The following is a 55,681-nucleotide window of genomic DNA, read 5'->3' as shown; positions in this document are numbered from 1 at the left end:
CGGTGGCTTGCCCAGCAGCGACTTGCTGCCGGAAAAACCCAACGCGACGGCGGGGTCAGCTTCAATCTCGCGCACCATGTCGGTGTCTTCGGTGGTGAAGAACCAGCTGTCACCGTCATAGTCCACGTCGCCGTTGTTGCTCATCGGACGACCGGCAATCTCTCCGCCGGCGTGGGTCTGCAGCATCGTGAAATCGATGCCGGCCATTTTCCTGGACAGTTCAGGCAGGGTGAGCTGGGTCATGTCGTCGTCCCTCGTCGGATGGAGGCCCAGCGTCTGCGCAGAGCGGTGACCGAAGCGTGGATGGGCAGTTGCGACCTCTTCACAGAAAACGCGATAGGGCGCATGGCACGTGTGTGACGCATTCCTCACCACCACACCCGCGTTAAAGGCGGATGGAGGAACGGTCCTCCACGCCGCGACACGCCTCTAACAGGGCATTGCCCGAGAATCGCGCAACCTCGCGATGCATCCGGCATGGCCGCCGGCATCACCGGAGCTCCCCTCCGCAACCGCATGGCCCCCACATGGACCTGTTCGCCTGGCTCGCGTTCGGCTGCTACCTGTTGGCGTTCTTCATTGTCTCGCTGTTTGCTGCGGCCTACCTGAAACGCTCGGACTTCATGCCCTACCACGGCCAGGCCGTGGGCCTGCCATGGAAGGAGGTCGAACCGCGCATGCAGTTGCTGCTGATGGCACTCATCCGCGTGGTCGGCGCCGGTTGGATCGCACTGGCCGGCGCCGGCGTGATGCTGGCCTGGCTGATCTTCTTCGGCGGACACTTCGCGCCGCCGCAACTGCTGGCCTTCCAGTTGTTCTGCCTGGTCGCCACCGTGCCGCCGGTACTGGTCGCTTCCGGCGTGCGGCGACGCACCGGTGCGCGTACACCGGTGCCCGCCGGCGCCGCGGTGGTGCTGCTGTCGGTCATCGGATTCGTGCTGGCCCTGTTGGCACTGTCCTGATGCGTGCTCCCTCCTCTCCCTCCTCTCCCTCCATCGAGGCTCCCATGAATCCCGAATCGATCTTCTACAGCGTGGTCAACGGTGATCTGCCGCCCTCCCAGGCGGGCACCCTGCTCGGCTGGCGATTCGTCGACTACGACGACGCACTGCGCCGCATCCATGTCGAGTTCGACGCCGGGCCGATGCTGACCAACCCGATGGGCAACGTGCAGGGAGGCTTCCTGTCGGCGATGCTGGATGACTGCATGGGGCCGGCGATCTACGCCACACTGCCCGCCAACCGCATCGCGGTCACGGTGGAATCCAAGACCAGTTTCGTCAGTCCGGCACGACCAGGGCGCATCATCGGTTGGGGCGAAGTCGAGCACAGCAAGGGGAGCATCGCCTTCACGCGTGGCTGGCTGACTGACCCGGCAGGCAACGTACTGGCCACCGCCACCGCCACCTTCCGGGTGGGTGCGCTGCGCTGGCGTGGCTTATCGGTACCACGTCCGATCGCGCGCCGGATGATCGCGCGGACGCTGCGGCGGGTGCATGCACGCATCGGCTGACGCATGCCCTCAACGCGTGATGCGACCGCCACCCGCCACCCGTACCCGATCACGCCCCTGCGCCTTGGCCCGATACATGGCCGCATCGGCGGCTCGTAGCAGGGTGCGCCAGCCCAGCGCGTCGGTGCCGCCCTCGGCCACGCCGAAACTGGCGGTCACCCGCAGCACGGTGCCGCCGGCCAGCGCGATGTCCATCTGCTGCAGGGCCAATCGCAATGACTCGGCCAGCTGGCGGCCACCGGCCAGATCACCGTCGGCCAGCAGCACCAGGAATTCCTCGCCGCCATAACGGGCGATGCTGTCGCTGCGGCGCAGCTGATGCCGCAACAACTGCGCCACCCGCACCAGCACTTCGTCGCCGGCATCATGGCCATGGCCATCGTTGATCGCCTTGAAGCGATCCACGTCCAGCAGGATCACCACGGCGCTTGCATCGCCCCCCGCGTGTCTCTGCTGCACCACCTCATCCAGCGCGCGCCGGTTCAACAATCCGGTCAGCTCGTCGGTGCCAGCGAGCTGGCGCAGCTCGCTGGTCAGTGCCGAGCGCTCGCGCGATTTCTCACGCAGTACTTCGATGGCGTCGAACAAGCGCTGCATCTCGGCCAGCGGGTGGGTGACATGCTGCTCCGGACCGGGTGCATCCGACGCAAGCTGGATCACCTGCGTCTGCGCCTGCAGCAACGGCTGCAGGATCTGCCGATGGGCAATGCGCAATGCCACGCCCAGCACCACCAGTGTGCCCAGCGCGGTCGCCACCAGCACGGCCAGGCGCATGGCCTCGCGATCGCGGGTGCGTTCAAAGCGGGCGATGGACACGCTCAGGTAGCCATCACGCAGCGCCTCAAGCGACTGCAGGGTCGGCACGTAGCGCGTGGTGAATTCGGCGGCGGTCCATGGCGGCGGCAGGCCTCGGCGGCCATCTTCGATCAACTGCTCGATCATCGGCAGCGATTCGCCGAAGAACTGCCGACGCGCCATGTCCCAGTGCCATGACAATTCCGGGTCACTGCGGAACACCGACTCGTGGCTGCCCGCCAACCGCCACAGCTCCAACAGGCGACCCTCGGTCTGCAGTGCAGCGCGTACCTGTTCCTCCCGCCATGCCCCTGGCACCGCCACCGGCGCCATCACATTCGAGGCCAGGCGGCCACCATGCTCGCGAAGATCGATCAGCACCTGGCCCTGCATCGCCGGAATCGCTGCTTCACGGTCGGCGCTGACCAGCACGTTGATCTGTGCCGAGGTCAGCAGGTGCAGGCGATCGACCACGGCGAACATGCCACTGATCGCACGCTCCACCTCCTCCACGCGGCGTGCGTCATGGGGTTGCGCCACGACCCGGTCGACCGCAGCCCGCGCCGATTGCAGGCGACGTTGCGCGTCGGCCAGCAGCCCATGCTCGTCGACCACTCCCGGATCAGCCTTGAACACGGTGTCCAGCTGCAGCAGGGCAGCGTCGACCCGCTTGCGCGCGGCCGCCAGCTGCGCGGCCAGCGGTGCCTGCTCGGCCGCATCGGCCGGGTCGGCCCCCAGCAGGCTGTTGGCGGGGCCGCGTTCGGCCGACACCAGGTTGGCCAGGTCGAAGGTCTGCCGCAGCTGGCACAGGCTGGCCAGGTTGTCCTCGGCGGCCGTGAAGCGCAGCGTGCCCTGCACCAGTGCGATGGCCATCAGCGGCAGCGTACAGACTACGAACAGCCCAGCCAGGATCCAGACCCAGGTCCGCAATCCGATGGGCGACGCCTTGCGGGCCATGCACATTTCCCCTGTAGTGCCGAACACTGTAACGGCCGGCTACACAGGCGCCAAGCCACTCGCGGGCCAACCGTGGCGGTGGGTATACCCTGCCGACCGCGAACGCACCGACAAGGCCGCGCGAACATTTGAACCGGGACAAATACGTCATGCCCAGCCGCATCAGATCCAGCGCTGGTCGACCAGTTCGCGCTTCACGTAGGCATAGAACACCGGCGCGGCGACCAGGCCCGGCAGGCCGAAGGCCGCCTCCATCACCAGCATGGCCAGCAGCAGCTCCCAGGCACGCGCCTGGATCTCGCCACCGACGATGCGCGCATTGAGGAAGTACTCCAGCTTGTGGATCACGATCAGGTACAACAGCGCGGCCACAGCCACATAGAACGAGACCGACAACGCGACGATGCTGATGATGGTGTTGGAGATGATGTTGCCCACCACCGGCAGCAGGCCGGCGATGAAGGTGATCAGCACCAGCGTCTTGGAAAGGGGCAGGTGCACGCCGAACAACGGCAGCACGCCCAGCAGGAAGATGGCGGTGAAAAGGGTGTTGAGCAGGGAGATCTTCACCTGCGCGAACACCACCTGGCGGAACGCGGTGGCCAGGCGGCTGGTGCGCCCGATCAGCTCCTGCGCCAGCGGCCCCATCGTCGGCAGCGGCAGTTCGTCGTACAGCGCGATCATCGCGCCCAGCACCATGCCGATCAGTACGCGTACACCCACCTGCACCACCGAGGTACCGGCCACGCCCAGCTGGCGCTGGTGCTCGGCGGCCCAGTCATTCAGCGCCGCACGCAGCGCCGGCATGTCCTCGGGGATATACGGCTGCAGCAGCGCCGGTACCTGGTGGCGCGACGAATTGAGGATATCCATCAGCCGTGCCAGCAGCGCGTCCGGCCCACCGGTCTCGTTGCGGAAGAACGACGCCACACCGATCCCGGCCAGCACCAGCGCGCTGATGATGATCGCCGACAGCACGATCACCGCGATCGCCCGCGCCCGTCCCGGCGGCAGCTTGCCTTCCACGGTGGACGCCAGCACATGGGTCAGCTGGAACACCAGCAGGCCCGACAGCAGCGTCACCACCAGGCCGAGCTTCAGCGCCAGCCACATGCCCAACAGCATCATCAGCCAGGCCGCGATCCTCGCAACGGGGGGCTTGGGCTGGGCAACGAGGGCGTCTTGCATGGGCGGCGCGTCCGGGCGGGGTGGCCCATGGTAGAGGATTGGCGTGCCGATTCCGCGTGCAGGATGAACGGGCGTTTCGGCCTCGTTCGGCGGCAGCCGTGCCGCACTCACTCACCGTAGCTGGCTGTGTTCTTGCCCTGCCGCTTGGCGTGGTAGAGCGCGCGGTCGGCCAGTGCCAACCAGTCCTCGACACTACCGCCACGCGGCGTCGCGGCAATGCCGATACTCACGCTGAACTCCACGCCCGGCGTGGCCTGCCGCGCGGCCTCCAGCAGGTGCAGGCGCACCCGCTCGGCCACGTGCATCGCATCGACGGGCGCGCAGTCGCGCAGCAGCACCACGAACTCATCGCCCCCCAGCCGCGCGGGCGTATCACCGGGCCGGGCAAAGGTGCGCAATGTCGCCGCGATATGCCGCAGCACCTCATCACCGGCGCGGTGGCCATGCGAGTCATTGATGCGCTTGAAATCATCCACATCGAGCATCAGCAGGCAGGCAAAGCTGCCCTGCCCTTGTGCCTTGTCCAGCGCCTGCTGCGCACGCAGGATCAGGAAGCCACGGTTGGCCAGCTCGACCAGCGGGTCCATCCGGCTGAGCCGCTGCAGCTGACGGTTCTGCGATTTGACCCGGCGCGCCAGCTGCCAGCTGAGAATGCTGAGGCCGATGCCATACACGAACAGGAACGGGACACTCAGCACGATCGTGCGCTGCGAGGTGACCGGCTGGTAAGGGAAGCCGAGCAGCCACCAGGTGAGTGCGAAGCCCAGCAGCAGGGCCAGCGTGGCGCGCATCGCCAGGCGCACGCCACCGGCAGCGACCTTGTCGGCCACCAGCAGCGCGGCGAACAGTGCGCTGGGCACCGCGCTCAACGCCATGAAGGCGATCCAGCCACCGCCGAAGAAGGAGTCGGCCACCATGCAGCGGAACTGGACGACCGCCGGCTGGCGGGAGCGCTGGGTCAGCAGCAATGCCAGTGCCGGCCACGCCAGCGCGTTGAGCAGCAGCAGGATCCACGCCAGCCCGCCATCCTGGCGTTCAAGCATGATCGAGGCGATGGGGATCGCTCCCAGTCCATTGCCGACGAAACGCATCCAGCCGATGCGACGTGCCGCGCCAATGCCTTCGACCGCGCCTTCCGCCGAATCGGTGAAGAATGGCATTGCCGCCCCCCTTGCGCGATCGCACCTGCTGCTAAGGCCCTTGCCGGGCTGCCTGCGATGAGTCTGACAGCTTTGCGTCAATTCGGGATCAAGGTTGCACGATATCGCGCGGGCCGGCTGCCACGCTCCGCGGCCCCACCCCGTGGTCACCTGCGTCGGGGCGCAGCCGTCGATCCCCGCACCATCAGGCTGAAATCCAGCGTCTGTTGAAGCGGAACATCCACCTGTTCGATGATGGCGAGCAGCAGGTTGACCGCGCGCGCGCCGATTTCCCGCATCGGCTGCCGGATGGTCGTCAGCGGCGGCGTGAGGTAGCGGGAAGACGCCAGATCATCAAAGCCGACGATGGACAGGTCTTCCGGCACGCGAATGCCCAGCTCCCGGCAGGCCGCCAGGGTGCCCAGCGCCATCTGGTCGCTGAAGCAGAAGATCGCGGTCGGTGCGGACGTGCCGTCCAGCAGCGCCATGGCAGCTGCATGGCCGGATTCCACTGAAAAATCCCCGGGCACGATGCTCAGCTGGCGCAGGCGGCCGCGCGCCTTGCCGGCCGCCCGTACCCCTTCCAGGCGCTGCTGGTGCAGGGGATTGTCCGGCGGCCCACCGACCACGGCGATCCGTTCATGGCCCAGTGCGTACAAGTGCTCCATGACGGCGCGTGCGGCGGCGGCATTGTCGATGTGCACACTGGGCAGGCCCAGCGCGGGATCGAACTCGCAGCCGTTGACCACCGGCGCGGCAGCCCCCCTCTGCTGGACAATCTCGCGCGCCGTCGGTGGCAGGCGATGGCCAAGCACGATCATGCCGTCGGCCTCGTTGCGCCGGAGCATCTGCGCGTAGCGCTCCTCGCGGTCGGGTTGGTCCTGCGTATCGCCCAGCAGCACCGCATAGCCGACAGCCTGCGCGGCGTCTTCCGCGCCCTGCAGGATCTGCGCGAAGAACGGGTTGGCGATATCCGGCACCGTGACCAGGATCTTGCCGCTGCGCTGGGTCTTGAGCGTGCGGGCGACCGTGTTGGGCACGTAGCCCAACGCCGCGGCGGCCTGCTCGATGCGCGTGCGCGTGGCCGGCAGCACTTTGTCCGGCCGCGAAAGTGCACGCGACACGGTGCCGGCGGAGACGCCGACGTGCTTTGCGATGTCGTAGATGGTGGCCATGGCGTTAGTTCTCCCGCCCGCTGTGCACTGCACAACAGGTCTTGCGTAAGCCCCTGCTAGGATAATGCAATCGATTGCATCGAGGGCGAATCACGTTGAAGACGCTCAAGGGTCCAGCGCTGTTCCTGGCGCAGTTCATCGGCGACACGGCTCCTTTTGATCGGCTGGACACGCTGGCCGGATGGGCCGCGGGTCTGGGCTATTCTGGCGTACAAGTCCCCACCACGGCGCCCCACCTGTTCGATCTGGCCGAGGCCGCGCGCAGCCAGGCGTACTGCGACGACCTCGCCGGCATGCTGGCCGGTCATGGCGTGCAGATCACCGAGCTGTCCACCCATCTGCAGGGGCAGCTGGTCGCGGTCCATCCGGCCTACGACAGCTTGTTCGACGGATTCGCACCCGCGGACAAACGTGGCGATCCCGCCGCCCGCCAGGTCTGGGCGGTGGAGCAGCTTCTGTTGGCCGCCAAAGCCAGCCAGCGGCTGGGGCTGACCGCGCATGCCACGTTCTCCGGCGCATTGGCCTGGCCCTATTTCTATCCCTGGCCGCAGCGCCCACCGGGACTGGTGGAAGAAGCCTTCGCCGAACTCGGCCGCCGCTGGCGCCCGATCCTCGATGCCTTCGATGCCTGCGGCGTGGATCTCTGCTTCGAGATCCACCCAGGTGAGGACCTGCACGATGGCGCGACCTTCGAACGCTTCCTCGATGTGGTGGATCATCACCCCCGCGCCAAGATCCTGTACGACCCCAGCCACCTGCTGCTGCAGCAGATGGACTACCTGGGTTTCATCGACCGCTACCACGCGCGCATCGGCATCTTCCACGTCAAGGACGCGGAGTATCGCCCCAGCGCAAGCAGCGGCGTGTATGGCGGCTACCAGGACTGGATCGAGCGTCCGGGCCGCTTCCGTTCGCTCGGTGATGGCCAGATCGACTTCAAGGCGATCTTCTCGAAGTTCGCCCAGTACGACTTCCCCGGCTGGGCGGTACTGGAATGGGAATGCTGCCTGAAGCACCCCGAGGATGGCGCACGCGAGGGTGCCGCCTTCATCCGCGACCACATCATCCGCGTGACCGAACGCGCCTTCGACGACTTTGCCGACAGCGGCACGGACGCCGCATCACTGCACCGCATGCTGGGAATCTGAGCCAAGACCGCCCCGGGAGGGCAAGCCATGACGCACGCCATGTCGCGCCTGGGCGCGATGATGTTTCTGCAGTTCTTCATCTGGGGGGCGTGGTTCGTCACCCTCGGAACCTACCTGGTGCAGGGCCCGCTGCAGGCCAGCGCGAGCCAGGTGGCCACCGCCTTCCTCAGCCAGTCCATCGGCGCCATCGTGGCGCCGTTCCTGGTCGGGCTGATCGCCGACCGCTACTTCGCGGCGCAGCGCATCCTTGCGGTGCTGCACCTGGCCGGCGCGGTGCTGATGTGGCTGGCGTCCACGGCATCCAGCTTCAGCATGTTCTCCGCCTGCGTGATGGGCTACATGCTGCTGTTCATGCCGACATTGGCACTGGCCAACAGCGTGGCGATGCGGCACATGCAGTCGCCCGAGAAACAGTTCCCGCTGGTACGCGTGGCCGGCAGCATCGGCTGGATCGTCGCCGGTGTGCTGATCGGCTGGCTGGGCTGGGAACAGGCCCATCGGCTTGAACTCACCTTCCGCATGGCCGCGCTGGCATCGCTGGTGCTGGGCCTGTATGCATTCACCCTGCCGCACACGCCGCCACTGGCACAGCAGCGCGATGCCGGGCTGGGGCAGATCCTGGGGCTGGATTCGTTGCGTCTGCTGAAATCGCGTGCCTATCTGGTGTTTTTCCTGGCGTCCATCGCCATCTGCATCCCGCTGTCGTTCTACTACAACTTCACCAATCCGTATCTCAACGACCTGGGCGTGCGGGGTGCAGCAGGCCTGCAGTCGCTGGGCCAGGTCTCCGAAGTGCTGCTGATGCTGGCCATGCCGTTCCTGTTCGTGCGGCTGGGAGTGAAGACCATGCTGGCGGTCGGCATGGCCGCCTGGGTGGTGCGCTACGCCATGTTCGCCTTCGGCGATGCGGGCAGCGGCTTCTCGCTGCTGGTGATCGGCATCGTGCTGCACGGCATCTGCTACGACTTCTTCTTCGTCACCGGCCAGATCTACACCGATGCGCATGCCGGCCCCGCCGCGCGCAGCAGCGCGCAGGGCTTCATCACCCTGGCTACCTACGGCGTGGGAATGCTGATCGGCACCTTCCTGTCCGGCGCGGTGGTGGAGCACTTCACCACCGAGGCCGGCCCCGACTGGCAGCAGATCTGGCTGTTCCCGGCCGGCGTTGCACTGGTGGTGTTGATCGCCTTCCTGCTGCTGTTCCGCGACCGGCCGACGGTCACGGCCGCGCCCTCCACACCCTGAGGATCCCCGTCGATGCCCAAGCTTGGAATCGCCATCGTCGGCGCCGGCATGATCGGTGCAGTGCATCGTCGTGCGGCACTGCTGGCCGGTGCCGACGTGCGCGGCGTAGCCGCCTCGTCACCGCAGCGCGCGCATGAGGCCGCGCAGTCCTGGAATGTCCCACGCGCCTACCGCGATATCGAGGAGGTGATCGCCGATCCGCAGGTACAGGTCGTGCACGTGTGCACGCCCAACCATCTGCACCGCGCCATGGCGCAGGCTGCGCTGGAAGCCGGCAAGCACGTGATCTGCGAGAAACCGCTGGCGACGACGCTGGATGATGCACAGGCGTTGGCGGCGCTGGCCGCATCGACCGGATTGGTTGCCACGGTGCCCTTCGTCTACCGCTACCACCCAGTGGTGCGCGAGGCACGCGCACGCATCGCCCAGGGCGATCTGGGGCCGTTACACCTGATCCACGGCAGCTACCTGCAGGACTGGCTGCTGGATCCGGCCAGCAACAACTGGCGCGTGGACCCCGCGCTGGGAGGCACGTCGCGCGTGTTCGCCGACATCGGTTCGCACTGGTGCGACCTGGTCGAATGGGTCAGTGGCGAGGGCTTCGCCGAAGTGAACGCGGCGTTCTCCACGGTGATCGCCGAGCGTGGCGCCGTCAGCGGGCAGAGCTTCAGCACGCCAACGGCCGCCAGCGCGATGCAGGCTGTCACCAGCGAGGACGTGGCCGCAGCGATGTTCAGGACCGGCGCCGGCACGCTGGCGTCATTGACGGTCAGCCAGGTCTCGGCCGGACGCCACAACCGCCTCTGGTTCGAGATCGATGGCGCCAAGGCCAGCGTGGCCTTCAACCAGGAGGATGCCGAACGACTCTGGGTCGGCCTGCCCGATCAGCGCGAGGAAACCTTCATGCGCGGCCCCGGTGCCGGCAGCGCCGAACAACGCCGCCTTTCCGTGCTGCCGGCCGGGCATGCACAGGGCTACGCCCAGTGTTTCGAGGCGTTTGTGGCCGACACCTATCGCGCCATTGAAGGCGAGCGGCCGCAGGGCCTGCCCACCTTTGAAGACGGCCTGCGCTCGGCACGGATCGTCGATCGCGTCATTGCATCAGCCAGGTCACGTGCCTGGACCACCATCGGTTGAATTCCGGGAGGATCTGTTGATGAAAGCTCTTTTCCGTAGAAGTGCAAGTCTCATCCTGCTGCTCGCTGCCCTGCCCGCCTTCGCGAGCGAAGCCGCCACCACGCAGAAGCCGATCGCGGTGCAGATGTACACCCTGCGCAATGCAGGCTCGCTCGATCAGCAGTTGAAGATCGTCCACGACGCGGGCGTCCGTGCGGTGGAAACGGTCGGTACGCAGAACACCAGCGCCACCGAACTCAAGCAACTGCTGGACCGGTATTCGATCAAGGCGGTTTCGTCGCACGTGCCACTGGCCGAGCTGCGCGACAACCTGGATGGCGTGGTGGCCCTCAACCGCTCGATCGGCAACAGCACGCTGGTGGTGCCTTACCTGGACCAGAAGGACCGCCCAACCGATGCCGCGGGCTGGACCGCATTGGGCAAGGAGCTGGGCCGCATCGCCAAGCGGGTGCGCGACAAGGGCATGCGCCTGGCCTATCACAACCACGACTTCGAACTGGTCGACTTCGACGGCCAGACCGGGCTGGAGCTGCTGTTCGCAGCGGCCGGGCCCGACCTGCAGACCGAGCTGGACCTGGCCTGGGTTGCACGCGCAGGCCTGGACCCGGCGGTGATGCTGGGAAAATTCCGTGGACGCGTGTTTGCGGTGCACGCCAAGGACAATGCGCCGAAGGGCCAGGCCCAGGATGAAGGCGGATTCGCCGCGGTGGGCCAGGGCGTGCTGGACTGGAACGCGATCCTGCCCGCCGCTGCGGCGGCCAAGGTGCAGTGGTACATCGTCGAACACGACCAGCCACGCGACCCGGCAAAGGTCATCCAGACCGGCGCGGACTACCTGCGTGAACACCTGCCCGCCAACGTGCCCACCCGTGCACGGCGCTGACGCATCAAGGAGCCCCACATGAAGATGATCCTGGCAGTGGCCCTGGCCCTGGGCGGCATGAGCACTTCAACGGCAGCCCGGGCCAAGGACGATCCTGCCGCCGGCGCGAAACTCTATGCCCAGCACTGCACTGCCTGCCACGGTGCTGAACGCGCCGGCGTACCGCCGACCTTCCCGGCGCTTACCGACGTCGCCAAGCGGCTTCAGCCCGCCCAGGTCAAGGACAAGATCAGGAAGGGCGGAGGATTGATGCCGCCCTTTGCCCAGCTGTCGCAGCAGGAGATCGACGACCTCGCCAGCTATCTGGCGAAGTAGGCGGCCGGCGACCACGCCGGCCGCGTGCCGCTACAGTTCGCGCACCCAGATGTTGCGGTAGCTGACCCTGGAGTCATGCTCCTGCAGATAGAGCGGCGCGCACGCATGGGGTGCGTACGAAGGCGCACCGATGTACTCGGTCCTGCCTGCCAGCACGGTGTCGTCCTGCACGAGTACGCCGTTGTGCAGCACGGTGATGCGCGCGGGCGACGTCAGGCCGCCGCCCTGCGAGAAGCGCGGTGCCTTCCAGATGATGTCGTAGACCTGCCACTGGCCCGGTGCGCGCGAGGCGTTCACCCGTGGCATGGCCTGCTTGTAGATCGAACCCGCCTGGCCGTTGGCATACGTCGGGTTGTTGTAACTGTCGAGCACCTGCAGCTCGTACAGTTCCTGCAGGAAGATGCCGCTGTTGCCCCGGTTCTGGCCGTCGAAGCCCTTCGTCTCGGTGGGGGTACGCCATTCGACATGCAGCTGGACATCGCAGAAGCGTTGCCGGGTGCGGATGCCCTTGCTGCCCGGAACGACGGTCATGGCGCCATCGGCAACCGTCCAGGGCACGGGCCCGCCCTGCTCTGCCTCCCACGCCGAGACATCCTTGCCATCGAACAGCACGATGGCATCGGAGGGGGCCTTGCCGGGCGGCGTGGCCACGACAGCGGGCACGGGCGTCCACACTTCGGTCTTCTTCGGGTCACGCGCAGCGTCGGCGCCGTCCTGAGCGAATGCGGATGCAGCGGCCAGCAGGCCGGCCGTGATCAACCCAGGGCGGATCATCAGGGTGGCGTCCATCAGCTGGTCCCCCACGCGGGCGTACCGGGGACATAGGCCAGGTCACCGTCGTAGCGGCCCGGCACGGCGACGTACTGCAGCACACCGGTCGCCCCGACCTTTGAAGTGAAGAAGCCGAAGATGGCCAGCTGCTTGATCATCGTGAAGTAATGCGGCATGGCCTCGCCTTCCTCGGGAGTGCCGGTCTCGGTCACGTCGGCATTGCGTGCCTTGGCTTCGGCGTCCAGCGTTCGCAGCAACCCGGTGCGGGCTTCCGGCGTGAGCGATACGAAACGGCCACCGGCGCGCGTGTCGATGTCGGCCAGGCCGGCGCGGAACGTCGCCTGCTGCCGGGCGGTGTAGCAGTCGCTGACGAACGTCGCCATGAACGCACCGGCACCCGCGTCCTTGGCCCCGGGCGTCCTTGTCCGCGGCAGGATGGTTTCGGCGATCTCGTCCAGCATGCCGATGTCGGCATCGGAGAACGCGGGCATCGCCCCGGCAGCCGGCACCTTGCCATGCACCAGCGCAGGCAGGCCAACCATGGCCGCACCGGTAGCGGCAACGATCATCTTCAACAGTTCGCGGCGATCCATCAGAGGTTCCCCGCTTTCAGTTCGCGTACCGCATGGTCGGCCGCGCGCGCGGTCAGCGCCATATAGGTCAGCGAGGGATTCACGCAGGCGCTGGAGGTCATGCAGGCACCGTCGGTCACATAGACATTGGGGGCATCCCAGACCTGGTTGTGCGCATTCAATACCGAGCTTTTCCGATCACGTCCCATGCGTGCGGTCCCCATTTCGTGGATGCCCTTGCCCGGGGCGTAGTCGTTGTCGTGCATCGTCACGTCCTTGACCCCGGCCGCCTCCAGCATCTCGGCGGCATCGGCGGCCATGTCCTTGCGCATCGCCAGTTCATTGGCGCGCATGGACACGTCCATCGCCAGCACCGGCAGTCCCCATTTGTCCTCGCGGTCGTGGTCCAGGCGGATCGTGTTGTCGTGGTGCGGCAGCATTTCACCGAACCCGGTCATGCCGATGCGCCAGTCACCCGGCACGGTCAGTGCCTCCTTCAGATCGGCACCGATGTTGAGCTCGGCGATCTCGCGCGACCATCCGGTGCGGCTGGCACTGCCCTGGTAGCCGAACCCGCGCAGGTAGCCGCGCTTGTCGGCCGCGACGTTGCGGAACCGCGGAATGTAGAAGCCGCAGGGACGGCGGCCGAAGTAGTACTTGTCTTCGTAACCCTCGACCCGGCCCGAGGCGCCGGCCCCGAAATGATGGTCCATCACGTTGTGCCCCAACTCGCCGGACGAAGAGCCCAGCCCCCCTTCCCAGACATCGGTGGCCGAATTCATCAGCAGCCACGTCGAGTTGAACGACGATGCATTGAGGAAAATGACCTTGGCCGTGTACTGGTAGGTCTGGCCGGTTTCGGCGTCGATCACCTCCACGCCACGCGCACGCTTGCGGTCCTTGTCGTAGAGCACTTCCTTGACGATCGAGAACGGCCGCAAGGTCAGGTTCCCGGTTTTCATCGCCGCCGGCAGCGTCGCCGCCTGGGTCGAGAAGTAGGCACCGAAGGGACAACCCAGGATGCACTTGTTGCGGTACTGGCAGTTGACGCGTCCCTGCTCGGGCATCGGCTGGGTGATGTTGGCAGTGCGCGAGTGGATCATATGGCGCGTTCCGCCGAAGGCCTTCTTGATGCGCGCGGCCACATCCTTCTCGACGATGTTCAAGGGAATCGGCGGCAGGAACTCGCCGTCCGGCAGCACGTCCAGTCCTTCGCGCGTGCCGGCGATGCCGGCGAACTTCTCCACGTGGTCGTACCACGGCGCGATGTCGGCGTAGCGGATCGGCCAGTCGGTGGCGATGCCGTCCTTGAGGTTGGCCTCGAAATCCAGATCGGAGAAGCGATAGCTCTGCCGCCCCCACATCAAGGAACGACCACCGACGTGGTAGCCACGGAACCAGTCGAAGCGCTTGGTCTCGATGTAGGGCGATTCCTGTTCGTTGGCCCACATTCCTTCCAGGTTCTCGGCCAGGCCGTAGTCGCGCATCAGCACCGGGAAGGCGGCCTTCATCGCCTGCGTTGGCCGGTTGCGGTGCGGGAAATCCCACGCCTCCTTCATCGCGTTGACGTAGTCCTTGACGTGCTCGATGTTGCGCCCGCGTTCCAGCATCAGGACCTTCAGGCCCTTCTCGGCCAGCTCCTTCGCCGCCCAACCGCCACTGATTCCCGAGCCAACAACAATGGCGTCGTAGTGATTATCTGCCATGGGTTTCTCACCTGGGTGGATATCGTTTCAGACGTCGCAGAGGCGGATCGCCTCGCGCAATGAGGCAACGGGATCGGGCGCTGCAGGCGTGAACTCCTGCGCCAGATACCCCTTGAAACCGGTGTCGCGGATCGCGCGACAGATGGCTGGATAGTGGAGCTCCTGCTGGTCTCCGATCTCGTTCCGGCCGGGCACGCCTGCGGTGTGGTAGTGCTTGAAGCAGGCGTGATGCTTGCCGATGGTGGCGATGATGTCGCCCTCCATGATCTGCATGTGGTAGATGTCGTAGAGCAGGCCGAAATTGTCCGAGCCGAGCCGCTGGCACAGCTCCACACCCCACGTGGAGTGGTCGCACAGGTAGTCGCGATGATCGACCTTGGAGTTGAGCAGCTCCATCACCAGCACCACGCCGCGCTTCTCGGCATGTCCGAGGATGCGCTTGAGCCCGGCCTCGGCATTGGCCATGCCGTCCTGCGGGTCCATACCGTTGCGGTTGCCGGAAAAGCAGATGAGGTTTCGATAGCCGGCATCGGCGACCAGATCGATGTGCCGCGTGTAGCGTTCCACCAGCTGGTCGTGGAACTCACGGCCGGCAAAGCCCTTGGTCAGGCCCAGTTCTGCGCCGTTGCACATCGAGCTGTACACGCCATGCGCCTGCAGCGTGGGCCAGTCCTCCGGGCCGACCAGGTCGATCGCGGCAAAGCCGATGTCCTTCACCGTCGTGCAGAGCTGGGCAACGGACAGCTGCGGGAAGGTCCAGCGTGCGACGGAATGCTTCAGTTTGCCCTTGAGTGGCGCCGTGGCGGCGAATGCGGGCAATGCGCCCGCGGTTGTCGCGGCCCCCAGGCCAATGCTGCCGGCAACTGCGATGCGCAGCGCATCGCGCCGCGTGAGGCCCGTCGCCGGGGCCGGTCTGATCGAATGGATGGACATCCACCTTCCGGCCTCCCAACCGGTATCAAACGCAACGATTCACAGCAATGCAATCGATTGCACCATAGGGGAGGAAATTGTCTGTTTGCAAGTCGCGGTGCACGAAAAACTGATGGTGCGAGGCACAACGCAGATGGCATCGCGCAAAAAGAAAAGCCCCGCATGAGCGGGGCATTCTTTTCTGCTGCAAAGGAGCGTTCGATCAGAACGGAATATCGTCGTCAGCGAAGTCATCCATCGGCGGCGCCTGCTGCGGCTGCGGACGCTGGTTGCCACCCTGGTTGCCGTAACCGCCGCCCTGGTTGCCGCCCTGGTTACCATAGCCGCCGCCCTGGCCACCACGCTGGCCACCACCGCCACCATACTCCTGGCGCGGAGTCTGCTGGCGCTGCGGACGATCGCCGCCGTAGTTGCCACCACCGCCGCCGCCACCGCCTTCACCGCGGCCGCCCAGCATCTGCATTTCATCGGCAATGATGTCGGTGGAGTACTTCTCCACGCCGTCCTGGCCGGTGTACTTGTCGTAGCGCAGGCTGCCTTCGACGTAGACCGAGCTGCCCTTGCGCAGGTACTCGCCGGCGATCTCGCCGAGCTTGCCGAAGAACACCACGCGGTGCCATTCGGTGCGCTCCTGCTGGTTGCCATCCTTGTCCTTGCGGACGCTGGTGGTGGCCAGGCTGATGCGGGTGATCGCCATGCCGCCCTGGGTGTACTTCACGTCCGGGTCGTTGCCGAGATTGCCGACCAGGATGACTTTGTTGATGCCGCGCGCCATAGGTACCTTCGTCCGTTGTCCAGGGGCAGACCGCCAGTGATAGCACAGCCCCGGGCGGGGGTGCAGTAGGCGAGGCCGCCCCTGTTGAAATTTGGGGGAATGCGAGAACGATGCATCTTAGCATTGCCGCCGCCATCCGCCCGGTCAGAAGACCCCGGCCGCGCAGGAGGATTGAACTGATTTCCTTGTCCGGCAATGACTTACCCTCGCTTCGGTGGACATCCGGAGGGGCATTGGCGTCTGCCCATGGCATCATGCCCAAGCTCCTCCCCCTGCCCCCTCCCGCGTTCCCATGACGATCAAAGGCAAAGCCACCTCCCTGGACATCGCCCACCTGGCCGGGGTCTCCCAGCCGACCGTGTCGCGGGCCCTGCGAGGCAGCCCGATGGTCAATGCCGAGACCCGCGAGCGCATCCTGCGCATCGCCCGCGAACTGAACTACAAGGTCGACAAGAACGCCTCCAGCCTGCGCCTGCGCAACGCCGGCACGCTGGCCCTGCTGTTCTTCGAGGACCCGACCAACGACGACTCGCTTATCAACCCGTTCTTCCACTCGATGCTGGGCTCGATCACCCGTGCCTGCGCCCTGCATGGGCAGGACCTGCTGGTCTCGTTCCAGCAGCTGTCCACCGACTGGCAGGCCGATTACGAGGACAGCAACAAGGCCGACGGCATCATCCTGCTCGGCTACGGCGACTACCACGAATCGCGCGACCGCCTGCAGCGGCTGGTCGAACAGGGCACGCACTTCGTGCGCTGGGGCGCCGCCCTGCCCGGCCAACCCGGCGTCTCGATCGGCAGCGACAACTTCCAGGGTGGGCACGACATCACCACCCACCTGCTGCAGCAGGGCTGCCGCCGCATCGCCTTCCTCGGCCATGCCTCCAGCCATTACCCCGAATTCCAGGAGCGCTACCGCGGCCATGTCGCGGCCCTGCAGGACCACGGCCTGGCCGCCGAACCGGCGCTGCAGCACGATGCGATCACCACCGAGGCTTCCGGCCAGGAGGCCTGCCAGGTGCTGCTGGCACGCGGTGAACCGATCGATGCGATCTGCGCCGCCAGCGATCTGATCGCCATCGGCGCGATGCGCGCCCTGCGCGAGACCGGCCTGCGGGTGCCACAGGACGTGGCGGTGACCGGCTTCGACGACATCCCGCTGGCGGCCTCGGTATCCCCGGCGCTGACCACCGTGCAGCAGGACACCAAGCAGGCCGGCCAGCTGCTGGTGGAGCGCCTGCTGGCACTGATCGGTCGCCAGCCGGTGGAGAGCCAGAGCATCCCGGTGAAGCTGGTGGTGCGGGAATCGTCGCTGCGCCGGTAAGCGCCGCCAGGCCTCCCGCCCCGCCCCAACGTGCGACGGCGGAATTCTCCCCCCATGACCAACGGCGGATGCGCACGGAGGCTGATGCGCGGATAACGCGCAGACATCGCCCATGGAAAGGTGTACGTCACATGCTGAAGATCGATTCGCTGTCGAAGACGTACGCTAATGGCGTGCACGCCCTCAACAACGTCAGCCTGGACATCCCGCGCGGCATGTTCGGCCTGCTCGGCCCCAACGGCGCCGGCAAGTCGTCGCTGATGCGCACGCTGTCCACCCTGCAGGAGGCCGACAGCGGAACGGCGACGCTCAGCATTCCAGGCGAGGCGCCGATCGACGTGCTGCGCGACAAGGACGCGGTGCGCCGCCGGCTGGGCTACCTGCCGCAGGATTTCGGCGTGTATCCGAAAGTCAGCGCGCTGGACCTGCTGGAGCATTTCGCGGTGCTCAAGGGCCTGACCCAGCGCGCGCAGCGCCGCGAGGTGGTCGATGGGCTGCTGCAGCAGGTGAATCTGTGGGATGCCCGCAAGCGCAAGCTGGGCACCTACTCCGGCGGCATGCGCCAGCGCTTCGGCATTGCCCAGGCGCTGCTGGGTGACCCGCGGCTGGTGATCGTCGATGAACCCACCGCCGGCCTCGACCCGGAAGAACGCAACCGCTTCCTCAACCTGTTGGCGGCGATCGGCGAGAACGTGGCGGTAATCCTCTCCACCCACATCGTCGAGGACGTGACCGATCTGTGCCCGACGATGGCGATCATGAACAAAGGCCAGGTGCTGCTGACCGGGCGCCCGGCCGATGCCATCGACGCCCTGCAGCAGCAGGTCTGGCGCAAGCAGGTTGATCCTTCGGAACTGGCCGACCACGAGGCACGCTACGTGGTGCTGTCCACCCGCCTGGTCGGTGGCCGCCCGGTGATCCACGTGCACAGCGCCAACGACCCTGGCGACGGCTTCGCGGCCGTGGCTCCCGACCTCGAGGATGTGTACTTCCAGCGCCTGCGCCTGCAGGCCCGTGCCCGCGCGGCAGCCTGAGCGGAGCACGCCATGATCCTCAACTTCTTCCGCTTCGAGCTGCGCGAGCAGCTGCGATCCCCGCTGCTGTGGCTGCTGGCCGGGCTGTTCGCCCTGCTTGCCTTTGCCGCCGCGTCCAGCGACGCCGTGCAGATCGGTGGCGGCACCGGCAACGTGCACAGCAACGCGCCCACCGTGATCGCGCAGATGCTGGGCATCTTCACCCTGCTCGGCATGCTGGTCACCGCGCTGTTCGTCAGCAACGCGCTGTTGCGTGACTTCGAACTCGGCACTGCCGAACTGATCTTCGCCAGCCCGGTGAAGCGCAGCGATTACCTGGCCGGGCGCATCGCTGCCGCCCTGGCGGCCGGGCTGCTGGTCTACATCCTGATCGCGTTCGGCCTGTGGCTGGCGCCGTTCATGCCCTGGGTCGATCCCGAACGCATGGGCCCGATCAGCTGGCAGGGCTATGCCTGGACGTTCGCGGTCATCGTCATTCCGAACCTGTTGTTCACCACCGCGCTGCTGTCGCTGCTGGCAGCGCTGACCCGCTCGATCCTCTGGGTCTACATCGGCCTGGTGGCCTACCTGGTCCTGTACGGCGCCAGCGCGGCCCTGCTGCGCGACATCGACAATACGTGGATCGCGGTGCTGAGCGAACCGCTGGGCATGCGCGCACTCGGCCGTACCATCCGCTACTGGTCCACTGCCGAACGCAACAACGGGATTCCCGAGCTGGCCGGTTACCTGCTGGCCAACCGCGCCCTGTGGTTGGGCGTGGCTGCCGCGCTGTTCGCCGCCACCTTCGCGCTGTTCCGCACCGAACGCAGCGGCAGTGGCCGTCCGCGCTGGGGCCGCAGGCAGGCGCAACCGGCTGCCGATGCCAGCGTGGTCCGCCCCACCCGCGCGACACTGCCGCGCGTGATACCGGCGTTCACTGCCAGCACGGCGTGGCAGCAGTTCCTGCGCCAGGTCCGCTTCGATACACGCGGCGTCCTGCGCAGCGTGCCGTTCATCGTGCTGCTGGTGCTGGGCCTGGCCAACTTCCTGCCCAGCGCGCTGTTCCGGCAGACCCTGTACGGCACCTCGATCTGGCCGGTCACCTCGCAGATGATCATGGGCCTGCAGGGGGCCTTCAGCTGGCTGCTGGTGATCATCGTGCTGTTCTTCGCCGGTGAGCTGGTCTGGAAGGAACGCAGTGCGCGCATCAATGAAGTGACCGATGCCATGCCGGTGCCGAACTGGGTGCCGCTGCTGGCCAAGTTCACCGCACTGCTGGCCGTGATCATCTGCTTCCAGGCCGCCGGCGCGCTGGCGGCGATGGGCGTGCAGCTGGCCAAGGGCTACACGCATCTGGAGCCGTTGCTGTACCTGCGCAGCCTGGCGCTGGATTCGGTGGTCTACATCCTGATGGGGGGCCTGGCGCTGGTGCTGCAGGTGCTCACCAACAACAAGTTCGTCGGTTACGCATTGCTGATCGTGGTGATGATCGGCCAGGGCGTGCTCGGCCTGCTCGACTACACGCAGAACCTGTACAACTTCGGCAGCTGGCCCAACGCGCCCTATTCGGACATGAACGGCTACGGCCACTTCCTGACCGGGCAGCTGGCGTTCCAGGGCTATTGGGCCCTGTTCCTGCTGACCTTGATGTGCCTGGCGTCAGCCTTCTGGGTACGAGGTGTCAGCCAGGGCCTGCGTCAGCGCCTGGCCCTGGCCGGCCGCCGCCTGCGCGGCCCGACCGGTGCCTTCGCCGCAGTGGCCGCCCTGGCCTTTGTCGCCGTGGGTGGCTGGCTGTACTGGAGCACCAACATCCGCAACGAGTTCGTCTCGCCCGACCAGCAGCTGGACCTGCAGGCCCGCTACGAGCGCGAGCTGTCGAAGTACCGCAACCTGCCGCAGCCCCGCATCGTGGCGGTGGACAACCGCGTGGACCTGTCCCCCGAATCGCAGTCGATGGTGATCGATGCGAACTGGACGGTGCGCAATACCCACGCCACGCCGATCCAGGACGTGCACGTCTCGATGGGCGATGACAAGCAGCTGGTCGCGGTCGACCTGGGTGGGCAGACACTATCGATGCATGACGCCGATCTCGGCTACCGCATCTACCGCCTGCAGAAACCGCTGCAACCGGGTGAAACCCGCAGCGTGCATTTCCGGGTGGTGCAGAAGCCCAACGGCATCACCGCGGGCCAAGCACCAAGCAACATCGTCGACAACGGCACCTTCTTCAACAGCCGCGTACTGCCGTCGTTCGGCTACAACGAAGGCGCCGAGATCAGCGACCGCAACGAGCGGCGCAAGCGCGACCTGGGTGAGCCGCGGCGCATGCCCAAGCTGGAAGACGAAGCCGCGCGTGCCAACACGTACATAGCCAACGATGCCGACTGGCTCGACTTCCGCACCACGATCTGCACGGCACCAGACCAGGTGGCGCTGGCCCCGGGCTATCTGCAGCATGAGAGCACGGTCAATGGCCGGCGCTGCTTCAGCTATGCCATGGATCGACCGATGCTGAACTTCTACGCCTATCTGTCGGCGCGCTGGGAGGTGCGCAAGGCAAAGTACAAGGACATACCGATCGAGGTCTACTTCGATCCGGCGCACGGCTACAACGTGGACCGGATGATCGAAGCGGTGCAGAAATCGCTGGCCTACTACGAGGCGAACTTCACCCCGTACCAGCATCGCCAGGTGCGCATCATCGAGTTCCCGGGTTATGCCCGCTTCGCGCAGTCGTTCGCCAACACCATCCCCTACTCCGAGGCCATCGGTTTCATCGCCGACCTGCGTGACCCGGACAAGGTGGACTACGTTTTCTACGTAACCGCGCACGAGATCGCGCACCAGTGGTGGGCGCACCAGGTGATCGGTGCCAACGTGCAGGGCGCGACGGTGCTGTCCGAATCGCTGTCGCAGTATTCGGCACTGATGGTGATGGAGCAGGAGTACGGCCGCCAGCACATGCGCCAGTTCCTCAAGCGCGAGCTGGACGGCTACCTGTCCGGCCGCGGCGGCGAGGCCATCGAGGAACAGCCGCTGGAACGTGTGGAGAACCAGCAGTACATCCACTACCAGAAGGGTTCGCTGGTGTTCTACCGGCTGCGCGAGGAGATCGGCGAGCAGGCGCTTAACCGCGCATTGAAGCGCTTCCTGCAGGACAAGGGGTACCAGCAACCGCCGTACACCACCTCACGCGAGCTGCTGGACTACATCCGCGCCGAGACCCCGGCCGACCGCCAGCAGCTGGTCACCGACCTGTTCGAGAAGATCAGCTTCTACGACAACCGCGTAATGGCCGCCAGCGCCCGCAAGCGCGATGACGGCCGCTACGACGTGACCCTGGACCTGCACGCCGCCAAGCAGTACGCCGACGGCAAGGGCAAGGAGAGCGACGGAAAGATGGATGACTGGGTCGAGGTCGGCGTGTTCGCCAATGGGCCGTCGGGCAAGGAGCGCGACCAGAAGGTGCTGTACCTGCAGCGCCACCACATCACCAGCGCCGATCCGAAGATCACGGTGACCGTGGATGAAAAGCCGGATGAAGCGGGCTTCGACCCCTACAACAAGCTGATCGACCGTGTGAGCGATGACAACCGGCGCAAGGTAACGATGTGAGGTATGCGGTGGTGCCAGTCAAATGGCTGGCATCACTGCTGCAGACAGAAACGACATGCCACGCCCAATTGCGTCATTTAAAGTCCTGATTGGCCAGAGATGCAGGGACACCACCAGATTCCATTTCAAGGCAAGCGATACTCTCCGTGAACCTTCGAGAGGCCGCGATGACATCCAGCCATATCTACTTCGCCGCACACGGAATCTCCGCATCACTGAACTGGGCAGCCGAGGTATTGGCCGACTGTGGTCTTGAGCTCGAATTGGAGCTGGGTGGGAACAGTGTTCTCATTACGGGCGATGAAGACGTTCGCCTGCGGCTCTCTCTCAACGACGCGCCCCATGTCCTCCAGGAAGCCATCGAGCTAGCGCATGGCACTGGACACGTACATGCCATGAGCCAGTGCACGGCCAGATTCGAGATCTCAATCACCGACCTGGAGGCGGTTTTGGATGAGATGAACACGCTGATCGAGGTCCAGCAGACACTGCTCACCGCCGTGGACGGTGTCCTGTGGAACGAGTGGAACGAAGCACTCAGCCGGTGATTTCCGGCTGAGGCCTGGCCTTCGGCCCCAGCAACGCCAGCAGCACGAAGACCACGATCGAGGCGACGGTACCGAGCGCCGCCGGCAACCCGAACGCCCATGCCGAACGGCGCTGCTGGCGCGCCCACTGGGCCAGATGCCAGGCCGCGCCCAGGTTGATCAGCCAGGCAATGACGAACACCGGCCATAGCACCATGCCCACCGCGCGCAGCAGGGGCATGGACACCAGCGCGGCAGCGATCGCCGCGATCAGGAAGATCAGGGCCGAGCGGGAATGGCGTGCCGTGGGTACGCTCATGCTGCCAACCTGCGCACCATCACCAGCACGCGATAGCTGCGGTTGTCGGCTTCCTGCAGCGGCTTCCAGCCCAGCCGCGCATACAGCCCACCGTCCAGGGCCTCGGTCTGCAGGTAGAGATCGGAAACCCCCATCCGCACCGCCTGCGCCGCTGCTTGCTCCACCAGCGCGCCAGCCAGCCCACGCCCGCGATGGCTGTCGGCCACGAACACGCTGCCCAGCCAATGTTCGTACTGTGGGAACGCCTGCATTTCCCGCCGCTTGAGCTGGACTGCGCCAACCACCTGACCGTCATCGAATGCGGCGATCAGGTGCGGGAAACCTTCGGCATCCTGTGGCGGATTGAGCCGCTGCAGTTCCTGTTCCAGTGTCAGGCCGGCGTCCTGGCCCCATTCCGCGTGGTACCACTGGGCCAATTGCTGCCGTTCCGGTGCGTCGGCGGGTAGTCCCCTGAATTCCATGGCAATGCCTCGATCCCGATGTCACCCAAGGGGATCATGGACGGCGCCCGAAGGGAAGCCTTCTGTAGCGTCGAGCCATGCTCGACACATCAGGCCATGCGCGAAAGGCAGTCGAGCATGGCTCGACGCTACAAATGGCGCGACGGCAACTCAGCCCTGGGCGAAGTCCTTCAGGATCTCGCCAACGCCGCTGGGCGAGATCTCGAAGCCCAGCGGGGTACCGGGGTTGATCACCACGCCGTAGCCACCCGGCACCCGGCGCAGCACGTCCAGCATCCGCCAGCGGATCTGGTGTTCGGCCTGCTGGCTGTAGATGCCCACCCGCGACGGATCGGTGAACACGGCCACGTGCAGGGTGCCCTGCTTGTCGAACAGCAGCGGGTCGAAGCCGCTGCCATCGGGGGTCACCAGGCTGCCGGTCAGCAGTACCACCTCGGAGGCGACGAAGGCCTCCATGAAGGCGCGGATCGGCACCGACCCGTCCATCGCCGCCTTCAGCAGGGTTTCGATCGGGGTCTGCGGGGCGAGGTCGGTCATGGCGATACGGCGGGGCGTGAGGGGTGCCTATTGTGCCGGATGCGGCCAAACCCGGTAGTGCCGGCCACTGGCCGGCACCTGCAGGTACCCGGAATCCGGGGCTGCCGGCCAGCGGCCGGCACTACCGCCCCAGACGCTGGTCCCGCGCCTTCTGGTCGGCCATCGCCTTGTCCAGCTCGGCCTGCAGCGCCGGCTGCTGCACGGCAGCGTCCAGCACATAGACCTTCACGCCGTGCGCGGGCACGTCGGCCTTCAGCAGACCGTTCACCTGCAACGAACCGCCGTCCAGCGCATCGCGCCAGCGGCCCGCCTGGACGTAACGCGACACAGTGAAGCTCTTTGCCCTGTCGCCCTTGTTCAGCAGCACCAGCGCGGTCTGCGCCACCTCGCCATGCTGCAGCACGCGCAAGAACACCGCCTCATCGCCCTGCAGGCGCTCGTTCACCTGCAGGCCGCGCTGCAGCGCCGGGGTGGCTTCGCGCAGCCTGGCGATACGCTGCAGCGGCGCGAAGATCGGGCTCTTCGGCGCCGCATCCACACGCGGCTGGCCGAAGTACGCACGATTGCCGGCATGCTCGGCACGGCCACGCATGAAGCCCGTCTCCGAACCGTAATAGACCACCGGAATGCCGCGCGCGGTGAACAGCCAGTTGTGCGCATCGATGAAGCCGTTGTCACTGGCCTGAAGGCGCGGCATGTCGTGGTTGTCGTAGAAGCTCATCAGCTCGTACGGATTGGCATACGGGCCACCGCTCAGGTGCAGTGGCTCAGCCAGGGTCTCGAAGCCCTTGTTGGCGGTGCCGAAGCTCTGCTCCAGTGCGCCGCGCAACGGGAAATCCAGCACGCTCACGTTCGCGTTGGCGGGCCAGGTGTGCTCGGCGATGCGCGCGGCATCGTAGTCGAACGCTTCGCCGAACATGAACATGCCCGGATGCTCGGCGCGGATGCGCTTGACGAATTCATGCCACCACGGGTGCGGCAGCCAGCCGATGGTGTCGATGCGCAACGCGTCCACGCCCTGCGCGGTCCACTGCAGGTAGGCGCCGACCAGGTAGTCCATCACCGCCGGATTGTCCTGGTTGAAGTCCGACAGCTCGGCCAGGTTGCCGTCGAAGATCGAGCCGTCCTTGCTGTCGACCGGACCGATGTTGTTGTAGAACGCGTGCAACGGGTTGTGCTTCGGATCCAGTTTCTGCGGCGGCAGGTTCTGGTGGTCGGCAATCAGTTTTCCGTCCTTGTCGAAGATCTGCCCGAACTGCGGCTGCCGTGTCGGCATGGTCCAGGCCGGCGAACCGTGGTTGCCTACGATATCCAGCACCACCTTCAAGCCAGCACCGTGCAGGCCCTTGGTCAGCCCGGCGAAGTCCAGGTCTCTGCTCGGCAGGTGCTCGTCGAGCTTGTAGAAATTGATGCCCCAGTAGCCGTGGTAACCGGTCTTGCCGCGGTCGGTCAGCGTGCTGGTGCAGCTGATCGGCTTGCTGCCGGTAAAGGCCTCGTCCGGGTTGTCGACGATGGGCGTGATCCACACCGCACCGAAGCCCAGGTTGCGGATGTACTGCGCATTGTCGAGCACGCCACGGAAGTCGCCGCCGAGATAGCCGATGTTGCCGTCCACCTTGTCCGGGCACGGCACCGGGATATCGAAGGTGCGGTGCGCGCCACCCTGGTCACGATGGTCGTTGGACGGATCACCGTTGACAAAGCGGTCGGTGACCACGAAATACACCGCATCGCTGGCGAACGGCTCGGTGGTGCCGACGTAGTCCGGGCGCGGCGCGGCCGCGGCCTGGCCGGCGAACAGGGCAAGGGAAACAGCAACAGCCAGGACACCACGCATCACACCACCTCCGGACGGGACGGAACCCGCAGCACGCACAGGCCGGCCAGGAACAGGCTGCAGCCGCCCAGCACCAGCACATGCATCGGCTGGCCACCCAGCCATGCGCGCAGGGCAAAGCCAAGCGCACTGGCCGCCACCAGCTGCGGAATCACGATGAAGAAATTGAAGATGCCCATGTACACACCCATCTTCGACGCCGGCACGCTGTCGGACAGCAGTGCATACGGCAACGACAGGATCGAGGCCCAGGCAAAGCCCACACCCACCATCGACAGCAGCAGCCAGTGCGGGTCGCGGATGAACATCAGCGAGACCAGGCCAGCGCCGCCCAGCCACAGGTTGACCAGGTGGCTCCAGCGCAGGCCGATCGCACGCACCATCGGCGGAATCAGCACCGCCGCCAGCGCAGCGAAGCCGTTGTAGGCGCCAAACAGCACGCCCACCCAGTTGGCACCTTCGTTGTAGGCGGCCGACTGTGGATCGGTCGAACCGAAGTGGGTACCGGCCACCGCAGCGGTGGTGTAGATCCACATGGCGAACAGCGCGAACCACGAGAAGAACTGCACCCACGCCAGGCGGCGCATGGTGACCGGCATCGCGCGCAGGTCGCCGACGATGGCGGCCAGCATATGCGTGGCCGGCAGCGCGCGCGCCGCCGCCAGCAGCAGGCCGTAGCCGGCGCACAGGCCGGCCAGCACGTACAGCATCCTGTCGCCTTGCCGCCAGGTGATCAGCAGCGCCAGCAACACACCCAACCCAAGCCACAGGGTCACCCGCGTCCATGAAGCCGGGCCGTTGATCGCGGCCGCCGCGTGATGTTCCGGTGGCTCGGCATCATCGAACCCGGCCAGCTCCGCCGGTGAATATTCGCGGGTGCTGACCACCGTCCAGGTGATCGCCGCGAGCAGCACCACCGCGCCGAAGTAGAACGCATAGCGCACAGTGTCGGGCACTTCCCCGGCGGCCGCGGTGTTGGCAACGCCGAAGTGGGCCAGGATGAATGGCAGGAAGCTGGCGACGATGGCGCCCACGCCGATGAAGAAGCTCTGCATCGCGTAGCCGGCCGGACGCTGGCGTGGCGCCAGCTGGTCGCCGACAAAGGCACGGAACGGCTCCATCGATACGTTGATCGAGGCATCCAGCACCCACAGCGTGCCGGCCGCGATCCACAGCGTCGGCGAGTTCGGCATCACCAGCAGCGCCAGCGTGGTCAACACCGCACCGATCATGAAGTACGGACGACGACGACCCCAGCGGGTCCAGGTGCGGTCGGACAGGTAACCGATCACCGGTTGCACCAGCAGGCCGGTCAGCGGCGCGGCAATCCACAGCCCGGGTACCGCGTCGATGTCCGCACCCAGCGTCTCGAAGATGCGGCTGGCGTTGGCGTTCTGCAGGGCGAACCCGAACTGGATGCCGAGGAAGCCGAAACACATGTTCCAGATCTGCCAGAACGACAGCTGCGGTTTGGCGGGACGATTCATCGTGCACCCTCTTCCATCGCCACCGGCGCCACCGTCAGCGCCTGCACCTGGGCCTGGTTGAGCACGCCCTCGCGGCCGCCCTTGCCACCGGTGTAGTGCGCGAAATGTTCAAGCGCGCTCATGTTGAAGCCCTCTTCAAGCGCAACCGTGCATTGCCCCTTTGGCACCGTGAATGTTGCCGAGGTCGAGTCCTGCACGGCCACGCTGTGCGGCAGCGTGACCGTATGCCGCTGCAACGGCTGGCCCGGGCACTGCAGCACCAGCTGCTTGACCGCAGCCGTGACGCCGGTGTTGATCGGCCCGTTCGGGTTTCGATATTGCAGGCGCAGGCGAACCTGCCCGGCCTTGGCCGAGGTGAACTGCCAGCGCTGCGCACCCTTCAGCACCTGCTGTGGACCGACGCAGACCATTGGGCTGTGCAGCGATTCCAACGCGCCTTCGCGTCGGGTCAGGCTGAGGCAATGCTGCAGCCCATCGTCGCTGATCTGCACCTGGCCATTGCTGGCGACGACGGCCCTGCCGTCCTTCCACAGAACCTGCCCGGCTTGCACCGGAACGTTCCAACCCGTGCCCCTGCGCAGGGCCTGCGGTGCCGCGGGTGTTGCGGGCGCACGCGCGTTGGCATCCGCAGTCGTGGCAGCGAAGCCTGTTGCTGCCGGGGCAGTCACCAGCTGCACCGTGGTGGTCGTGCCGCGCGTGGTGGTCCTGCCCGCCACCAGCAAGCCATCGCCCACGCTCTGCGGACGCTCCAGCACATAGCGCTTGCCAGTGACTTCCAGGCTGATGCTGCGCTGCGTGCCGAACAGTTCCGGCACCAGCGCGGCCGGCAGCTTGGGCTGCACGCGGCCATCGTCCTGCACGCCGAACACGCCTTCGACCACCATCGACAGATACCCGGCCACCGACCACAGCTGGCGTTCGGAGTTGACCACCGGGCCGCTCAGCGCGCCTTCCTCGACATGCACGGCCTGGCTGACCAGCTCGTAGTTCTCCATGTTGGAACCGGCCAGCGCGGCGCCCCGCATCAGCGAACGGATCTCGGCGGCGATGCGCGGCGCATCGTCCAGCTGCCGCGCCGCACGCAGCGAGTAGGCGCTGACAAACGGCCAGATCGCGCGGTTGTGGTAGATCGGCTGCTGCGCTTCCTGCGGCCAGACCACGGGGCTGCCGGCTGGCCCCATCGGGTAAGCAGCCAGTGCACGGCGTGCGCGCTCGGGCGGCAGCACCCCGGCGAGGATGCCCAGCGACAGGCCCAGCAGATCGACCTTGGCGTACGGCACCGGGTGCGCGGCTTCGCCGATGTAGCTCATGTACTGGCCGATATCCTCGCGCCAGAAGCGCGCATCGATCTGCTGCGCCAACGCATCGGCCCACGCCTTGTAGTCGGCCGCGCGGGCGTCGCCGTGCTGGCCGGCCAGGCGTTCGGCCAGGCGCAGTGCCTGGTAGTGCAGCACGTTGGTGGACAATGCGTAGGAATCACCGATGAAGCGCACGTCCTCGCGGGTCCAGTCCGGATAGGTCTGCTCGCGCCAGTCCAGGAAGGAGGTCTCGCCACGGTACAGGCCCACCTGCGCGTCGAACACCATTGCGCGGTCCTGCGCCAGCGTGCCCTGCAGCGCCTGCCAGATCTGGTCGGCAAACGCGCGATCCTCCAGCAGATGACGTGCCGCCAGGAACCACACCACGCGATCGCTGCTGATCGGCCAGCTGCCACCGGAACCGGTGTCCTGCGCCACGAACAGGCCGGGCGTGTGCCCGTCGCGCGCCGCCGACAGCTTGAACTGCAGCGACTGCCGGGTGCGTCGCGGGTCCAGCCGCGCCAGCGCCAGATCGGCGGCGAAGCTGACATCGCGGGTCCACACATAGGGCCAGCGCGCGCCGGTCTGGAAACACTCGCACGGCACCGGTCGGCCTTCGTCGAACGCGGGATCGCGGATCGCGTCCACGCGGTCCTGGTCCATCTCCTGCTGGGCCAGCGCGAACAACGCGTCGAACATCACGCTGCCGGTCTGGCTGCGCATCGGTGCGGCTGCGATCTGCACTGCGCCCTTCGGCGCATGCAGAACAAAGCCGCCGTTGGCAGCGGCTTCGGCGCGCGCATGGCGGCCGTCGAATTGCAGGTCGGCCGCCTGCGCGGTCGATCCCAGCGCTGCCCCCAGGGCAGCGGTCAGGCAAATGATCTTCAGCATCGAAGCGGCGGACCGGCTTGCGCCCGTCGGCCTCCCTCCCTCTCTGCACGCGTTGTAGGTCCGCACCGTCGTTGCCGGCGGGCGGGCGCGGCCCCTCCCTCAAGGTGCCTTGGCCCCATGGTAGACGCGGGGCTGTCGGCTGCGTCCAGCTGCATACGTATTCATGGCGCCACGCGGTAGCGCGCCTGCTGCGCTGGCTTATGGTCCGGGTCTGCCAACGGCGCCTTGGGAGGGGAAATGCCGATGCCACACACGGTTGTACGCGCGCTGTTCGCGCACATGTTCGGCCTGGCCCTGTTGGGCGTGGCCACGCTGGCGCAGGCCGCGCCACAGGTCGCCAGCGTCGAATCACCCGGCAAGGTGCTCAAGGTCAGCCTCGTGCTGGACGGCGGCACCGCCCGCTACCGCGTCGAGCGTTTCGGCGAACCCGTGGTGGAGGATTCGAAGCTCGGCTTCGCCCTGCGCGACGGCCGCCTGGACCGCGATTTCGCCCTGCTTGGCCAGCAGCGGCGCAGCGTCGACGACAGCTGGGAGCAGCCGTGGGGCGAGCGCCGGCTCACCCGCAACCACTTCAACGAGCTGACCGTGCAGCTGGCCGAAACCACCGGGAGCAAGCGTCGGCTGGATGTGGTGTTCCGCGCCTACGACGATGGCCTGGGCTTCCGCTATGTATTCCCCGAACAGCCGAACCTGCACGAGGCGATCATCGATGACGAACTGACCGAGTTCGCCATCGCACCTGAATCCACCGCTTGGTGGATCCCCGCCGGCGAGCCGATCCACTACGAATATCTGTACCAGCGCACGCCGCTGCGCGAGGTGCCGCTGGTGCATACGCCGATGACCGTGCGCAGCCGCGATGGCCTGCATGTGGCCATTCACGAGGCCGCTCTGGTGGACTACGCCGGCATGTGGCTGCGGCGCACCGAGGGGCAACGCCTGCGCGCGCAGCTGTCACCCTCGGCCGAGGGCTGGAAGGTGCGTCGTGCCCTGCCCTTCGCCACGCCGTGGCGCACGCTGCAGATCGCCGACCGCGCCGGTGGCCTGGTCGAATCGGACCTGATCCTCAACCTCAACGAGCCCAATGCGCTGGGCGATGTGAGCTGGGTGAAGCCTGCCAAGTACGTGGGCGTGTGGTGGTCGATGCACCTGGACAACGAGAGCTGGGCCACGGGGCCGAAGCATGCAGCCACCACCGCCAAGACGAAGAAGGTGATCGACTTCGCCGCCGCGCATGGCTTCCGCGGCGTGCTGGTGGAGGGCTGGAACCCGGGCTGGGACGGCATGTGGGTGGGCAACGGCTACGACTTCGATTTCACCCGGGCCACGCCCGATTTCGACATTGAAGCGCTGTCGGCATATGGCCTGAAAAAGGGTGTGCACCTGATCGGCCACCATGAAACCGGCTGCGCCATCGAGCACTACGAGGACCAGCTGGGTGCCGCGCTGGACCTGTACGCACGGCTGGGCGTGGACCAGTTCAAGACCGGCTACGTCTGCGACGATGGCCAGGTCGACCGCCGCAATCCCACGGGGGGCCCGCTGTGGCGCGAGTGGCACGACGGGCAGTTCATGGCCCGCCATCACCTGAAGGTGGTGCAGGAGGCTGCGCGCCGGCACCTGTCGGTGAACCCGCATGAGCCGATCAAGGACACCGGCCTGCGCCGCACCTACCCCAACTGGATCTCGCGCGAAGGCGCGCGCGGCATGGAGTACAACGCCTGGGGCCAGCCGCCGAACCCGCCGGAGCACGAGGTCAACCTGGTGTTCACCCGCATGCTGGCCGGGCCGATGGATTACACCCCCGGCATCCTCAGCCTGAAGGGCCGCCACGGCCAGGCCATCCCCAGCACGTTGGCCCGCCAGCTGGCGCTGTACGTGGTGCTGTACAGCCCGATCCAGATGGCCGCCGACCTGCCCGAGCACTACCTGCAGCGCCGCGAGGCATTCCGCTTCATCGAGGACGTGGCGGTGGACTGGGAGCAGAGCCGCGTGCTCGATGGCGAAGTGGGCGACTACGTGACGATCGTGCGCCGTGACCGCAACAGCCGCGACTGGTTCCTCGGCAGCATCACCGACGAACACGGCCGCGTGCTGCCGGTATCGCTGGGCTTCCTGGAGCCAGGCGTGCGCTATCGCGCCGAGATCTACCGCGATGGCGAAGGCGCCGATTTCCGCAGCAATCCGTTCGCGTTCGCGCGCGAAACCCGCGAGGTGACCAGCGCCGATGCACTGACGCTGGTGCTGGCACCGGGCGGTGGGCAGGCCGTTCGCTTCACGCCGCTGTGAATGCCCCGGTAGTGCCGGCCGCTGGCCGGCAAGCCGGTGAACGTGATTGCCGGCCGCTGGCCGGCACCACCGCAAGCAGGATCTGAAAGCGATTACACCCCTGCAAACGCCATTGAATACGTATGCAGGGTGATTCCCGCGAAGAACGCGCTGCCTACCATAGCGGCGACGACAGCGGCCACCGCGTCGCACGTTCACGGCACCGCCGGAACGCTCACAAATCGATCTGCAACATTGCCTGGGAGGGGAAAATGTTGAACCACAAGCGCAGTGCGCTGAGTCTCGCGCTGGCCGTTGTGCTGGCGCCGACGCTGGCGTCGGCACAGTCCACGCAGAGCACCACCACGCCGGCCACCACCGCCGCCACCAACCTGGATACGGTGCAGGTCACCGGCATCCGCCGCGGCATCGAGAACGCGATCGCGGTCAAGCAGGACGCCACCTCGGTGGTCGAGGCGATTTCCGCCGAAGACATCGGCAAGCTGCCCGACGTCAGCATCGCCGAATCCATCTCGCGCCTGCCCGGCCTGGCCGCCCAGCGCGTGGCTGGCCGTGCGCAGGTGATCAGCGTGCGCGGCCTGTCGCCGGACTTCGCCACCACCCTGCTCAATGGCCGTGAAGTGGTCAGCACCGGCGACAACCGCGGTGTCGAGTTCGACCAGTACCCGTCCGAGCTGGTCAACGGCGTGACGGTGTACAAGACCCCGGACGCGGCGCTGGTCGGCCAGGGCCTGTCGGGCACCATCGACATGCAGACTGCACGCCCGCTCAGCTTTGGCGAGCGCGTGATCGCGGTCAGCGGCCGCTACCAGAAGAGTTCGCTGGGCCGCGCCGCCAACGTCGATCCGTACGGCAACCGCTTCAGCGCCAGCTACATCGACCAGTTCCTGGACAAGACCCTGGGCATTGCCATCGGCTACGCGCACAGCGACATGCCGATCCAGGAGAACCAGGTCGGCCTGTACGAACCGTGGACCACCGAACACACCGACAAGGGCGAGCGCCCGGGCGTGGGCGCCGGCACCTACTTCTCCGATGGCATCAAGGCGCTGCGCCGCACCGGCAACAACAAGCGCGACGGCGTGATGGCCACGATCCAGTTCCGTCCGAACAACAGCTGGACCAGCACCTTCGATGCGTTCCACACCGAAGCCGAGCAGATCGACACCGCCAACCAGTTCGAGCTGAACCTCAGCAACTACAACGGCAACTACACCCCGGGCCTGCTGGTCAGCAACCCGCAGATCAACGCCAACGGCTCGTTCACCGGCGGCACCGCCAGCGGCGTGTATCCGCTGGTGCGCGGCATGTACAACAAGCGCAAGGACAAGATCGATGCGTTCGGCTGGAACAACGAGTTCAACTTCGGCGGCGTCAAGCTGGTCGCCGACCTGAACTACTCCAAGGCCACGCGCGCTGAGCTGAACCTGGAAAACAACCTGCAGCTGACCCCGATGCCTCAGCTGGACACGGTCGGCGTGTCGATCCGTCAGAACGGCTTCTCGCAGATCAGCCCGGGCCTGAACTACTCCAATCCCGACGCGCTGTTCCTGACCAACACCATCTACGGCTCCGGCTACGGCAAGGTGCCGCAGGTGGAAGACCGCCTGAAGGGTGGCAAGCTGGCCGCAACGATCGCCTTGCCCGAAGCGATCGCCTCGTGGGCGCCGGACATCGACATCGGCGTCAACTATGCCGACCGCCGCAAGGTGAAGACCCAGTCCGAAGGCAACATCCTGCTCGGTGCACAGGGTGATGCCAACATCGCCTCGGACCTGCAGTACCGCCCGGTCGACCTGAGCTTCGCCGGCCTCGGCACCATCCCGGCCTGGAACGTGCCGGCCGCGGTCGGTCGCTACATGATCTTCAACCCGGTCGACAACCTGGACTACCTGATTCCCAAGTCGTGGACGGTGCAGGAAAAGATCACCACCGCGTGGGCGCGCCTGAACATCAACACCGACATCGGCGTGGTCGGCGTGCGCGGCAACATCGGCGTGCAGATGCAGCACACCGACCAGAGCTCGGATTCGCGCTACTGGGACAGCTCGCAGCCGGCTGGCAGCAACATCCAGCCCTACTCCGCAGGCCGCAAGTACAACGACTGGCTGCCAAGCTTGAACCTGGCCTTCATGTTCCCGCACCAGCAGACGCTGCGCTTTGCCGCCGCCAAGCAGGTTGCGCGGCCGCGCGTGGACCAGATGCGTGCCGGCCTGGAGTTCGGCGTGGACACCGGCACCGGCCGCCCCGGCGGCAGTGGCGGCAACCCTTTGCTGGACCCGTGGCGCGCCACCGCACTGGACCTGTCCTATGAGAAGTACTTCGGCGAGAAGGCTTACGTGGCCGCCGCGATCTTCTACAAGGACCTGAAGAGCTACGTCTACACCCAGTCGGTGGACAACTACGACTTCACCGCGCTGCTGGGCAGCTACGTACCGCCGCCGGGCATGACCGCACCGGTGCTGACCACCGGCACCTTCTCCGCGCCGCAGAACGGCAAGGGCGGCACGCTGAAGGGCCTGGAGCTGACCGCATCGTTCCCGCTGGACATGCTGACCGACAGCCTGCGTGGCTTCGGCGTGCAGGCCAGCGCGACCTTCAACAAGAGCGACATCACCATCCTGGATCCGGAAAGCGCGTCCAGCGTGGGCAGTGACCCGATCAGCCTGCCGGGTCTGTCCAAGCGCGTGTACAACTTCACCGCCTATTACGAGCGCAGCGGCTTTGAGGCACGCGTGAGCCAGCGCCGACGTTCGGACTTCATCGGTGAGATCGGCAATTTCAACGGCAATCGCAGCCTGCGCTACGTGGTGGGCGAAAACGTGACCGATGCGCAGGTCAGCTACACCTTCAGCGACAGCAGCGCCCTGCGGGGGCTGACCCTGCTGCTGCAGGGCAGCAACCTGACCAACGAGCCGTACCGCACCTACGCCGGCAGCAAGGACCGCCCGCTGGAGTACATCGAATGGGGCCGCACCTACATGCTGGGCGTGAACTACAAGTTCTGACCACGACCGGGTAGTGCCGGCCGCTGGCCGGCAACACAAGGGGAGCAGGACCGGAAACCCGCTGCGCAGGCAGCGGGTTTTCTTTTGCGTGGATGCCCTTCACCGCAATCCCACCCACAAAAAAGGGACGGGGCGCTTCGGCCCCGTCCCCGCAAGTACCGCCACCGGAGAAAACGGTCAGCTGCGTCGGGCGCAATACACCGCGCGCGGCGGCAGCTGGAGTTCATTGCCCTGCACCGTGCCCGCATCCGGGCCCGGCACCGCCACCTGCTGCCAGTTGCCCGGCGGCAGCGGATGGCTCACCGCTTCGGCCGACAGGTTGAAGGCCAGCAGGAGGGTTTCATCTGCAAGCATACGCTCGAACAGCAGCACTGGCTCGGCGCTTTCGATGAACCGGATGCTGCCATGCAGGAGCGCCGGCTGGCTACGCCGCCAGGCCAGGAAGGCGCGGAACGCCGCCAGGACCGAGTGCGGGTCGCGCTCCTGCACGGCCACCGCCGCCGCCCGGTGCTCGGCCGGGATCGGCAGCCAGGGCGTGCCGGAGGTAAAGCCAGCCAGCGGAGCGTCGGTCCACGGCAGCGGGGTGCGGCAACCGTCGCGGCCCTTGAAATTCGGCCAGAAGGTGATGCCATACGGGTCCTGCAGCGCCTCGAACGGCACCTCGGCCTCGGCCAGGCCCAGCTCCTCGCCCTGGTACAGGCACACCGAGCCGCGCAGCGAGCACAGCATCGCCACCAGCATCCGCGCCAGGCGCGGATCGGCCGGATAGCCGCCCCAGCGGCTGACCGCGCGTTCCACATCGTGATTCGAAACCGCCCAGCACGGCCAGCCTTCGGTCATCGCCGCTTCCAGCCGGGAGACCGTGTCGCGGATGTAGGCCGCGCTGTAGTCGTCCACCAGCAGCTCGAAGCTGTAGCCCATGTGCAGGCGGCCGTCCTGGGTGTACTCGGCGGTGGTGGCCAGCGAGTCTTCCGACGAGATCTCGCCCAGGCTCACCGCGCCCGGATACTCATCCAGCAGCGCGCGCAGCTGCTCCAGGAATGGCAGGTTCTCCGGTTGGGTGTTGTTGTAGAAGTGGTACTGGTAGGCGTACGGGTTGTCCGGACTGAAGCCGCGGCCCACCCGCTTGTCCGCCGGCTTGGGCGGGTTATCGCGCAGCTGCGCGTCGTGGAAGCAGAAGTTGATCGCATCCAGGCGGAAGCCGTCCACGCCGCGGTCCAGCCAGAACCGCACATTGTCCAGGGTGGCCTGCTGCACGTCCGGGTTGTGGAAGTTCAGGTCCGGCTGGTCGACCAGGAAGTTGTGCAGGTAGTACTGCTCACGGCGCGGTTCCCACTGCCACGCGCCGCCGCCGAACAGCGACAGCCAGTTGTTGGGCGGGGTGCCGTCCTCGCGCGGGTCGGCCCAGACGTACCAGTCGGCCTTCGGATTACTGCGGTCCTGGCGGCTCTCGCGGAACCAGGCGTGCTCGATCGAAGTATGGCTCAACACCTGGTCGATCATCACCTTCAGGCCCAGGTCGTGCGCCTTGGCCAGTAGACGGTCGAAGTCGTCCAGGCTGCCGAACAGCGGGTCGACGTCGCGATAGTCGGCGATGTCGTAGCCGAAGTCGGCCATCGGCGACTTGAAGAACGGCGAGATCCAGATCGCGTCCACGCCCAGCGCGGCAATATGGTCCAGGCGCTGGATGATGCCCGGCAGGTCGCCCACGCCATCGCCGTTGGCATCGAGGTAGCTGCGCGGGTAGATCTGGTAGATGACGGCTCCGCGCCACCATGGATAGTGCGACATCGACAGCCCCCCTCCGGGCATGCGGGACCCGCCGGCAGCGGGCCGAAATCCTGATCCGGCAAGCTTAGCGGCGGCCTCGCGGGCATGGCGCAACCTGCATACGTATTCACGCAGGCGGCAGCGTTTGCGGGGCCGGGAACGCCGGCCAGCCCCGTTTGCGCCCGAATTCACGGCCAGCGCCTATAATCGGTGGTGAGCCTGAAAGCCTGATCGCATGACCATCACCGAAGACACCCGTCCCGCCCTGGGCCTGCCCCAGATCCAGTCGCTTGCCGCGGCCGACATGGCCGCCGTCGACGCCCTGATCCGGCGCCGGCTGTCCTCGGACGTCGTGCTGATCAACCAGATCGCCGACCACATCATTTCCGCCGGCGGCAAGCGCCTGCGCCCGATGCTGGTGATGCTGGCCGGCCACGCGGTCGGCCAGGCCGGTCCGGAGCACCACCAGTTGGCGGCGATCATCGAGTTCATCCATACCTCGACCCTGCTGCACGATGACGTGGTGGACGAATCCAGCCTGCGCCGTGGCCGCAGCACCGCCAACGCGCTGTGGGGCAACGCGCCCAGCGTGCTGGTCGGCGACTTCCTGTACTCGCGCAGCTTCCAGCTGATGGTCGAGCTGGAGCGCATGCCGGTGATGCAGATCCTGGCCGACGCCACCAACCGCATCGCCGAGGGTGAAGTGCTGCAGCTGCTGCACGTGCACAACCCGGACACCGACGAAGCCGCCTACCTGCGTGTGATCGAGCGCAAGACCGCGGTGCTGTTCGCCGCCGGCACCCGCCTGGGTGCGCTGGCCAGCGGCGTGGACGAAGCCACCCAGCAGGCCCTGTTCGACTACGGCATGCATCTGGGCTACGCGTTCCAGATCGCCGACGACGTGCTGGACTACTCGGCCAATGCCGAGGAACTGGGCAAGAACCTGGGCGACGACCTCGCCGAGGGCAAGGCCACGCTGCCGCTGATCCATGCCATGGCCCATTCCGACGACGCCACCCGCGAGCGCCTGCGCACCATCGTGCAGGACGGCGACGCTTCGGCGATGCCGGAAGTACTGGCCGCGATCCGCTCCACCGGCGGCCTGGAGTACAGCCGCGCGCGTGCCGAGGAATATGCCGAAGCCGCCGAGCGCGCGCTCGATGGCCTGGGCGACAACGATGCCGTGGCGGCCCTGCGTGGCCTGGCGCGTTACGCGGTGCAGCGCTCGCATTGATGGGTTGAGGTGTGCCGACCAACGGTCGGCACCCACCAAACCGGCGTTCCGGAGGGTGCCGACCATTGGTCGGCACGGGAACGCTCGCATTGACCGCATCCGGTAGTGCCGGCCGCTGGCCGGCATTCCCGATGACATCCGCAGCATCATGAGGTTGCCCGCCAGCGGCCGGCACTACCGCTGCGCGGATCAACGTTTCTCGAAGCGCTCCTCGAAGAACTCATCCAGCGCCTTCCACGCGCGCTTGGCCGCCCGCTCGTTGTACTGGCACCCCGGCGGGCTGTTGGCATCGCGCTCGGCAAAGCAGTGCACCGCCCCGCTGTAGTTGGTGAACTCCCAGTCGACCTTGGCCGCGTTCATTTCCCTCTGGAAACCGGCGATATCCTCGGCGGTCACGCTCCTGTCGTCGGCACCGTTGAGCACCAGCACCGACGGGTGACTGCCACCGGCCTGCGCCGGCAGCGGTGAACCCAACCCACCGTGCAGGCTGACCACAGCGGCCAACGGCGCACCGGCACGGGCCAGCTCCAGCACCGTGGTGCCGCCAAAGCAGAAGCCCACCGCACCGATCCGGCTGGCATCGAGCGGCACCTTGCCGGCCTGCGCCTTGAGCACGTTCACCGCTTCCAGCGCACGTGCCCGCAGCAACGGCCGGTCGTTGCGCAGCTTGGTCGCCACCGGCCCGGCCTCGGCATCGGTCTTCGGCCGCACGCCCTTGCCGTACACATCGGCCACCAGCACCACGTAATCATCGCCCGCCAGCTGCTTGGCCTTCTCGATGGCCGACTCGTTCACACCCTTCCAGTTCGGCACCATCACCAGGCCCGGACGCTTGTCGTTGTCGCCATCGTCATAGACCAGCACGCCACTGAAGGTCGTGCCCTGGTGTTTCCACTCCACCGGCTGCGTCTTCATTGCCGCCCACGCCGGCATCGCCGCCAGCCCCAGCATCACCGCCACACCGCATCGCCAACGATTCATGCGCCTGCTCCGCAAGAAAAAGGGGACGGAGGGGATTAAGCCGTATTCGCCCCTCCCGCGTCGCATTCTGCATTGGCGACGTGACGCAGGTGTGGTTGGATACGACTTAATCCCCTCCGTCCCCTTTTTCGCATGAACCTTGTTGACCGCTTTCTGTCTGGCCTGATCCCACGCCTGCCCGCCGACGATGCCCCGCAATGGGCTCACGTCCAGGGCGCCAGCGCAGAAGACCTGCAGCGCCTGCGCATGCAATGGCCGCAGGTGCCTGACAGCCTGGTGGAACTGTTGTCCCGCGTCGATGGCACCCACTTCCGCGAGTACCCCGGCGGCGGGGTCTGCGTGCTGATGCTCGGGTCGGACGTGGAAGACGGCGGCTATCCGTACTACCTGCGCTCGGTCGCGCAGATCTTCGAGGACCAGCAGCAATGGGACGACAGCATCCGTTCCATCTACGAAGAGTGGCTGGATGACGAGCCGGAGATTCTGGGTGAAGGCATCGACGCGGATCTGCCGATGAACCGCCGCCTGTGCTTCTCGCACTGCATGAACAACGGCGGCACGTCGATGCTTTACCTGGATTTCAACCCCGCACCGGGCGGCACCGTCGGCCAGGTGGTGCGCTACCTGCACGACCCGGACAGCTATGCGGTGATCGCGCCCAGCTTCGATGCGTATCTGCAGCAATTGATCGACGGCGGCTACGCGTTCATCGACGAGGAGCAGTAGATCCACGCCATGCGTGGATGAATTTCTCCGGAGGGTTGCCGGCCAGAATCCCGTTGGGGTCAGAGCCCTTTCCTGCGGAGAGGGATCCGACCCCTCAGGCGATGCCCAGCCCCGGAATCGCGCTGATGCTGTCCGGGTCGAATCCGGCCAGCTCGGCGAAATGACGGCCACGCGCCACGTAATCGCGGTACGCACCAAAGCTCGGTGCGCCCGGCGACAGCAGCACCACCCCACCCTGCTCACCCAGCGCAGTACGCGCCAGCGCCATCGCCTCGGCAAGATCGCCCGCAGCATGCAGACCGAAGCGACCGGCATCGGCCAGCGGCTGCAGCATGGCGTGGATGCGCGGGCCGTTGCTGCCCATGGTCACGATCTCCACCGGCGGCACGTCGTGCGCCATGTGCTGCATGAAATCGGTCCAGTCCAGGCCACGGTCGTGCCCGCCCACCAGCAGCGCGATGCGCTGCCCGGCGAAGCACTCCAGCGCGGCCAGGCTGGCATGCGGCGTGGTGCTGATCGAATCGTTGACGTAGGTCAGGCCATCGGCCACGCCGATGCGCTGCAGGCGGTTCGGCAGCGGGCGGAAATCCTGCACCGCCGGTGCCAGCGCTACGGCATCCAGCCCCAGCGCTTCCAGCGCGGCCAGCACCGCGCACAGGTTGCCGCGGTTGTGGCGGCCCGGCAGCGGCGTGTTGCGGGTATCGAACACGGCCTGTTCGCCGCGATGCACGACGTCACCGCGCATGTGCCAGCCCTGCGGCTGGTTGAACCAGACCACTTCGCTGTCAGGGAGCGACAGCGCGGCCAGGTGCGGATCGGCGGCATTGAGCACGGCGATGCGCGGTGCGGCTTCAGTCACCAGCCGCAGCTTGTCTTCGATGTAACGCTGTTCGCTGCCGTGCCAGTCCAGATGCTCCGGCAACAGGTTCAGCACCACCGCCACCTGCGGGCGGGCGCCACTGCGTGCCACTTCGCCGGTCTGGTAGCTGGACAGTTCCACCGCCCAGTACTCAGGCGCGGGCTGCGGGTCCAGCACTTCCAGCAGCGGCAGGCCAATGTTGCCGACCAGGCCGGTACGGTGGCCGGCGGCACGCAGCAGGTGCGCGACCAGCGCGGTGGTGGTGCTCTTGCCCTTGGTACCGGTCACGCACACGGTGTCGTGCACGATGCCATCGTCGGCCGCGTGTTCGGCGAACCACAGCGCGGTGCCACCGATGAAGCGGGTGCCCTGCCCTGCAGCCGCCAACGCGATTGGCTGGTAGGGGCTGATGCCGGGAGACTTGATCACCACGTCAAACGCGGCCAGCGCTTCAGCAGAAGGCTCACCACGCACGTCCAGCACGCCCTGCGTTTCCGCACGCGCGGCCTCGACTTCGGCCGCCGGGCAGAACAGGCTCAGCGGCAGCGAGGGCAGGCGCTCACGCAGCACCGCAAACGCGGCGCGGCCCTCACGGCCCCAGCCCCACAGCGCAACGCGCTTTCCTTCAAGCTTCGAAATCTTCACGCACCCGTTCCCACAGCGCAGGCGGAACGCGATGCTCGCCCTGCAGCTGCAGCAGCGGTGCCAGTTCCAGTTCGGCGGCATCCAGCTGCGGCTGGATCTCGTTGCAGAAGCGCTTCACCAGCACGTCTTCCTTCCACTCCGGGCGTTGCGCCAGGGTCGCCATCGCCGCACGCGATTCGCGGCCTTCGCCCACGCACTCGAACGGCTTGTGGTCCTGGAATTCCAGCAGCGCATCGAAGCCACCGGCCTGCTCGGCATCGTCCAGCAGGTTGCGGCCGAAGATGCGCACCAGGCGCGTCTTGGGCATGAACGGGGCCAGCGCCAGGAACACGAAGTGGCACTTCGGGCAGACGCCGCACCAGCGGTTCACCGGGCGCTCGCCGAGGATGTGGAAGTTGCGGTTGCAGCTGGAGAAATGCGCGTCGTAGAAGTCACTCTTGGCGAACTGGCGGGCCACCGCCAGCTCGGACATCGGGCGCAGCAGCGAGTAGTACTGCAGGTCCGCCGCCACGTACTTCTGCACATGGCTGCCGAACGCCTGCTCGCAGGCCCAGCCCTTGGACCACTGATGATTCACTTCGCCGGTGCCCGGAATCTGGCTGCCGTAGCTGGCCGAGCGCTCGTTGGAGAACACCACCTGGTCCACGCCGTGCAGCAACGCGGCCAGCACCATGATCGCCGAGTTCACCACCGTCACCGGGATATGGCCGTTCCATGCGCCCTGGCGATTCAACTCGAACAGTTCAGGTGCCAGCGTGCGGCCCAGGTTCAATGTCGGCAGGCCGGTGCGCTCGGCGCACGCACGGATCAGCTGCGAGCCACCGATCCAGGTCACGGTTTCGTCCACGCCGGCACGGCGCAGCGCTTCGATGCTGACCAGCGAATCCTTGCCGCCGCCGATGGCCACCAGCGCGTGCGGCTGCAGGCCCAGCGACGGCGCCTGCACGGCCTCGCCCTGCACCGGCAACCGGAAGCGGCCGCGCAGGTTCAGGCCATTGCGGTAGGCGAATTCGCCCAGGCCGTTGAGGTAAATGGTCTCCACCAGTGCGGCGGTATCGGCATCGATGCTGTAGCTGTCGATGCTGACCGTCTCCGGCACGCCCGCCTTGTAGTAGCTGACACCGGCGATCAGGTGCAGCAGCTGCAGCGCACGCTGCACGGCGGCGGCACGCGCCTCGTCCAGCACGAACGGGGCGCCCGGCACGGTGATGGTCTCCACCATCTCCGGGCCGTCATCAAAGGCATAGACCAGCCTGGCCACGCCGGTCTCCGCGGCGAATTCGCAGCGGACGAAGCGGAAGCGGGAAACCTGGTGTTTGTCGAAAGCAGTCATGGTGTATCCGGTCAGGCACGGGCCCGCGCGATGGCGCGCGGCGTGTCGGTGGGCGGGTGCAGGGCGCGCGCGGCGATCATTCGATCACGTCTTCGCGCGGCAGCATCCGCTGGTTGTAGGTGTTGGCCATCGAATAGCCGTAGGCGCCGGCATCGGCGATCAGCATCACGTCGTCCGGCGCGGTCGACACCGGCAGCTTGCGGCGCTTGCCGAACACGTCGCTGGACTCGCAGATCGGGCCGACCACATCGAACGCCGCCTCGGCATACCCACCCTGGCGGCTGAGGTTCTCGATGTCGTGCCAGGCGTCGTACAGGGCCGGGCGCATCAATGCATTCATGCCGGCATCCAAGCCGACGCGGCGCACGCCGTCCTTTTCCACCACCTGGGTGGCGTGGGTCAGCAGCACGCCGGATTCGGCCACCAGGTAGCGGCCCGGCTCGATCGCCAGGCGGAACGCCGGATGCAGCGCCTTGACCTCAGCCAGGCCCTCGGCCCAGGCATCCAGATCGAACGGCTCGTCCTCGGCGGAATACGGAATCGGCAGGCCGCCGCCGATGTCGATGGTCTGCACGCTGCCGATGCGGCGGGCGAAACCGGCCAGCTCATCGCACATCAGGCGCCAGTGCTGCGCGGTCTCCACGCCGCTGCCCAGGTGCGCGTGCAGGCCGACCACGCGGCTGCCCAGATCAGTGGCTGCGCGCACGAACTCATCGACACGGGCGATCGGCAGGCCGAACTTGGACTCCTTGCCACCGGTACGGACCTTGGCGTGGTGGCCCTCGCCACGGCCCAGGTCAACGCGCAGCCACAGCTCGCGGTTGCGGAACAGGTCCGGCCAGCGCTGCAGTGCCTCGACGTTGTCGACCGTCACCGTCACGCCCAGCGCGAATGCGGCTTCGTACTCGCTGCGCGGGCAGAAGCTGGGAGTGAACAGCACGCGCTTGGGCGACAGTTCCGGCAGGTGCTGGAACACGTGCTTCAGTTCGCCATGCGACACGCACTCCAGGCCGAAGCCTTCGGCTTCCAGCAGCTGCAGGATGGCCGGGTGGCTGTTGGCCTTGATCGCGTAGTAGCGCTGGTCGATCGGCTTGATCGCGGCCAGCGCGCGGGCGCGGGCGCGCACGGTCGGCAGATGGTAGACGTAGCGCGGCGTACCGGCATCGGCCAGCTGCAGCAGGTGCGCACGCTGGCCGCGCCACCACGGCGTGCCACGCGGGCGCACGGTGCCGGCGATCTCGCGCCAGCGCGGGCCGAACACTTCGGTCTCTTCCACCGGCATCGCGCCGCTGTCGATCAGCTCGGCGTGCAGCACCGGCAGCAGGCCATCGGCATCGGCCTCGTCGATGACGAAGGTCAGGTTCAGGTCATTGGACGACTGCGAGATCATGTGCACGCGCTCGCGGCCGAAGGTCGCCCACACGTCCGACAGCTTGTGCAGCAGCGAACGCATGCCACGGCCAACCAGAGTGATCGCCGCACACGGCACGATCACCTTCACCTTGCAGATCTGCGACAGGTCGGCCGACAGCGCGGCCAGCACATCGGTATTGACCAGGTTCTCGGACGGATCCAGCGACACGGTGACGTTGGTTTCGGCCGAACCGATCAGGTCCACCGACAGGCCGTGCTTCTTGAACAGATTGAACACATCGGCCAGGAAGCCGACCTGCTGCCACATGCCGATGCCTTCCATCGACACCAGCACGATGCCGTTGCGGCGGCTGATCGCCTTCACCCCTGGTACCGGCGCGGCGCTGCCATCGATGCTGGTGCCGGGCAGTTCCGGGCGCTCGGTATCGAGGATGGCCATCGGTACGCCGGCATCGCGGCACGGCTTGATCGAGCGCGGGTGCAGCACCTTGGCGCCGGTGGTGGCGATTTCCTGCGCCTCGTAATAGTCCAGGCGGGTCAGCAGGCGCGCGTCCGGCACATCCTTCGGATTGGCGCTGAACATGCCCGGCACATCGGTCCAGATCTCCACGCGGCTGGCACCCAGCAACGCACCGAAGTACGCCGCCGAGGTATCCGAGCCGCCGCGGCCGAGGATGGCGGTACCGCCATCGGCATGCCGCGAGATGAAGCCCTGGGTGATCAGCAGGCGGGTCGGCTGCGCACGGAAGCGCTGCATCCATTCCGCGTCGGCGCGCCACTGGCAGTTCACCGACAGGCGCTGCGACCAGTCGCTCTGGTTCGGCTGCGGCGGCATCGCGTCCAGCCACTGGCGGGCATCCATCCAGCCCATGTCCAGGCCCGACGCGCGCAGGTAGGCCGCACCCAGGGTGGAGGACAGCAGCTCGCCCTGGCCCAGCACTTCGGCCTGCCAGTCGAGCGGACGGGTGGCCGCCCGCGCGTCGTCGAGCAGCCCCTGCAGCGCCGCCAGGCGATCGGCCAGCACCTCGCGGCCCAGGCCGAGTTCAACCAGGAAGGCCTCGTGGCGTTCGACCAGCGCCGCCACGCGATCCCGGCTGTCGGGCGCGCCATCGGCGATCGCGGTCAGTTCGTTGGTGACCCCGGACAGCGCCGACACCACCACCAGCACGCGCGAGCCGGTCTCTTCCGCGCGTTTTTTCGCCAGCTTCCCGATCGTGTCCCAGCGGTGACGACGCGACACCGAGGTGCCGCCGAACTTCAGTACGATCCAACGATCGACAAGGGGGGAAGCTGACATGGATTGGCTATGTAGAATGTGGGGGAAGCCGCCCTCGGGGGCGGAACCTTTGATTCTAAGCGCAATATCCCCGTAGATGGCCGTCCTCCGTTACCTGCAGCTCGATGTCTTCGCCCCCCGCCCCGGCACCGGCAACCCGTTGGGCGTCATTCTGGACGCCGACGGGCTCCCCAGCAGCCAGATGCAGGCCCTGGCCGCCTGGCTGAACCTGTCCGAGACGGTGTTCTTCCTGCGCCCCAGCACGCCGGGCGCCGACTACCACATCCGCATCTTCACCCCGACCCGCGAGCTGGCCTTCGCCGGCCACCCCAGCGTCGGCGCCGCCTGGGCGGCGGTGACCTGCGGCCTGGCGCAACCGCACGACGGTTCCCTCCTGCAGCAATGCGCGGCGGGGTTGCTGCCTGTACGGGTGAGCGGCCCGGCCGAGGCACTGCAGATCCAGCTGGCCAGCCCACCGGCGCGGCAACTGGACACAGCGGCCGACGGAGCGCCCGAAGCGCTGCTGGCGCTGGCCGACAGCGGGCACGTGCCCGAACTGTGGGACAACGGCGCACGCTGGTGGCTGTTGCCGCTGCGCGACGCCGCCGCCGTACGCAACCTTGTGCCGGACATGGCCACGCTGGCCGACTGGAGCCTCGCCACCGACGCGACCGGTGTGGCCGTGTTCGCCGACGAGGCCGGCGACGACCACACCCGGGTGGTGCGCGCTTTCTGCCCCGCTGATGCAGCCGCCGTGCCCGAGGATCCAGTGACCGGCAGCGCCAATGCGCTGATCGGTGCCTGGCTGCGCCAGCGCAATGCCCTGCCCGGCCGCGAGGGCCGCTACGTCGCCAGCCAGGGCCGCGAAGTCGGCCGCGATGGTCGCGTACAGGTCGAGGTTGATGCGCAGGGCACGGTGTGGATCGGCGGCCAGGTGCAGTGCGTGATCGACGGCAGCATCCATTGGTAGCGCCGGGCCGCGCACGGTCGCCGGGCATGGCCCGGCGCTACCGTATCCCCTCTCGTTTTACGGAGTTTGCCCCCTATGACCACCCGCCGTTTCCTGCAGCTGGACGTGTTCTCCCCGCGCGCCGGCGCTGGCAATCCGCTGGCCGTGGTACTCGATGCCGAGGGCCTGGACGACGCCAGCATGCAGGCCATCGCGCGCTGGACGCGCCTGCCCGAAACCACCTTCGTGTTCCCGCCGCAGGTGCCGGGCGCCAGCTATCGATTGCGCATGTTCAGCCCGCAGAAGGAAGTACCGTTCGCGGGCCATCCCAGCGTCGGTACCGCGCACGCGGTGCTGCAGGCGGGCCTGGCCGCAGCGGTCGACGGCGTGCTGGTGCAGGACGGCATTGCCGGCGCGCTGCCGCTGCGCGTCAGCGGTGAGGGTACGCAGCAGCGCATCGCCATCCGCACCCCGCGCGCGCAGCTGGCCGAAACCGCTGAGGCCACCGATCCGCGCCTGCAGGCCGCGCTGAAGGACTGGCCGCTGGGCACACTGCCGCCGGCACGCATGCAGGGCGGCCGCAGCTGGTGGGTGGTGCAGGTGGCCGACGAGGCCGCATTGCGCGTGCTGCAGCCAGACTGGGATGCAGTGGCCGCACTGGCTGAATCCACCGACAGCATGGGCGTGTTCGCCTATGCCTTCAGCGATGGCAGCGAGGGTTTCGACCTGGCCGTACGTGCCTTCGTCGGCAATGGACGCCGCTTCGAGGACGCCGCCTCGGGTGCGGCCAATGCGGTGCTGGCCGCGTGGCTGGACCTGCGTGACGCGCTGCCGCGTGGACGGACGCCGTTTGAAGTCAGCCAGGGCCGCGAAGTCGGCCATGACGCGCGCCTGACCCTGCTGGTCGACCAGGACGGCGAGGTCTGGTCTGGCGGGCAGGTGCAGACGGTGATCAGCGGCACCATCGATTGGTAAACACCATCGAGGTGGAGCCGAAGGCAGCGGCAGGAGCCGCTGCCAACGTCGGACGCGACGGCCCGGAGGGTGGCGGCCGGGAAGGCCGCCATAACGCTGGCCGGCTGTTACCTGGACCTCGAGATCATGCGGTTGCCGGCCAGCGGCCGGCACTACCCTCAGCCCAGCTCGGCTTCCAGGCTGATCGGCACCGCGCTCAGCGCCTTGGACACCGGGCAGTTCTGCTTGGCGTCATCGGCAATCGCACGGAACTGCGTCGCGTCGATACCCGGCACCACTGCCTTCACCTTCAGCCGGATCTGCGACAGCTGCGGGCCGCCCTCCAATGACAGATCTACCTTGGCTTCGGTATCCAGCGAGGTCGGGGTAAAGCCGGCTTCGCCGAGCTTGGCCGACAGCGCCATGGTGAAGCAACCGGCGTGCGCAGCAGCGATGAGCTCTTCCGGATTGGTGCCCTTTTCGTCGCCGAAACGGCTGTTGAAGCCGTAGCGTGTCTTGTCCAGCAGCCCGCTCTGCGGCGTGCTCAGCTGCCCCTTGCCCGACTTCAGATCGCCTTCCCAGTGCGCGGTGGCGTGTCGCGAGATTCCCATGTGCTGCTCCTGCGTGACGGTGATGAACGGTCACCCTCGCACGGGAGGCGTTAGCCCTGCGTCGCTCCGCCGCACGCCGCAGGTCGCCTTCCGAACCCGGCGCGTGGACACTTTCTCACCAGCCGGAAACGCATTTTTCTCTTGTTTTCAGTGGTTTCGCGCATTCCGCCGATGGGCGGGCGTGGGCCGTAGCGCGCGTTGCCACACCCCCGTCCCCCACGGCGCGCCATGTACTGAATCGGCCTGGATATGAAAAAACATGCACTTTCCGCGCTTCGGGCTATTGGCGGCGCCCAAGAGTTGCCCTACATTGCGCTTGCCGACGGGGTTCGGCGCCGACCAAACAACCAACCGTTCACGGAACAGGAAACCATGGCAAAGACCGCTAAGAAGGCTGCCCCGAAGAAGGCAGTGAAGAAAGTCGCGACGAAGGCAGCCGCCAAGCCGGCCGCTCCGAAGCCGATCAAGGAAGTGCTGACCAAGTCCGGCCTGGTTGCACACATCGCTGAAGCCTCCGGCGTCGTCGCCAAGGACGTCCGCGCTGTGCTGGCCTCGCTGGAAAGCGCCGTTGCCTCCTCGGTGCACAAGAAGGGCGCTGGCTCCTTCACCCTGCCGGGCCTGCTGAAGATCACCACCGTCAATGTGCCGGCCAAGCCGAAGCGCAAGGGCATCAACCCGTTCACCAAGGAAGAGCAGTGGTTCGCTGCCAAGCCGGCCACCACCAAGCTGAAGGTGCGTCCGCTGAAGAAGCTGAAGGACGCCGCGCTGTAAGCGCGCGCCCCAACGCGGATTCCGACGGGACGGCTCTGGCCGTCCCGTTTTCTTTTGCACGTTCCCGGCAGCAGGTCCACGCCACGCGTGGATGCGCCGCCCCGGGGCATCCGCAACACAGCGTTGCCGCATACTGGAAAATCCCCGTTCAAGCCCGTCGCCATTAGCCAGGCGCGGCCTGGGCAGGCCCTGGAACGTACCGGGTGGAACACTGCGTGCAGCCCCGGCCATCGCCGCCGGGCACGGCCTTGCCTAAGGTGGGCGCATCCTCCACAGCAACGGCGAGCATCCCCTCATGGCCAGCCCCTCCACCCGCTACCGGATCTCGGTGACCCCCATCGAAAAGGACGGGTTGCAGTGCACCGGGCGCTGCACCATCGAACTGGAGCATCGCGCCAGCCGCGACCTGATGCGCCTGCTGGAAGCGGCGCCACGCACCGCTGGCATCAGCGGTGATGAACGCGCGACCCTGGTGATCGCCACCCAGCTGCTGCGCGACATCGTGCAGCGCCACGCAGAGACCGATGGACATGCGTTGGCCGCCATCGCCGGGCAGGTGCTGCCGGCACTGGATGCGCTGGAGCAGTTGCCCTCCTCCCGCTGATTCCCGCGCAGCCGATACACTGTCTCCCCCACATCGCCTCGGGGAGGAGGCATGCGCAGGACGCTTTTCCTGATCGTGCCCCTGGCGCTGCTCGGCTGCTCCAGGCCTGCGGCAGCGCCTGATGTTGCGCCAGCGCCGGCTGTCGCCAGCGCCGGAACGCAGGGCATTACCAGCACCGAAGCGGCGTCCCTGCAGACACCGGCGATCGATCCGCTGTTCGCTGCGGTCGCTGCCGACGCCCAACCACCATCGGTGATGCTCAACCGCTACGTGATCGCGCTGCTCAACCGCAACCGCAGCGCCAGCGATGCGGCATGGGCGATTCCACCGGCCGACCCGCACCGCGCAGATGACGCTGCCATACGCCAGCTGCAGGGCGTGCGTACGCTGCGGCTGGACAGCGAGCCCCCGGTGGCACGCGACGGCCAGCATCCTCCCAAGCTGCTGGAGGTGCCGGTGCGGATCCGCGCGGTCACCACGCAAGGCACCTTCCGCTTCGGCGGCTGGTACCGCGTGCAGCCCAGTGCTGATGGCCGCGGCTGGCAGATCCAGTCGGCGCAACTGCGGCCAACGCTGGACTGAACCATTGCAGCGGCATGCACGCGCGATTCAGCCGCCCCGGCTACTCTTTCCTCCATCCTTTCCCAGTCCAGCGGTCACCGCCATGCGCCTGCGTTCCCTGATGACCCGCCTCGCCGCCTCCACCGTGCTGATCGCCGCCGCGATCGGCGCGCAGGCCGCCCCATCCATTTCCGGCCGCGAACTGTCGGTCGGCGCCAGCGATGTGCAGCAGTATCTCGATGGCAGCTTCCCGCGCACCCAGGACGCGTTGGGCGGACTGATCGCCCTCACCATGAGCCACCCCCAGCTGAGCCTCCCGGCCGGCGAGCGCTTGAACCTTGGCATGGACGTGGCACTGGCCACTGCCGGTGGCAATCCGGCCAAACTGGGTACGGTGAAGCTCAGCAGCGGCCTGCGCTACGACGCGCAGACCCAGGGATTCCACCTGCAGCAGCCGAGCGTGGATGACTTCACACCGGCCAACCAGGGCGGTCGTCTCGACTCCCGTACCCGTGGCCTGCTAAACGCCTGGCTGAGCGACTACGCCCAGCGGGAGCCGATCTACAAGCTGGACCCGGCCGTGGCCGGCGTGCTTGGCGCGCTGCAGGTGCAATCGGCACAGGTGAAGAACGGCAAGCTGGTGGTCACCTTCAACCAGAACCTGGGCAACCTGGTGCCGGCAGGCGTGCTGGGCAAGTAAGGCGGTGCCGGCCAGCGGCCGGCACTACCGGCAGCGCATCAGGCGGCAAGTGCCTTGACCACCGCCTCACTGAAGGCTGGGATGTCGTCCGGCTTGCGGCTGGTGATCACGTTGCCGTCGACCACGACCTCGGCATCGCGCCAGTTCGCCCCCGCATTGGTCAGATCCTGCTGCAGGGACGGCCAGGACGTCAGCTCGCGGCCATCGGCGAGGCCACTGTTGATCAGCAGCCACGGGCCATGGCAGATCGCCGCCACAGGCTTGCCGGCTTCGTCTACTGCGCGGACGAAGCCGAGTACAGCCTCGTCGGTACGCAGCGTGTCCGGATTGATGACCCCTCCCGGCAGCACCAGGGCATCGAAGCTGGCCGGATCGGCCTCATCCAGCGGAATATCCACTGCAACGGCGTCGCCCCAGTTCTTCTCTTTCCAGCCCTTGATCGTCGCCTCCTTTGCAGGCGACACGACGCTGACGCGCGCGCCTTCGGCTTCCAGCAGACGCTTGGGTTCGGTCAGTTCGGACTGTTCAAAGCCGTGGGTGGCAAGGATGGCAATCTGCTTGCCCTTCAATCGTTCTGCCATGGGTGCACTCCGGTTGGGGGTGCCGACAGAATGGAAGAACGGCCCTTGCACGGCGGTGACCCTGCCGTGCACGGCAGGTGGAGAGCCTCCGGGTGGTGCCGGCCGCTGGCCGGCACCTGGACTGCGCCTTGCCGGCCAGCGGCCGGCACTACCCGGTACCGGTCAGCGCTTGGGCTGCAGCATGGTGCCGGTGCACTTGGGCGAGCCGCAGCGGCACTCCCAGATCTTCTTCAGCTTGGCGGTGTGACGCTCGGCCAGGGTGATGCCGTAGTTGTAGGTCAGCTCTTCACCGGCCTTGATGTCACGCAGCGCCTCGATGAACACCTTGTCGCCACGGCTGTCACCGTCCTCGTCTTCCTCGATCACCGCCTCGCAGTTCGGATCGCAGCTGTGGTTGATCCAGCGCGCATCGTTGCCCTTGTAGTTGGCATCGATCACCCAGTCATCGTTGAGGGTGAACAGGAAGGTGTGGCCGCTTTCGACGTCGCCGCTGTCATCGGCATCAACGTCGCCGTGGCTGCGCAGCAGGCCCTTGTACTGGATCACGCGCTCGCCCTGCTTGATCGGGGCCACGGCGAACACGCCGTTGCCATGGATGGCGGACTTGCGGGCTTGGATCTTCTTCGGCATCGGCACGGGCTGTTTGCAGCGGATGGAACCGGGATTCTCGCCCATTCCGGGTGATTGCGAAAATCACCCCGTTGGCGCAGCATGGCGCCCCGGCGGTGGCCCCGGTGCGTCGTCCCGGTCCGTCCCAGCGCCGGCTGAATGCCCGGGTTGGATGCCGGCGAATAAAAGCGTACAATTTCAGTCCGCTTTAAGAACCGCTCGCATTCCCATGTTGCGTGTCACCAAGCTCACCGATTACGCCACCGTGGTGCTGACCGTGCTTGCCGCCCGTCCGGGCGAGGTGCTCAGTGCCACCGAGCTGGCCGAATTCACCGGCCTGGAGCCTCCCACCGTCAGCAAGGTGCTCAAGCCGCTGGCGCAGGCCGGCCTGGTCGAAGGCCTGCGCGGTGTCCGTGGCGGCTACCGCCTGACCCGCCCGGCCATCGAGATCTCGCTGTTCGAAGTGGTCGAAGCGATGGAAGGGCCATTGGCCCTGACCGAATGCAGCCACGACCACCACCAGTGCGGCATGGCGCCCAAGTGCGGCGCGCGCAGCAGTTGGCGGCTGATCAACGACGTGGTCTCCGAGGCCCTGCGCGATGTCACCCTCGCCCAGATCCTGCCCCCTCTTCCCCTTGCCGATGACGAACAGCGCCGCACCATCGCTGTCGACGTCGTCTCCTGATCCACAGGCAGCCCCCCATGGCCACCGAAACCATCGAAAACGTCGCCCACGACGCCCCCCCCAACCGCGAGATCCACGAGCAGCTCGGCCGCAAGTATTCGGCCGGCTTCATCACCGAGATCGAATCGGACTCCCTGCCGCCGGGCCTGGACGAGGACACCATCCGTGCCCTGTCGGCCAAGAAGGACGAGCCGGAGTGGATGACGCAGTGGCGCCTGGACGCCTACCGCCACTTCCTGACCATGCCGATGCCGGACTGGGCCAAGCTGGAGATCGCGCCGATCGACCTGCAGGCGCTCAGCTACTACTCCGCGCCCAAGGGCCCGAAGTACGCCTCGCTGGATGACGTGCCAAAGGAACTGCTCGACACCTACGACAAGCTGGGCGTGCCGCTGCACGAGCGTGCCAAGCTGGCAGGCGTGGCGGTGGACGCGGTGTTCGACTCGGTGTCCGTCGGTACCACGTTCCGCAAGGAACTGGCCGAGAAGGGCATCATCTTCTGCTCGATGTCCGAGGCCATCAAGGAACATCCGGAACTGGTCCGCCAGTACCTGGGCACCGTGGTGCCCGTAGGCGACAACTACTTCGCCGCGCTCAATTCGGCGGTGTTCTCCGATGGCAGCTTCGTGTTCATTCCCAAGGGCGTGCGCTGCCCGATGGAACTGAGCACCTACTTCCGCATCAATGCCGGCCACACCGGCCAGTTCGAGCGCACCCTGATCGTGTGCGAGGACAAGGCCTACGTGTCCTACCTGGAAGGCTGCACCGCGCCGATGCGCGACGAGAACCAGCTGCACGCGGCGGTGGTCGAGCTGGTCGCGCTGGAAGACGCGGAGATCAAGTACTCCACCGTGCAGAACTGGTACCCGGGCGACGAGAACGGCGTCGGCGGCATCTACAACTTCGTCACCAAGCGTGCCGAATGCCGTGGCGCGCGCAGCAAGGTCACCTGGACCCAGGTCGAAACCGGTTCGGCGATCACCTGGAAGTACCCGTCCTGCGTGCTGCTCGGCGACGACTCGGTCGGTGAGTTCCACTCCGTGGCGCTGACCCATCACCGCCAGCAGGCCGACACCGGCACCAAGATGATCCACGTCGGCAAGCGCACCAAGAGCAAGATCGTCAGCAAGGGCATCAGTGCCGGCCGTGGCCAGAACACCTACCGCGGCCTGGTGCGGGTGGACCGCAACGCCGATGGCGCGCGCAACTACACCCAGTGCGATTCGCTGCTGATCGGCAAGCAGTGCGGCGCGCACACCTTCCCCTACATCGAGGTGAAGAACCCGGGCGCCACCGTCGAACACGAGGCCACCACCTCGAAGATTTCCGACGACCAGCTGTTCTACTGCCGCGCCCGTGGCATCAGCCAGGAAGACGCGGTGTCGATGATCGTCGACGGCTTCTGCAAGCAGGTGTTCCGCGAACTGCCGATGGAGTTCGCGGTGGAGGCCAAGAAGCTGCTGGAAGTCTCGCTGGAAGGAAGCGTCGGATGATGCGTACGTCTTTGCCCGCACTGTTGCTGCTGGGCCTTTCGCCCTGGGCCCTGGCCAACGCGTCCTGCACCCCCGAAGACCTGGTGGGTGCCACCCCGGTCAGATTGCCCGCCAGCACGGTCATCTCCGCGCCGAAAGAATTTTCGATAGTGCTGACAACGGGGCAGGACGGCAGCTTCGGCGCGATCCGGGCTCGCCTGAGCTCGGGCAACCGTGAGCTGGATCGCGCCGCTGCCGAATCCATCCGACAGGCCTCCCTCGCAGTCTCCTGCCTGCAAGAACCCGGTGAAGAGATCATCGTGGTTTTCTCCGCCCTCCCCGCTCAACCTGGGCAGCCCGGCAACGGCACGGTGCAGATCGTCCGCATCGCCCCCGCAGCCCCGAAACCTACCAAGCCATGACCATGCTGAAGATCGAAAACCTCCACGCCCGCATCGGCGACAAGGAAATCCTCAAGGGCCTGTCGCTGGAAGTGAAGCCCGGCCAGGTGCACGCCATCATGGGCCCCAACGGCGCCGGCAAGTCCACCCTGGGCAATGTCCTGGCCGGCCGCGACGGCTATGAAGTCACCGAAGGCAGCGTGCAGTTCGACGGCGTCGGCCTGCTGGAGCAGGACCCGGAAGCGCGCGCCGCCGCCGGTCTTTTCCTCGCGTTCCAGTACCCGGTGGAAATCCCGGGTGTGAACAACACCTACTTCCTGCGCGCCGCGCTGAACGCGCAGCGCAAGGCGCGTGGCGAGGACGAACTGGACTCCATGCAGTTCCTCAAGCTGGTGCGCCAGAAGCTGGCCGTGCTGCACCTGAAGGACGAACTGCTGCACCGTGGCGTCAACGAGGGCTTCTCCGGTGGCGAGAAGAAGCGCAACGAGATCTTCCAGCTGGCCGTGCTGGAGCCGAAGCTGGCGATCCTGGACGAAACCGATTCGGGCCTGGACATCGACGCGCTGAAGAGCGTCGCCGACGGCGTCAACGCGCTTCGCGGCGCCGACCGCTCGTTCCTGGTCATCACCCACTACCAGCGCCTGCTGGACTACATCAAGCCGGACGTGGTGCACGTGCTGGCCGATGGCCGCATCGTCAAGACCGGTGGCCCGGAACTGGCGCTGGAACTGGAAGCGCACGGCTACGATTTCCTCAAGGATCGCGTGGTGCGCGAGGCGGCGGTCTGATGAGCGCCCTGCTCGACTCCATGGCCCAGGCCTTCTGCGGCAGCGACGCGCGCCGCGAAGTGCTGGACGCGGCCCTGCGTGACGGCCTGCCTGCCGCCCGCAACGAAGCCTGGAAGTACACCTCGCTGCGCCAGCTGGAACGCCGTGCGTTCGCGGCTGCACCGCTGCAGGGCCCGGCGCTGGACGCCGCGCTGCTGGAGGACATCCCGGCACCGCGCCTGGTGTTCGTCAACGGCCGCCTGGATGCCGCGCTGAGCGATGTGCAGAGCCTGCCGGCCGGCGTGCAGCTGCAGCCGCTGTCGGCCGCACTGGCCTCCGGCGAAGACGCCGTGCGTTTCCTTGGCCGCCGCTACGAGCGCAGCGAAGAGATCTTCGCCCGCCTGAATGCCGCGCTGGCCGATGAAGGCGTGGTGCTGCGCGTGGAAGAAGGCGTGCAGGTGGAAGCGCCGCTACAGCTGGTGTTCGCCAGCGTCGCCGGCGAGACCGACCTGGCCTGGCACCACCGCCACCTGATCGAACTGCGTGCCGGCGCCAGCCTGGGCGTGGTCGAGCACCGCTTCAGCGTGGGCGATTCGGCGCACCTGGACAACACCGTGCTGCACGCCCATGTCGCCCGCGATGCCGTGCTCAAGCACGCCCGCGTGCAGGCCGGCAGCGCGCGCCAGACCAGCTTCCTGCGTACCGACGCGGTGCTGGCCCGCGACGCGCAGTACCACCGCGTCGACCTGGAACTGGGCGCAGCGCTCAGCCGCCACGAACTGAACGTGCGCCTGGAAGGCGACAGCGCCCAGCTGACCGCCAACGGCGTGCTGCTCGGCAATGGCCGACGCCACGTCGAAACCCGCCTGGGCATCGACCACATCGCACGCGATACGAGTTGCGAGCTGCTGTGGCGTGGCGTTGCCGCCAACCGCAGCCGCGTGGTGTTCCATGGTG

Annotated in this window: 50 protein-coding genes (2 of these 50 cut by a window edge); 26 read left to right on the top strand and 24 right to left on the bottom strand. The window is 66.8% G+C overall.

Features of this window, described 5'->3' with window-relative positions:
• Positions 1-243: the 5' portion of a pyridoxamine 5'-phosphate oxidase family protein gene (locus AC5P9L_RS09110; protein WP_005412573.1), read on the bottom strand. It extends 189 nt beyond the left edge of the window; 243 of the gene's 432 nt are visible here — the first part of the coding sequence; it begins with the start codon at positions 241-243; its stop codon lies off the left edge, out of view.
• A 284-nt stretch (positions 244-527) separates the two neighbouring features.
• On the opposite strand from AC5P9L_RS09110, the gene AC5P9L_RS09105 reads away from it, so the two are divergent.
• A complete protein-coding gene (locus AC5P9L_RS09105; RefSeq protein WP_111174189.1) occupies positions 528-962 on the top strand; it encodes a hypothetical protein in 435 nt (144 codons plus the stop codon).
• A gap of 44 nt (positions 963-1,006) precedes the next feature.
• A complete protein-coding gene (locus AC5P9L_RS09100) occupies positions 1,007-1,513 on the top strand; it encodes a PaaI family thioesterase (protein ID WP_024956981.1) in 507 nt (168 codons plus the stop codon).
• 9 nt (positions 1,514-1,522) lie between these two features.
• Here the strand turns inward: AC5P9L_RS09100 and AC5P9L_RS09095 are convergent, their stop codons facing one another.
• From AC5P9L_RS09095 to AC5P9L_RS09080, 4 genes are all read right to left on the bottom strand, one after another.
• Entirely contained in the window at positions 1,523-3,265 is a 1,743-nt protein-coding gene (locus AC5P9L_RS09095; protein WP_227415312.1) for a GGDEF domain-containing protein, read from the bottom strand.
• A gap of 162 nt (positions 3,266-3,427) precedes the next feature.
• Positions 3,428-4,453, bottom strand: coding sequence for an AI-2E family transporter (locus AC5P9L_RS09090; RefSeq protein WP_005408485.1), 1,026 nt, complete (start codon positions 4,451-4,453; stop codon positions 3,428-3,430).
• Positions 4,454-4,560: 107 nt separating this feature from the next.
• Positions 4,561-5,613, bottom strand: coding sequence for a sensor domain-containing diguanylate cyclase (locus AC5P9L_RS09085; RefSeq protein ID WP_111118498.1), 1,053 nt, complete (start codon positions 5,611-5,613; stop codon positions 4,561-4,563).
• A 146-nt stretch (positions 5,614-5,759) separates the two neighbouring features.
• On the bottom strand, positions 5,760-6,767 hold the full coding sequence (locus tag AC5P9L_RS09080) for a LacI family DNA-binding transcriptional regulator (RefSeq protein WP_043034159.1): 1,008 nt from the start codon (positions 6,765-6,767) through the stop codon (positions 5,760-5,762).
• A gap of 95 nt (positions 6,768-6,862) precedes the next feature.
• Between AC5P9L_RS09080 and AC5P9L_RS09075 the strand changes: the two genes are divergently transcribed.
• The 5 genes from AC5P9L_RS09075 to AC5P9L_RS09055 are packed head-to-tail and all read left to right on the top strand — an operon-like array spanning position 6,863 to position 11,495.
• Entirely contained in the window at positions 6,863-7,915 is a 1,053-nt protein-coding gene (locus tag AC5P9L_RS09075) for a sugar phosphate isomerase/epimerase family protein (RefSeq protein WP_111118499.1), read from the top strand.
• A gap of 27 nt (positions 7,916-7,942) precedes the next feature.
• Positions 7,943-9,160: a nucleoside permease gene (locus tag AC5P9L_RS09070; protein WP_087802945.1), complete on the top strand. Its 1,218-nt coding sequence runs from the start codon at positions 7,943-7,945 to the stop codon at positions 9,158-9,160.
• A 12-nt stretch (positions 9,161-9,172) separates the two neighbouring features.
• Positions 9,173-10,297 carry a Gfo/Idh/MocA family protein gene (locus AC5P9L_RS09065; protein ID WP_087802947.1) on the top strand — a complete coding sequence of 375 codons (1,125 nt, stop codon included), beginning with the start codon at positions 9,173-9,175 and terminating at the stop codon, positions 10,295-10,297.
• 19 nt (positions 10,298-10,316) lie between these two features.
• Positions 10,317-11,180, top strand: a complete 864-nt coding sequence (locus AC5P9L_RS09060; RefSeq protein ID WP_012479398.1) for a sugar phosphate isomerase/epimerase family protein — start codon at positions 10,317-10,319, stop codon at positions 11,178-11,180.
• Positions 11,181-11,198: 18 nt separating this feature from the next.
• Positions 11,199-11,495, top strand: a complete 297-nt coding sequence (locus AC5P9L_RS09055) for a c-type cytochrome (protein ID WP_227415309.1) — start codon at positions 11,199-11,201, stop codon at positions 11,493-11,495.
• A 30-nt stretch (positions 11,496-11,525) separates the two neighbouring features.
• Here the strand turns inward: AC5P9L_RS09055 and AC5P9L_RS09050 are convergent, their stop codons facing one another.
• The 5 genes from AC5P9L_RS09050 to AC5P9L_RS09030 all read right to left on the bottom strand — a co-directional run bounded on the left by AC5P9L_RS09050 (position 11,526) and on the right by AC5P9L_RS09030 (position 16,252).
• Complete coding sequence (locus AC5P9L_RS09050) at positions 11,526-12,284, bottom strand: 3-keto-disaccharide hydrolase (protein WP_111118511.1); 759 nt, start codon at positions 12,282-12,284, stop codon at positions 11,526-11,528.
• The gene (locus AC5P9L_RS09045) at positions 12,284-12,859 is read right to left on the bottom strand and encodes a gluconate 2-dehydrogenase subunit 3 family protein (RefSeq protein ID WP_005412559.1); all 576 of its coding nucleotides are present in this window, start codon (positions 12,857-12,859) and stop codon (positions 12,284-12,286) included. Before AC5P9L_RS09045 ends, AC5P9L_RS09050 begins: the two co-directional genes overlap by 1 nt.
• Positions 12,859-14,544: a GMC family oxidoreductase gene (locus AC5P9L_RS09040; protein ID WP_279915858.1), complete on the bottom strand. Its 1,686-nt coding sequence runs from the start codon at positions 14,542-14,544 to the stop codon at positions 12,859-12,861. Before AC5P9L_RS09040 ends, AC5P9L_RS09045 begins: the two co-directional genes overlap by 1 nt.
• 27 nt (positions 14,545-14,571) lie before the next feature.
• Positions 14,572-15,477, bottom strand: a complete 906-nt coding sequence (locus AC5P9L_RS09035) for a hydroxypyruvate isomerase family protein (RefSeq protein ID WP_227415307.1) — start codon at positions 15,475-15,477, stop codon at positions 14,572-14,574.
• 202 nt (positions 15,478-15,679) lie between these two features.
• On the bottom strand, positions 15,680-16,252 hold the full coding sequence (locus AC5P9L_RS09030) for a single-stranded DNA-binding protein (protein ID WP_012479392.1): 573 nt from the start codon (positions 16,250-16,252) through the stop codon (positions 15,680-15,682).
• A 292-nt stretch (positions 16,253-16,544) separates the two neighbouring features.
• Here AC5P9L_RS09030 and AC5P9L_RS09025 point away from each other — a divergent pair, with 292 nt between their 5' ends.
• From AC5P9L_RS09025 to AC5P9L_RS09010, 4 genes are all read left to right on the top strand, one after another.
• Positions 16,545-17,576: a LacI family DNA-binding transcriptional regulator gene (locus AC5P9L_RS09025; RefSeq protein WP_049397657.1), complete on the top strand. Its 1,032-nt coding sequence runs from the start codon at positions 16,545-16,547 to the stop codon at positions 17,574-17,576.
• Between the two features lie 131 nt (positions 17,577-17,707).
• The gene (locus tag AC5P9L_RS09020) at positions 17,708-18,610 is read left to right on the top strand and encodes an ABC transporter ATP-binding protein (RefSeq protein WP_094002091.1); all 903 of its coding nucleotides are present in this window, start codon (positions 17,708-17,710) and stop codon (positions 18,608-18,610) included.
• 12 nt (positions 18,611-18,622) lie between these two features.
• On the top strand, positions 18,623-22,207 hold the full coding sequence (locus tag AC5P9L_RS09015; protein WP_062606674.1) for an ABC transporter permease/M1 family aminopeptidase: 3,585 nt from the start codon (positions 18,623-18,625) through the stop codon (positions 22,205-22,207).
• Between the two features lie 146 nt (positions 22,208-22,353).
• Complete coding sequence (locus AC5P9L_RS09010) at positions 22,354-22,755, top strand: hypothetical protein (protein WP_223846373.1); 402 nt, start codon at positions 22,354-22,356, stop codon at positions 22,753-22,755.
• Here AC5P9L_RS09010 and AC5P9L_RS09005 read toward each other — a convergent pair.
• The 6 genes from AC5P9L_RS09005 to AC5P9L_RS08980 form a co-directional block, all read right to left on the bottom strand.
• A complete protein-coding gene (locus tag AC5P9L_RS09005; RefSeq protein ID WP_062606671.1) occupies positions 22,745-23,053 on the bottom strand; it encodes a hypothetical protein in 309 nt (102 codons plus the stop codon). The genes AC5P9L_RS09010 and AC5P9L_RS09005 overlap by 11 nt on opposite strands.
• Positions 23,050-23,514 (bottom strand): GNAT family N-acetyltransferase, encoded by a 465-nt coding sequence (locus tag AC5P9L_RS09000; protein ID WP_062606669.1) that lies wholly within the window; start codon positions 23,512-23,514, stop codon positions 23,050-23,052. The genes AC5P9L_RS09005 and AC5P9L_RS09000 overlap by 4 nt, the downstream gene beginning before the upstream one ends.
• A gap of 150 nt (positions 23,515-23,664) precedes the next feature.
• Positions 23,665-24,051, bottom strand: a complete 387-nt coding sequence (locus AC5P9L_RS08995; protein WP_062606668.1) for an SseB family protein — start codon at positions 24,049-24,051, stop codon at positions 23,665-23,667.
• A gap of 121 nt (positions 24,052-24,172) precedes the next feature.
• Positions 24,173-25,888, bottom strand: coding sequence for an alpha-amylase family glycosyl hydrolase (locus AC5P9L_RS08990; protein WP_062606666.1), 1,716 nt, complete (start codon positions 25,886-25,888; stop codon positions 24,173-24,175).
• Positions 25,888-27,375, bottom strand: a complete 1,488-nt coding sequence (locus AC5P9L_RS08985) for an MFS transporter (RefSeq protein ID WP_012479383.1) — start codon at positions 27,373-27,375, stop codon at positions 25,888-25,890. The genes AC5P9L_RS08990 and AC5P9L_RS08985 overlap by 1 nt, the downstream gene beginning before the upstream one ends.
• Positions 27,372-29,564: an MGH1-like glycoside hydrolase domain-containing protein gene (locus AC5P9L_RS08980; protein WP_060380876.1), complete on the bottom strand. Its 2,193-nt coding sequence runs from the start codon at positions 29,562-29,564 to the stop codon at positions 27,372-27,374. Before AC5P9L_RS08980 ends, AC5P9L_RS08985 begins: the two co-directional genes overlap by 4 nt.
• A gap of 237 nt (positions 29,565-29,801) precedes the next feature.
• Here AC5P9L_RS08980 and AC5P9L_RS08975 point away from each other — a divergent pair, with 237 nt between their 5' ends.
• Both AC5P9L_RS08975 and AC5P9L_RS08970 read left to right on the top strand, forming a co-directional pair.
• A complete protein-coding gene (locus tag AC5P9L_RS08975; protein ID WP_062606664.1) occupies positions 29,802-31,853 on the top strand; it encodes a glycoside hydrolase family 97 protein in 2,052 nt (683 codons plus the stop codon).
• A 251-nt stretch (positions 31,854-32,104) separates the two neighbouring features.
• Positions 32,105-34,861 carry a TonB-dependent receptor gene (locus AC5P9L_RS08970; RefSeq protein WP_227415305.1) on the top strand — a complete coding sequence of 919 codons (2,757 nt, stop codon included), beginning with the start codon at positions 32,105-32,107 and terminating at the stop codon, positions 34,859-34,861.
• A 177-nt stretch (positions 34,862-35,038) separates the two neighbouring features.
• Here AC5P9L_RS08970 and AC5P9L_RS08965 read toward each other — a convergent pair whose 3' ends face one another.
• A complete protein-coding gene (locus tag AC5P9L_RS08965; RefSeq protein WP_005408452.1) occupies positions 35,039-36,652 on the bottom strand; it encodes an alpha-glucosidase in 1,614 nt (537 codons plus the stop codon).
• A 214-nt stretch (positions 36,653-36,866) separates the two neighbouring features.
• Between AC5P9L_RS08965 and AC5P9L_RS08960 the strand changes: the two genes are divergently transcribed.
• The gene (locus tag AC5P9L_RS08960) at positions 36,867-37,865 is read left to right on the top strand and encodes a polyprenyl synthetase family protein (protein ID WP_012479378.1); all 999 of its coding nucleotides are present in this window, start codon (positions 36,867-36,869) and stop codon (positions 37,863-37,865) included.
• A 189-nt stretch (positions 37,866-38,054) separates the two neighbouring features.
• Here the strand turns inward: AC5P9L_RS08960 and AC5P9L_RS08955 are convergent, their stop codons facing one another.
• The gene (locus tag AC5P9L_RS08955; RefSeq protein ID WP_005412541.1) at positions 38,055-38,846 is read right to left on the bottom strand and encodes a dienelactone hydrolase family protein; all 792 of its coding nucleotides are present in this window, start codon (positions 38,844-38,846) and stop codon (positions 38,055-38,057) included.
• Between the two features lie 132 nt (positions 38,847-38,978).
• Here AC5P9L_RS08955 and AC5P9L_RS08950 point away from each other — a divergent pair, with 132 nt between their 5' ends.
• Complete coding sequence (locus AC5P9L_RS08950) at positions 38,979-39,572, top strand: SMI1/KNR4 family protein (protein ID WP_012479376.1); 594 nt, start codon at positions 38,979-38,981, stop codon at positions 39,570-39,572.
• Positions 39,573-39,666: 94 nt separating this feature from the next.
• Here AC5P9L_RS08950 and murD read toward each other — a convergent pair whose 3' ends face one another.
• From murD to AC5P9L_RS08935, 3 genes are all read right to left on the bottom strand, one after another.
• A complete protein-coding gene (gene murD, locus AC5P9L_RS08945; protein ID WP_227415304.1) occupies positions 39,667-41,076 on the bottom strand; it encodes a UDP-N-acetylmuramoyl-L-alanine--D-glutamate ligase in 1,410 nt (469 codons plus the stop codon).
• Positions 41,057-42,409, bottom strand: a complete 1,353-nt coding sequence (gene murL / locus AC5P9L_RS08940) for a UDP-N-acetyl-alpha-D-muramoyl-L-alanyl-L-glutamate epimerase (RefSeq protein ID WP_201861911.1) — start codon at positions 42,407-42,409, stop codon at positions 41,057-41,059. Before murL ends, murD begins: the two co-directional genes overlap by 20 nt.
• A gap of 76 nt (positions 42,410-42,485) precedes the next feature.
• Positions 42,486-45,080, bottom strand: coding sequence for a bifunctional aspartate kinase/diaminopimelate decarboxylase (locus tag AC5P9L_RS08935; RefSeq protein WP_062606656.1), 2,595 nt, complete (start codon positions 45,078-45,080; stop codon positions 42,486-42,488).
• Between the two features lie 76 nt (positions 45,081-45,156).
• Between AC5P9L_RS08935 and AC5P9L_RS08930 the strand changes: the two genes are divergently transcribed.
• Positions 45,157-46,029 (top strand): PhzF family phenazine biosynthesis protein, encoded by an 873-nt coding sequence (locus AC5P9L_RS08930; RefSeq protein WP_099605395.1) that lies wholly within the window; start codon positions 45,157-45,159, stop codon positions 46,027-46,029.
• A gap of 75 nt (positions 46,030-46,104) precedes the next feature.
• Positions 46,105-46,983, top strand: coding sequence for a PhzF family phenazine biosynthesis protein (locus AC5P9L_RS08925; RefSeq protein WP_043034181.1), 879 nt, complete (start codon positions 46,105-46,107; stop codon positions 46,981-46,983).
• Positions 46,984-47,141: 158 nt separating this feature from the next.
• On the opposite strand, the gene AC5P9L_RS08920 is transcribed toward AC5P9L_RS08925, so the two are convergent.
• Positions 47,142-47,573, bottom strand: coding sequence for an OsmC family protein (locus AC5P9L_RS08920; protein ID WP_005408443.1), 432 nt, complete (start codon positions 47,571-47,573; stop codon positions 47,142-47,144).
• 372 nt (positions 47,574-47,945) lie between these two features.
• Here AC5P9L_RS08920 and AC5P9L_RS08915 point away from each other — a divergent pair, with 372 nt between their 5' ends.
• From AC5P9L_RS08915 to AC5P9L_RS08900, 4 genes are all read left to right on the top strand, one after another.
• Positions 47,946-48,344, top strand: a complete 399-nt coding sequence (locus AC5P9L_RS08915) for an HU family DNA-binding protein (protein ID WP_005408442.1) — start codon at positions 47,946-47,948, stop codon at positions 48,342-48,344.
• A gap of 295 nt (positions 48,345-48,639) precedes the next feature.
• Positions 48,640-48,948 (top strand): DUF3861 family protein, encoded by a 309-nt coding sequence (locus tag AC5P9L_RS08910; protein WP_005408441.1) that lies wholly within the window; start codon positions 48,640-48,642, stop codon positions 48,946-48,948.
• A 51-nt stretch (positions 48,949-48,999) separates the two neighbouring features.
• Positions 49,000-49,530, top strand: coding sequence for a hypothetical protein (locus AC5P9L_RS08905; protein WP_005412534.1), 531 nt, complete (start codon positions 49,000-49,002; stop codon positions 49,528-49,530).
• Between the two features lie 82 nt (positions 49,531-49,612).
• A complete protein-coding gene (locus tag AC5P9L_RS08900; protein WP_005408439.1) occupies positions 49,613-50,209 on the top strand; it encodes a YceB family lipoprotein in 597 nt (198 codons plus the stop codon).
• Between the two features lie 38 nt (positions 50,210-50,247).
• Here AC5P9L_RS08900 and AC5P9L_RS08895 read toward each other — a convergent pair whose 3' ends face one another.
• Positions 50,248-50,790 (bottom strand): type 1 glutamine amidotransferase domain-containing protein, encoded by a 543-nt coding sequence (locus AC5P9L_RS08895; protein WP_024956948.1) that lies wholly within the window; start codon positions 50,788-50,790, stop codon positions 50,248-50,250.
• A 162-nt stretch (positions 50,791-50,952) separates the two neighbouring features.
• Entirely contained in the window at positions 50,953-51,420 is a 468-nt protein-coding gene (locus AC5P9L_RS08890) for an SET domain-containing protein (RefSeq protein WP_012479369.1), read from the bottom strand.
• Between the two features lie 208 nt (positions 51,421-51,628).
• On the opposite strand from AC5P9L_RS08890, the gene AC5P9L_RS08885 reads away from it, so the two are divergent.
• The 5 genes in view from AC5P9L_RS08885 to sufD are tightly spaced (at most 17 nt apart) and all read left to right on the top strand, a layout consistent with a single transcriptional unit that may run on beyond the window.
• On the top strand, positions 51,629-52,084 hold the full coding sequence (locus AC5P9L_RS08885) for an SUF system Fe-S cluster assembly regulator (RefSeq protein ID WP_005408436.1): 456 nt from the start codon (positions 51,629-51,631) through the stop codon (positions 52,082-52,084).
• A 17-nt stretch (positions 52,085-52,101) separates the two neighbouring features.
• Positions 52,102-53,577 (top strand): Fe-S cluster assembly protein SufB, encoded by a 1,476-nt coding sequence (gene sufB, locus AC5P9L_RS08880; RefSeq protein WP_227415303.1) that lies wholly within the window; start codon positions 52,102-52,104, stop codon positions 53,575-53,577.
• Positions 53,574-53,978 carry a hypothetical protein gene (locus tag AC5P9L_RS08875; RefSeq protein WP_005408434.1) on the top strand — a complete coding sequence of 135 codons (405 nt, stop codon included), beginning with the start codon at positions 53,574-53,576 and terminating at the stop codon, positions 53,976-53,978. Before sufB ends, AC5P9L_RS08875 begins: the two co-directional genes overlap by 4 nt.
• A gap of 2 nt (positions 53,979-53,980) precedes the next feature.
• Positions 53,981-54,745: a Fe-S cluster assembly ATPase SufC gene (gene sufC / locus AC5P9L_RS08870; protein ID WP_012479368.1), complete on the top strand. Its 765-nt coding sequence runs from the start codon at positions 53,981-53,983 to the stop codon at positions 54,743-54,745.
• Positions 54,745-55,681: the 5' portion of a Fe-S cluster assembly protein SufD gene (gene sufD, locus AC5P9L_RS08865; protein WP_012479367.1), read on the top strand. 326 nt of this gene lie beyond the right edge of the window; only the first 937 of its 1,263 coding nucleotides appear in the window; the start codon lies at positions 54,745-54,747; the stop codon falls past the right edge of the window. The genes sufC and sufD overlap by 1 nt, the downstream gene beginning before the upstream one ends.

Source organism: Stenotrophomonas sp. YJH_SMC_64 (genome assembly GCF_059371375.1).
The sequence above is the reverse complement of the archived record's forward strand: the minus strand, read 5'-3'. Positions and strand labels throughout refer to the sequence as shown.

What these genes read in the sequence shown, in the direction of transcription:
- AC5P9L_RS09105 (WP_111174189.1), top strand. Translation starts at nt 528, where the DNA reads ATGGACCTGTTCGCCTGGCTCGCGTTCGGCTGCTACCTGTTGGCGTTC.
- AC5P9L_RS09100 (WP_024956981.1), top strand. Translation starts at nt 1,007, where the DNA reads ATGAATCCCGAATCGATCTTCTACAGCGTGGTCAACGGTGATCTGCCG.
- AC5P9L_RS09095 (WP_227415312.1), bottom strand. Translation starts at nt 3,265, where the DNA reads ATGGCCCGCAAGGCGTCGCCCATCGGATTGCGGACCTGGGTCTGGATC.
- AC5P9L_RS09090 (WP_005408485.1), bottom strand. Translation starts at nt 4,453, where the DNA reads ATGCAAGACGCCCTCGTTGCCCAGCCCAAGCCCCCCGTTGCGAGGATC.
- AC5P9L_RS09085 (WP_111118498.1), bottom strand. Translation starts at nt 5,613, where the DNA reads ATGCCATTCTTCACCGATTCGGCGGAAGGCGCGGTCGAAGGCATTGGC.
- AC5P9L_RS09080 (WP_043034159.1), bottom strand. Translation starts at nt 6,767, where the DNA reads ATGGCCACCATCTACGACATCGCAAAGCACGTCGGCGTCTCCGCCGGC.
- AC5P9L_RS09070 (WP_087802945.1), top strand. Translation starts at nt 7,943, where the DNA reads ATGACGCACGCCATGTCGCGCCTGGGCGCGATGATGTTTCTGCAGTTC.
- AC5P9L_RS09065 (WP_087802947.1), top strand. Translation starts at nt 9,173, where the DNA reads ATGCCCAAGCTTGGAATCGCCATCGTCGGCGCCGGCATGATCGGTGCA.
- AC5P9L_RS09060 (WP_012479398.1), top strand. Translation starts at nt 10,317, where the DNA reads ATGAAAGCTCTTTTCCGTAGAAGTGCAAGTCTCATCCTGCTGCTCGCT.
- AC5P9L_RS09055 (WP_227415309.1), top strand. Translation starts at nt 11,199, where the DNA reads ATGAAGATGATCCTGGCAGTGGCCCTGGCCCTGGGCGGCATGAGCACT.
- AC5P9L_RS09050 (WP_111118511.1), bottom strand. Translation starts at nt 12,284, where the DNA reads ATGGACGCCACCCTGATGATCCGCCCTGGGTTGATCACGGCCGGCCTG.
- AC5P9L_RS09045 (WP_005412559.1), bottom strand. Translation starts at nt 12,859, where the DNA reads ATGGATCGCCGCGAACTGTTGAAGATGATCGTTGCCGCTACCGGTGCG.
- AC5P9L_RS09040 (WP_279915858.1), bottom strand. Translation starts at nt 14,544, where the DNA reads ATGGCAGATAATCACTACGACGCCATTGTTGTTGGCTCGGGAATCAGT.
- AC5P9L_RS09035 (WP_227415307.1), bottom strand. Translation starts at nt 15,477, where the DNA reads ATGTCCATCCATTCGATCAGACCGGCCCCGGCGACGGGCCTCACGCGG.
- AC5P9L_RS09030 (WP_012479392.1), bottom strand. Translation starts at nt 16,252, where the DNA reads ATGGCGCGCGGCATCAACAAAGTCATCCTGGTCGGCAATCTCGGCAAC.
- AC5P9L_RS09025 (WP_049397657.1), top strand. Translation starts at nt 16,545, where the DNA reads ATGACGATCAAAGGCAAAGCCACCTCCCTGGACATCGCCCACCTGGCC.
- AC5P9L_RS09020 (WP_094002091.1), top strand. Translation starts at nt 17,708, where the DNA reads ATGCTGAAGATCGATTCGCTGTCGAAGACGTACGCTAATGGCGTGCAC.
- AC5P9L_RS09015 (WP_062606674.1), top strand. Translation starts at nt 18,623, where the DNA reads ATGATCCTCAACTTCTTCCGCTTCGAGCTGCGCGAGCAGCTGCGATCC.
- AC5P9L_RS09005 (WP_062606671.1), bottom strand. Translation starts at nt 23,053, where the DNA reads ATGAGCGTACCCACGGCACGCCATTCCCGCTCGGCCCTGATCTTCCTG.
- AC5P9L_RS09000 (WP_062606669.1), bottom strand. Translation starts at nt 23,514, where the DNA reads ATGGAATTCAGGGGACTACCCGCCGACGCACCGGAACGGCAGCAATTG.
- AC5P9L_RS08995 (WP_062606668.1), bottom strand. Translation starts at nt 24,051, where the DNA reads ATGACCGACCTCGCCCCGCAGACCCCGATCGAAACCCTGCTGAAGGCG.
- AC5P9L_RS08990 (WP_062606666.1), bottom strand. Translation starts at nt 25,888, where the DNA reads ATGCGTGGTGTCCTGGCTGTTGCTGTTTCCCTTGCCCTGTTCGCCGGC.
- AC5P9L_RS08985 (WP_012479383.1), bottom strand. Translation starts at nt 27,375, where the DNA reads ATGAATCGTCCCGCCAAACCGCAGCTGTCGTTCTGGCAGATCTGGAAC.
- AC5P9L_RS08980 (WP_060380876.1), bottom strand. Translation starts at nt 29,564, where the DNA reads ATGCTGAAGATCATTTGCCTGACCGCTGCCCTGGGGGCAGCGCTGGGA.
- AC5P9L_RS08975 (WP_062606664.1), top strand. Translation starts at nt 29,802, where the DNA reads ATGCCGATGCCACACACGGTTGTACGCGCGCTGTTCGCGCACATGTTC.
- AC5P9L_RS08970 (WP_227415305.1), top strand. Translation starts at nt 32,105, where the DNA reads ATGTTGAACCACAAGCGCAGTGCGCTGAGTCTCGCGCTGGCCGTTGTG.
- AC5P9L_RS08965 (WP_005408452.1), bottom strand. Translation starts at nt 36,652, where the DNA reads ATGTCGCACTATCCATGGTGGCGCGGAGCCGTCATCTACCAGATCTAC.
- AC5P9L_RS08960 (WP_012479378.1), top strand. Translation starts at nt 36,867, where the DNA reads ATGACCATCACCGAAGACACCCGTCCCGCCCTGGGCCTGCCCCAGATC.
- AC5P9L_RS08955 (WP_005412541.1), bottom strand. Translation starts at nt 38,846, where the DNA reads ATGAATCGTTGGCGATGCGGTGTGGCGGTGATGCTGGGGCTGGCGGCG.
- AC5P9L_RS08950 (WP_012479376.1), top strand. Translation starts at nt 38,979, where the DNA reads ATGAACCTTGTTGACCGCTTTCTGTCTGGCCTGATCCCACGCCTGCCC.
- murL (WP_201861911.1), bottom strand. Translation starts at nt 42,409, where the DNA reads ATGACTGCTTTCGACAAACACCAGGTTTCCCGCTTCCGCTTCGTCCGC.
- AC5P9L_RS08935 (WP_062606656.1), bottom strand. Translation starts at nt 45,080, where the DNA reads ATGTCAGCTTCCCCCCTTGTCGATCGTTGGATCGTACTGAAGTTCGGC.
- AC5P9L_RS08930 (WP_099605395.1), top strand. Translation starts at nt 45,157, where the DNA reads ATGGCCGTCCTCCGTTACCTGCAGCTCGATGTCTTCGCCCCCCGCCCC.
- AC5P9L_RS08925 (WP_043034181.1), top strand. Translation starts at nt 46,105, where the DNA reads ATGACCACCCGCCGTTTCCTGCAGCTGGACGTGTTCTCCCCGCGCGCC.
- AC5P9L_RS08920 (WP_005408443.1), bottom strand. Translation starts at nt 47,573, where the DNA reads ATGGGAATCTCGCGACACGCCACCGCGCACTGGGAAGGCGATCTGAAG.
- AC5P9L_RS08915 (WP_005408442.1), top strand. Translation starts at nt 47,946, where the DNA reads ATGGCAAAGACCGCTAAGAAGGCTGCCCCGAAGAAGGCAGTGAAGAAA.
- AC5P9L_RS08910 (WP_005408441.1), top strand. Translation starts at nt 48,640, where the DNA reads ATGGCCAGCCCCTCCACCCGCTACCGGATCTCGGTGACCCCCATCGAA.
- AC5P9L_RS08905 (WP_005412534.1), top strand. Translation starts at nt 49,000, where the DNA reads ATGCGCAGGACGCTTTTCCTGATCGTGCCCCTGGCGCTGCTCGGCTGC.
- AC5P9L_RS08900 (WP_005408439.1), top strand. Translation starts at nt 49,613, where the DNA reads ATGCGCCTGCGTTCCCTGATGACCCGCCTCGCCGCCTCCACCGTGCTG.
- AC5P9L_RS08895 (WP_024956948.1), bottom strand. Translation starts at nt 50,790, where the DNA reads ATGGCAGAACGATTGAAGGGCAAGCAGATTGCCATCCTTGCCACCCAC.
- AC5P9L_RS08890 (WP_012479369.1), bottom strand. Translation starts at nt 51,420, where the DNA reads ATGCCGAAGAAGATCCAAGCCCGCAAGTCCGCCATCCATGGCAACGGC.
- AC5P9L_RS08885 (WP_005408436.1), top strand. Translation starts at nt 51,629, where the DNA reads ATGTTGCGTGTCACCAAGCTCACCGATTACGCCACCGTGGTGCTGACC.
- sufB (WP_227415303.1), top strand. Translation starts at nt 52,102, where the DNA reads ATGGCCACCGAAACCATCGAAAACGTCGCCCACGACGCCCCCCCCAAC.
- AC5P9L_RS08875 (WP_005408434.1), top strand. Translation starts at nt 53,574, where the DNA reads ATGATGCGTACGTCTTTGCCCGCACTGTTGCTGCTGGGCCTTTCGCCC.
- sufC (WP_012479368.1), top strand. Translation starts at nt 53,981, where the DNA reads ATGCTGAAGATCGAAAACCTCCACGCCCGCATCGGCGACAAGGAAATC.